Genomic DNA, 57,671 nt, shown 5'->3' on the forward strand with positions numbered 1-57,671 from the left:
ATCGAAAGCTGCCAGCCAGCCAAAAATATGAAAAAAGCAGCCTGATTTCAAAAAAATGGATGAAATCAGGCTATTTGTCATGCTTTTTTTTATTTGGAGCTATCGGCGTCCATTTTAACGGGCTTACAATTTAGACGCTCGTAAAGACAGGATTAGAACTTTTTGTCCTAATCCTGTCTTTACATTAATAGGTTCTGCTATAAAAAGTTTTTTACTGTTACAGTTGTTCTTGGCCTTTGTCCCCGTACCAATCAAAGTGGAAAGTACCTTCTTTGTCTTTACGTTCATAAGTGTGTGCACCAAAGTAATCACGTTGAGCTTGGATAATATTAGCGGGTAGATTCTCGCTACGGTAGGAATCATAATAAGCAATTGCTGAAGAGAATGTAGGGATTGGAACACCTGATTTAACAGCAATTCCGATCACATCACGAACAGCATCTTGGTAATTTTTGGTAATGTCCATGAAGTATTCATCCAGTACCAAGTTTTTCAATTCAGGTTTACGATCGTATGCATCTGTTATTTCTTGCAAGAAACGAGCACGGATGATACAACCAGCACGGAAAATTTTCGCAATTTCCCCGTATTGCAAGTTCCAATCATATTCTTCACTTGCTGTACGCATTTGTGCAAATCCTTGAGCATAGCTCATGATTTTACTAAAGTACAATGCTTGACGAATTTTTTCAACCAATTCTTTTTTATCGCCATCAAATGAATAAGCGGCTGGTTTCGGCAATACTTTGCTTGCTTCCACACGTTCACTCTTCAGTGCAGAAATGTAACGAGCGAATACAGATTCTGTAATCAATGGAAGCGGAACACCTAAGTCCAATGCACTTTGAGAAGTCCATTTACCAGTACCTTTGTTTCCAGCACGATCTAAAATAATTTCGACCATCGGCTTGCCTGTTTCAGGATCTTTTTTCGTTAACGCATCAGCAGTAATTTCGATTAAGAAACTATCCAATTCGCCTTGGTTCCATTCTCTGAAAACTTCTGCGATTTCTTCAACAGATAAACCAACGACTTCACGTAATAAGTGGTAAGATTCAGCAATTAATTGCATATCTCCGTATTCGATTCCGTTATGCACCATTTTTACATAATGTCCTGCTCCGTTTGGCCCGATGTAAGCTACACAAGGTTCGCCGTCACTTGGTGCTTTAGCAGCGATTTGTTCCAAAATTGGAGCTACTAAATCGTAAGCTTCTTTTTGACCACCTGGCATGATTGCTGGTCCTTTAAGGGCACCTTCTTCTCCACCGGATACTCCTGTTCCGATAAAGTTGATTCCAGATTCAGCTAATTCTTCGCTGCGACGGATAGTGTCTTTGAAAAAAGTATTTCCTCCATCAACCAATACGTCCCCTTTGTCCAAATGAGGTAATAATGATTGGATCACTAAATCTGTCCCTTTTCCAGCTTGTACCATTAAAACGATACGTCTTGGAGTTTCTAAAGAATCGACAAATTCTTCTATTGATTTAGTCAGTACCAATTTTTTATCTGGGTTTTCCTCGATCACTGCTTCTGATTTGGCAGTAGTACGATTGTAGATTGAAACAGAATAGCCTCTGCTTTCAATATTCAATGCTAAATTTTTTCCCATTACGGCCATTCCTACAACACCGATTTGTTGTTTACTCATGTATTACATTCTCCCTTCAAAGCAAATAAAATCCTATTTTTGAAGCCTTACGTTTCATTATCAATTTTAGCAGACAATCACAAATTATTAAAGTCACATTATTCGTTTTCATTTATTCGATTTTCTAAAAATCTTTAATAAACATGTATTAATCCCCATTTTCCTCGAATATCGGGTACAATAGAAGAAAAGAAGCAACATTATTATGTCAAATACGGCGGTGAACTCATGATTGAATATTTTAAGCAAGACGAAAATGGCAATACGGTACCAAATCCTGATCCAGATAATACTCGCTCTACGTGGATCCATGTTACCGGAGCAAATGAGGCTGAGTTAAACAATTTAGTGAATCTATATGATTTTCCTATAGATTATTTAACTGGAGCTTTTGATAACGACGAGGTTTCTCGTTACGAAAAATTAGATCCAAGTTACGACGATACACCTAGTCTGATTGTACTTTTATATCCCAAAAAAATAAAAAACCGATTAAATTTAACGGAATATATCACTCGTCCTCTGTCCATTATTTTAACAAATGATACACTTATTACTGCGACGAATGAAACTCCAGAATTTTTAACTCTTTTTATGGAACCAGATTCAGATAAGATAGGAGATTGCGATACCAATTTCGAATTTGTCTTGAAGGTTTCTATGGTGATAGCCTCGTTATTTATTACTTATTTAAAAGAAATAAACGAAGCTACGGAAGACTTGGAAGTACAACTAAAGAAATCTTCTAAATCCCAACACTTATTTGACCTGATGGAATTACAAAAAAGTCTTGTTTTCTTAGACAGTGCTTTAAACAGCAATCATCCTGTTATTTCGCGGTTGAAAGAGTTAGAAAACTTTACAAAAAAAGCAAAAGATGAAGATTTATTACGTGACGTTATGGTAGAAAACTATCAAGCCGAAGTCATGGCTGCTAAAACGGATAAATTACTAAATCAGTTAAGCAGCACCTTCTCATCAGTGATTTCCAATAACTTAAATATCATTGTAAAATTTTTAACTTCTATAACCTTTATTTTAACCATTCCAACAATCATCGGTTCGCTTTGGGGGATGAACGTACCTGTTCCTTTTGAACAGTCCCCTTTCGGCTTTTGGATCCTCCTTTTTGCAACGGTTCTTCTAGCAGCTGTGACAGCTTATTGGATGAAAAAGAATGATTATTTCTAAAGATTTTGTAAAGTAACTTGTAAAAATAGATCTGCATATTGTAAACTAGACAAAACACGTATGAAAGTGAGGGAAAATCTGCGTGAACAATCATAAGAATTCAAAAAAACAAAAAAAAGGTCTTAAATTTTTCATTGTCATCATTCTATTTGCAATGTTAGGTTCAGGTCTCTTATCCGTTCTTTACACATTAATGAATTTTGTTTAACCTAAAAAAGCGAGTTGAAACTAACTGTTTCAGCTCGTTTCTTTAGTATTTGATTTGAAAAATATTGTGAATGATAACACCGATACTTCAATTCCTTAGACGAGTTATATAACCCCCAACTGTTAGGAAAGACGCTTAACTGTTAGGTGAGTTGTTATGTTCGATGGACTAAACGCCGTACTTCTCTCTCTGCTCTTAGACGAGTTGCGTAAGGCAGCTCTCACTCCCAAAACAGCCCATACGAATGTTAGGTAAAGTGCACCTAACTTTCGTATGGGCTGTTTTGTACGGAAAGCTAAACGCCTTACTTCACTCTCTTTTCCTTGTACGCGAGTTCTTTTAGTTCTTTGGCGTGTTCCATAGTTAGCTTAGTAATTTCTGTTCCGGCTAACATACGAGCTAATTCATTAATTTGTTGAGCATCTTTTAATTTGCTGACACTTGTTTCTGTGCGATCCTCCACAACAGCTTTTGAAATGTACAAATGATTGTCTGCCATGGCTGCTACTTGTGGAAGATGCGTGATACAGAGTACTTGAGAGTTAATCGCTACTCGGTAGATTTTATTTGCTATTGCTTGAGCCACACGTCCACTTACACCCGTATCTACCTCATCAAATATAATACTCGTGATTCCTTGCGATTTCGAAAAGACTGTTTTTAACGCTAACATCACACGAGATAGTTCTCCGCCTGAAGCTACTCGAGCCAAAGGTTTTAATGGTTCACCCAAGTTAGTCGCTATATAGAATTCCACATGATCTATCCCTGTTTCATAGATCATGGTTTCTTTCGAATCCGAGTTCAGAAAATGAGCTTCAAATTGTACTTTATCCATATACAATTCTTTTAGCTGTTCTTGAATAGCCGTCTGCAATTTTGCTGCTGTTTCTTTTCTCTTTTGAGACAATTTTTTTCCTTGCTTCAGTAAAGTTTGTTTTAACGCTGCTAATTTTTCAATCAATTGCGAAATATGCGTTTCTCTATTTAAGATATTCTCTAGTTCGATCGATACGTCTTCATAATGCGCTAAGATTTCCTCTATCGACTCACCATATTTCCGCTTTAACTGGTGAATGATTTCCAGCCGTTTTTCAATATCGTTTAAGCGATTTTCATCATACGCCAAATCATCTTGTTCTTTTAAAATATCGCTAGCTGCTTCTTGCAGTTGGAAATAACTGCTTGAAATGGCTTCTGAAATACGCTTGTAAGTACTATCTATATCTTCGATCGTCTCTAAAGCTGACATCGCATTCCCAATCAAATCAACTCCACCATACTCTTCCCCTTGCAAAGCTTCATAAGCTGAACTAAGAGATGCAACGATTTTTTGGTAATTAGACAATAAATTTTTTTCTTCTTCCAGTGTAGTATCTTCACCAATAGTTAGTTCAGCCATTTCGATTTCATTTGTTTGAAAACGAAGCATATCTACACGTTGAGCCAATTCCTGCTCACTTGATTGATTGTTTAAAAAACTCTTTTCTATTTCTTTGTACTCTTTATAAGTAGCTTCATACGCGTTTTTCAGTTGAATCAATTCACTATCTCCAAGCTGATCCAACATATTTAAATGTCTTTCTGCATGCATCAATTCTTGATGTTCGCTTTGACCATGAATATCAATCAAACTTTCACCAATTTCGCGCAAAGTACTAATATTTACCAAATGTCCATTCACACGGCACACATTACGACCATTGCGATGAATGTCTCTTTGTACAACAATTGTTTCTTCTTCTATTTCGATTTGATATTTATCCAATAAGGCATGAGTTGCCGGATTCTTTTCTACTGCAAATTGTCCCTCTAAAGTACATTTTTCTGCACCATGACGGATAAATTCACTCGAACCTCTTCCACCTGCTATCAATCCGACAGCATCAATAATAATGGATTTACCAGCTCCAGTTTCCCCTGTCAGAACTGTCATGCCTTTTTCAAAACTTAACGTCAAATCGTGAATAATAGCAAAGTTTTTAATCGCTAATTCTTGTAACACATTCACTACCTCCAAAAGACCTCTCTAGTAGTCAAATTAATTGAATGATATGCTCTTTTAAATTTAAAGCGTCTGCTGAGGAGCGGCAGATCACCAGCAATGTATCATCGCCAGCAATAGTACCAAAGACCCCTTCAAAATTTGAAGCGTCTACCAGCGCACCTAAAGCAAAAGCATTTCCTGGAATAGTATGAATCATAATAAAATAATCTTGATAGTCTATTGAAATAAAAGCATCTTGCAATAAATGTTCGAGTTTTTTTGATGTATCATAATTCATATCCGGTGGAAGACTATACCGGTAACCTCCAGCTGGTGCAGGCACTTTGATCAGATGCAATTCTTTAATATCTCGAGAGATTGTAGCTTGAGTTACTTCAATATCTTTTTCATGTAATATACGCACAAAATCTTCTTGTTTTTCTATTACACGTTCTTCAATGATTTCTTTTAACAGCCGATGACGATCTTTTTTCTTCATACTTATCCACCTCATCTTATGCAAATTAAGTGCTGATTTTTAACTTCATTCTATCTTACTTATTCCAAATTAGAAAGCAAAATTTGCAGATACCGCTCATTTAACAGTAGAATCAAAATAAAATAACGCCTATTTTGAACATACACTTTTTCTTAAAAACAATTTAGTATCTCCATTTTTTAAAAAAGGATTTTGCATATAACCAAGCAAAATCCTTTATAAAGATTCAATAGATTTTAAATAGGGATCAACTTAAAAACGTTGCGTAAGCTCGTTGAATGGTTCGTTGAATATCAACGGTGGGACTCATTTCTCCTTTATCTCGAGAAACAGATTTCAGATGTGCTAAAAACTCTACGTTCCCTTCACCACCTGTAATTGGCGAAAAATCCAATCCAGCAACATCATATCCCGTTTCTGTAGCAAACATCAGAATATCTTCCAAGACCTTCTGATGAGTGACTTGGCTGCGAATGATGCCTTTTTCTCCAACTTCTTCTCGTTCTGCTTCAAATTGCGGCTTGATCAAAGCCAGCACGTCTCCATCTTCACAGATAATTTCTTTTAATACAGGTAAAATCAGCTTTAAAGAAATAAAGGAGACATCAATTGAGGCTACATTGGGTTTCCCATATGTGAAATCTTTTGCTTGGCTATACCTGAAGTTAGTCTGTTCCATAACCACTACGCGAGGATCTTGACGCAATTTCCAAGCTAATTGATTCGTTCCAACATCTAAAGCATAACTCAACTTCGCTCCGTACTGTAAGGCAGCATCCGTGAATCCGCCTGTAGATGAACCAATGTCCAACAAGATTTTATCTTTAAGGTCCACATTAAAGATATCCATCGCTTTTTCCAATTTATATCCGCCGCGGCTGACATATTTCATTTGAGCACCTTTGATTCTAAAAGTCGTATTTAAAGGGACTTTTTCTCCTGCCGTATCAATTCGTTCATTTTTATCAGTAATGACTTTACCTGTCATGATCATGCGTTGTGCTTTGTCTATTGACTCTGCAAATCCTTGTTGCACAAGCAACTTATCCGCCCGTTCTTTTTTCATTTAGTCTCCTTATTCATTCGTAATCCTCAACAAATCAACCATATCAGTCAATAAAGTCATATCAATATTTTTATCTTCTGTATGGTAACTATTCTTCACTTCTCCCAAAATGCTCACAGCAGCATTCAACTCGTTATCCAATGCTTGTTTTGCGCCAGGCAATGTCATTAAATGGGGATATGTGCTCTTACTATGCTGTTCGTCTTGTCCAGTATTTTTCCCCAGTTCTTCTACATTTCCAATAACATCTAAAATATCATCGCGTATTTGAAAAGCCAGACCGAAATGTTCTGCAAATTGAGTCAACTGTTCTTGAATTTTGACTGGAGCATCAGCTAAGATACATCCCGCAAAAACAGCAAAATGAATCAGTTCACCCGTTTTTTTGCGATGAACTGCTTTCAGATCAGCTAAAGACAAAGATTTGCCTTCACCTTCAATATCTTCTACTTGCCCGGCCACCATGCCGTTTGGTCCTGAAGTTTGAGCTAAAGCAACAGTCAAGGCTACTTTTTGTTCCATTGTAATATCGCTCTTGCCGATAATTTCAAATGACTGCGTCAACAAAGCATCTCCAGCCAAAATGGCTACGGCTTCTCCAAATACAATATGATTGGTCAGCTTTCCTCTACGCAATTCATCATTATCCATTGCGGGCAAATCATCATGGATCAATGAGTAAGTGTGAACATATTCTAAAGCAGCTGCAGTATCATAACCCTTCTCAATTTTTCCATCCAAAGATTTGATTACTGCCAATAAAAGCATGGGACGAATTCTTTTACCACCTGCTGCCAAGGAATATTTCATAGACTCATACAAAGTTCCTTTAGTTGTTTGTGTTTTGTTTAACCAGTCCAACATATGTTCTTCTACTTTAAGGGCTTCTTCTTTTTTGAATACACTAAATTCCATACGAGTTATCTTCCTTTCTTAATTGGCGTCTAACTCTTGATCGAATATCGTTTCTTCACCGTTCTCATTCACGATCTTCGTTAACGTTTTTTCTGCATTTTCTAACTTATCTTTACAATATTTACTCAAAGCAACCCCTTTTTGGAACTGATCTAAAGCTTCTTCTAAAGGAACATCTCCTTGTTCTAGTTGAGCTACGATTTGCTCCAATTGTTGCATTGCTTCTTCAAATTTTAAGTTTTCTAATTCACTTGCCGTTTCTTTTTTAGTCATTTGAATCCTCCGTTTTTTCAGTTACTGTTGCTTTTAACGTTCCTTTTGACAGGTGAATGTCCACTGTATCTCCTAACTGTACACCTTGGGCATCCTTGACGATATTGTCCTCTTTCAAGACATAGCTGTATCCACGGTGCATAATTTTTAAAGGACTTAAATAATCCAATGATTGAATTCCATAATCCAATCGTTGCTTTTGCATATCCATGTACCGTGTTATTTCTTGATGTAATTGATGATTTAATTGTTCTAGTGATTCTTCATTTTTTCGAACCAAATTTTTGGGATTAGCTGTCTGCAATTGCACGGTAAATAATTTTAAGTCTTGTTGGTACAGTGTAACTTTTTCAGTCATCACACGACCCAAGCGTTCGCTTAACATGTCTACATTCTGCGTATATCCCTCGTATAAACGTTGTGGCTGTCTAAATACATAAGAGTTCAAGCTATGTTTCAAACGCTCGTCAGCACGTTCTACTTTGCGTTGGTAGCCTTTCAATAAACGTAAGTAAACCTGTTCAATTTTCACAATTTCTTCTGTCAATTGCGGCACGGCTAATTCCGCTGCTGCTGTTGGCGTAGCTGCACGCACATCTGCCACTAAATCTGCAATAGTGGTATCCGTTTCATGTCCAACCGATGAAATGACAGGCGTTTGAGCCGCAAAAATAGCACGAGCGACTTTTTCTTCGTTAAACGGCCACAAATCTTCTATCGATCCTCCACCTCGGGCAATAATCAACGTATCAAAATCCCCTTTGGCTTCGACTTGACGGATACTTTCCACAATTGTATCAGCAGCTTGTTTTCCTTGAACTTTTGTGGGAAACAACACCAATTCTGCAATGGGAAAGCGTCTTTTGACGGTCGTCATAATGTCTCGAATAACGGCTCCACTAGGACTCGTTACAACAGCAATCCGTTTTGGGAAAGTTGGGATCAATTTTTTTGGTGCATCAAATAACCCCTCTTGTTTAAGTTTCTTTTTCATTTCTTCTAAAGCTTGGTATAAAGCCCCGACTCCATCTGGTTCCATGTGTTCAATGTAAATTTGATATCTTCCTTGCTCAGAATAAAGGGAGATCCGTCCAATAACCAACACTTTCATTCCTTCTTCAGGAGTGAATTTCAAACGTTGATAAGCTGATTTAAACATCGTAGCCGAAATAACGGCATTATTGTCTTTTAAGCTAAAATATTGGTGTCCCGGTCGATTACGGAAATTGGATATTTCTCCTGTTAAGTAGACCCGTTCCAAATAAGGATCCGAATCAAATTTGCGCTTGATGTATTTGGTTAAAGCGGAGACGGTTAAATAATCATTTGTCATGCGTTCACTGCTCCTATAATTTGCCTTGCGCGGTTAATGTAGCTTTGGCGCTTTCGATAGTCTGGTACATCAGCATCGTTATAGTCATTGGGCCTACACCTTTTGGTACAGGTGTAAGGAAACCAGCCACCTCTTGGACTTCATCACTTTTTACGTCACCGATCAATTTGCCATTCTCGTCACGGTTCATTCCTACATCAATGACTACGGCACCCGGCTTAACAAACTCTTTGGTAATCATGTGACCACGCCCAATAGCTACAACCAGTATATCAGCCGTGCTGGCTAACGCAGCTAAATCTTTCGTTTTTGAATGAGCTATCGTAACTGTTGCATTTTTCATTAACAACAACTGGGCCATAGGTTTACCGACTATATTGCTGCGACCAATAATGACCGCATTTTTACCCGCTACATCGATGCTGTAACGTTGCAATAACTTCATAATGCCGTATGGGGTACATGGAATCCGGTCTGGTTGGCCAATAAACAGTTTTCCCATATTAATGGGATGAAATCCGTCTACGTCTTTAGCTGGGTCAATCGCATCCAGTACTTTTGTTGAATCAATGTGCTTCGGTAAAGGAAGCTGAACCAATATGCCGTGAAAATGAACGTCCTTGTTCAACCGATCGATAACTCGCAATAATTCTACTTCTGAAATCGTTGCAGGATATCTTTCCACTGTAGAATGAATCCCTAGTTTTTTTGCTCGTTTCTCTTTGTTTTTGACATAAGTCTGGCTAGCCGAATCGTCTCCAATCAACACTACAGCCAAACCAGGTACCAGGCCTTTTTCTCTTAATTTGAGGACTTCTACCTGCATTTCTTCATTTAATTCATCGGATAATAATTTACCACTCATTACGGTTGCAACCATATCCTATCACCTCTTTAGTCAGTTTATCTATTTACAGTCTATCATAGTTTCTCTTTTAATTTACCCTAAAACTGCCACATCTCATAAAATAGTTAAGGATTTTTTATCTAAAAGAAAAGAAATAACAGCGTGTCGATTAGCCCTGTTATTCCTTCCTTTTTTACTAGTTTTTGATTTTCATCTGTTCCTTTGCATCGATATTGACCACCTGATAAGCCTGTTGCATCAATAAATGCGCATTGTTTCCATATTGTATCCCTTGAATAAGCTGTCCATGAATAAATAAACGTTCCAGAATGCCAAATCGTTGGCTGATCGCTTCTGCACTAGGCCAAATGACTTTCACACCGCCAAATCGTTCTGGCTCTATGATTTGTTTCTCAATTAACTGATTCATCAAGTCAGATTGATACATAGAGGATTTAACATTCATATCATGCCCGGTAGCATTTACTAAATAATCCACTTCGACTGTTTCATCGTCTGCGACCAGCACTTTGAACTTAGCTGCATCTACCTCAACCGACTGCATTCTTTCCCATACGTCGATTTCTCCAGAGTTCCACCATTGGAGCAATTCTTTCAAGGACTCTTTTGGCATCGGCGTCCTGAAGTGTTTAAACAGGGGTTCATACTCGGAGTAAAAGATTTCTTTATCTGCTTCTGTTAAAACTTGCATAAAATCTGCGAGATGAGCGTCCATTTTATGGATAATAGCTTGCAGCATTCCGATACCCTTATCATTACGCAATTGTCTTTCCAATTGTTCTTTAGTTCCTTTTGAAAAACTTGTTCGTAAGTCATCAAAATCAACCTGCTTGTCCTTACATTCTAAATAGAACCATTCTATCATCTGCTTTAATGGAACGAAGCCGTTGTGTTGAGCTTTGGCTTGTTGCACATTTTCTACTGTCAAATGGGTTAATGTTATTTCTGGCTCATAGCCCCGATACAATGAAAATTGATTGTATCGAGAAAAAATGTGCACAGAATATCCTTTATCTTGGTGTTTAAGGTAGCGCATCAAATCAATTCCTGTTAGTCCAGTACCAATTATACCAATACGAGATTCGCTTGGAATATCTGCTAATTTTTCTTTGACCGGGTACGGATTGTGAATGTATTTTTTGTTATGAAGCAGATGATATGGATCTTGATAAGGTAAATGGCCGATACATAAATGAACAGCATCATAAACTTCTGTTGTCGTACTTGTTTGTACTAAATAGGTGCCGTCTTCTTGCACATCAAAATCAGTCACCAGCTCTTGAGTGATTTTGGGGTGAACGACTTGTACAGCTGAAGCTAATTTCTCTTGCATGTAGTCTCCAAACCATGAACGCGGAAAGAATACTTTCTGCCCATTTTGAATGCCTTTTTTCTGTTCAGCCCATTTTACAAAATCTAATGGATCTTCTGAATCCAGACTCATGGTATCGGCAGTTTGATTGATCAATAACCATTCTGAGTCAGATTGATAAGGTATCCCTGTACCAAATGTTTTAGACTGGTCATACAGCATAATTTGATCTTGGTGATAAGACGTATTTCTTGCTAGGGCATTTAAAACGCTGACTCCTGCAGCACCCATTCCAATGATAGCTATTCTGTTCAAATCTGGACACTTCTCTTTCATGTGGGGATTTTAATCTTCATCTTTGATATCTGGGTCCTCAGGCAAAGGCGTGTTCAGATACTCTTCTATTTCTGCTTTCTTTTTTTCACGTGCCTTCAAAAAAAGATCGAACTGTTCCTTGTTTAGGAGTGTTTCATTGTCTATCCGAACCACTCGGACTTGTTTTTCACGTATCAATCGATGAATTTCATTGACTGGTAATTGAAGGTATTCTGCAGTTTCTAGGATGCTTAGATACATATTCCCGCTCCTTATAAATGTAAATTCGTTTTTATTATACATCACTTCGCTGGCGTTTGTCCCAGACTCTTTCTTATTTGAATAAAAATCTAATGGTTTCTTAAAAAAGAAGCAACAAACTCCTTCATGAAGAGTCTGTTGCTTCCACCGGTCTTTCATTCGTTTTTAGAGTGCTTCCTTAGTTATTCTTGGACAATATTTTGCGGCTCGCCCTTGACAAAAGCTAATGTATTTTCAAACGCAATGTAAGCTCTTGATATCATCGCCTCATCTGTTAGATAACCAACATGAGGTGCCAAAACCGTATTTTCAGCTTCTAATAAAGGGTAATCTGCCGGTAGAGGCGGTTCCATATCGAATACGTCGATTCCAGCACCTGCGATTTCCCCTGCATTGAGCAGTTCTGCTAAAGCCTTATTGTCTATAATGGGGCCTCGAGCGCAATTCACTAGGATTGCAGAAGATTTCATTTTAGACAACATCTCCTTAGAGACAATTCCTTTTGTTTCGTCATTCAGTGGCAAATGAACTGAAATAATATCACTTTGCTGCATCAGTGTTTCCAACTCTACGTATTCAAGTCCCAGTTCTTTTGCTTCTTTATGTTCTGAACGATTGTATCCAATTAACTGGGCTCCGAAAGCTTTAAACAACTTCGCCGTCATTGTCCCAATTTTACCAGTCCCGATGATTCCCACTGTTTTGCCTTTGATTTCATTACCTTGAAAAGGACCAGGAAAATCATTTTTCCGGATATCGGCATTTCCTTGAGTGATGCCTCGATAGAGATCTAATGTTAAACCGATGACCAATTCTGCTACTGCTTGGTTTGAATAACCGGCTGCGTTTGCGATCTTGATCTCTTTAGCTTTTGCAGCGTCTTTGTCTACATGATCGACCCCAGTAAATGCCACATTGATCAATTGCAACTGTTCTGCAGCTTCAATCACTTCTGCAGGATAAGGATTATTCGCGATCATTACAATATCCGCATCACGGCTTCGTTTGACCAATTCAGTCGTGTTTGTCGTTTTTTCATTGTAATATTCAAAATCATGCCCAAGGTCTTTAAGGGGGCGAGACAAATCTTCAATCATTTCATCCGGTACACGCAAGGGTTCCAATAACTTAATTTTCACATTAACCTCTCCTTTTAACTCAACTTACCTTTATTGTCTAAAAAACACGCTCTTTTTGCAAGATAAATCGGTTAACAGTTCCTTTATCCTATGAGCCTCGTTTTTTATCCAACTAGTAGAATACAAAAAAAAAGAGGACTAGTCCTCTTTTTCTTCGTTTACCATATTTGATAAAATACCATTTACAAATTTCCGTGATTTTTCATCACTATACAACTTGATAACTTCCAATGCTTCATTCAAAGCTACCTTGTTCGGTACATCGTCAACAAACAACATTTCATAAACAGCAATTCGCATGACTAATAAATCTGTTTTCGCCAAACGCTTAATCGACCAATTTGTTAAATGAGCGTCAATCTTTTCATCAATCACTTGTTGCTGTTCGATCACACCCGACACCAATTCATTTAAGTAAGTCGGAATAGAAACTTCTTCTATTTCTTCACTACCGTCATTGTTGTTGATCAGGGCTTCTCGCATAGCAATTTCTTTGGATAGATCTTTATTTGCGGAAAGTTGAAAAAGTGATTGCAACGCTTTTTCTCTTATTTCACGTCTTGTCAAACTCACTCTTCTTCACCGTCTTCATCCATTATATTTAATAAATCATTCATTGCTGATTTTTCTGGAACTATACCGACAATATGAACATTTACTTCATTCAATTCAATGTCTGTCATTTGCAGTAATTGATCCCGTACTTTGCTCTGGATTTCAAGTGCCACAGAAGGTACAGATACGCCGTATTTAAAATAGCAGTAAATATCGACTTTCAATCCTTCTTCATCTTGTGTCAAATGAACCCCTTTTTTATGGTTAACACGACCAAATAATTCTGTAACGCCTGAGGCCAATTTCCCATGCATGGCATAGACTCCATCGACTTCATTAGCGGCGATACCTGAAATCACTTCAATAACTTCTGGAGCGACTTCGATCTCACCCAATGATCCTTTAGTATCGTTTACAGCAAGTATTGATTCTTGAGCCATAAGATCCCTCCTCATTCTGTTCTTAACGGTTAAATGCATCCATTCAGCAGTTTGTTAAGCTCTGGAAACGTATGATCCGTCTTGTGTATTGACGATTAAAACATCGTCTACGTTGACAAAGAAAGGTACGTTAACTGTTGCTCCTGTTTCCAATGTTGCTGGTTTAGTCCCACCTGAAGAAGTATCTCCGCGAATCCCTGGTTCTGTTTCAACAACTTTTAATTCAACCGTATTCGGCAATTCAACACCTAGTGTTTCTGTTTCATACATGATTACTTGAACTTCCATATTTTCTTTCAAATATTTTAATTCAGCTTCAATAGATTCACCTGGCAATTCGATTTGTTCGTAATTATCCGTATCCATGAATACATGTGACCCAGAATTTTCATATAAATATTGCATACGACGGTTGTTGATTTGTGCTTTTCCTACTTTTTCACCAGCACGGAACGTTTTCTCTTGCATTGCCCCAGTACGTAAGTTTTTTAGTTTAGAACGTACAAATGCTGCACCTTTTCCTGGTTTAACATGTTGGAAATCCACGACGCGCCAAAGGCCCCCGTCTACTTCGATGGTTAAACCTGTTTTAAAGTCATTAACTGAAATCATATATTTTCCTCCTACACTCCAATGTCATTCTACTTAAGTTTACCATGTTTTGTGCGTTCTGACTATTAATAATCGGAACACTATTAAAGAATAATCAGCTCTTTAGGAGAGTGGACAATAATTTCGTTTCCTGTTTCCGTAATGACTAAGTCATCTTCGATTCTAACCCCGCCTACATTAGGAAAATAAAGACCTGGTTCATTCGTAATCACATTACCTGGTACAAAAGCTTTTTCAGCTAAACGAGACACATTTGGACCTTCATGAATCTCTAATCCAATTCCGTGCCCAGTTGAATGACCGAATGCTTCAGCGACTCCTCGTTTAGCAAAATAATCGCGTGCTACGGCGTCTAATTCAACTCCTGTCACACCTGGTTTAGCAGCTTCAGAAACCATCAATTGTGCATCAAGCACCATTTGATAAATATCTTTCATTTTTTGACCTGGATCTCCAATAGCAAATGTACGCGTCATGTCTGAAACATATCCATTGTAATAGCAACCAAAGTCCAGCGTGATCATGTCGCCCATTTCAATCAATTTATCACTAGCTACTCCATGAGGCATAGAAGAACGGACACCACTAGCTACAATAGTCTCAAAAGACACTCCCGTAGCTCCTAAACCGCGCATGTGGAAATCCAGCTTGTTGGCTACCTCAATTTCAGACATTCCTGTTTTAACTTCTCCTAAGATAAATTGGAAGGCTGAGTCAGCAATCTCACAAGCTTTTTTGATTGTAGCAATTTCATCTGCATCTTTTACTTCACGCAACTCTTCTACTAATCCTGTTACCGGCACTAGTTCACTGGTCACGATAGTGGTTAATAATTGATGTAAACTAAAAGTTACAAAATTTTCTTCAAATCCCACTTTTTTCAATTGGTCTTTTGAGACAATTCGAGCTACTTCATCATAAATCGAACCATAATTTTGTACGATCTCAAAACCAACCGCTTGATGAGCTGCTTGTTGAGTGTATCTAAAGTCCGTTACGAAATAAGCTTTGTCTAATGTAACCAAGCTCAATCCTGTTGTTCCTGTAAAGTTAGAAATGTAACGCAAGTTAAATGGACTGGTGATCAATAAGGCATCCAACCCCTTTACTCTCATAGCATTACGTAAATTATCCAATCGTGTCACTGAGCATCACTCCTTAAATTTTGCATCTACGTATAGTATACACCACTTTTGCCAGCTAAAAAACCAATAGCTTAGTCAAATAATGAAAACAAAAAAGAGCAATCGCATCTCAATCTGATTTGTGATTGCTCAAAGAACTGTTTATGGAATAAGTTGATTTTTCTGCATTTCATCTATTTGATTTATCAGATTGACTGGTCTCTCTATTTCTATGCTTTCACTTTCAACTGATTTTGCTTCTTCTTTTTGCTCCAGTTGTTTTTTAGGAACAACATATTTCATTTGTTTAGTCATAGAAAACTGTTTATTGGTAACAGCTGTTAATTGATACAAATTAGTCGACATTTTTTTAACTGTCACTTCTCCGTTTTTAAAGGTTGCCTTTCCTGTTTCAATCCATTCTGAATTATTCAGCTTCATTCTCAATTCCTCTTCTGTTAACAGTAACATCCCTTTTGCATTATAAGATTCTTTGGTAGCAAACAATTGATGCATTTGATCGTGGTAAATACTTACGCTTCCCAATAAAATCACAACTAATAAAAAAACAAATACGATAATGGATGGCAGAATTGCACCTTTTTCATTCATTTTTAGGCTCCTCGATATGGTCTTTGAGATTGATTTGGGATTGATAGGTTTCGCCATTCATAAATTCCACTTGGATGACTAAAAATTTCCCATTTAGCTTAAAGTTTAGAGTATGCAATTTCATCAACATAGGCTGATACCCTTGAGAGTCCACTTGACGAATCATTTTTTGTCCTTTTCGTTTGTAAGAAACCTTCTCCGTTACACCTGTTTTTTCACTATATTGGTTGAACACTACTTGTTCTTTAGTCACTTCCTTGAGTTGATTTTCTTTCAAATCAAACTCAAATTGGTTCAGAAACAAATGCCATTCCAATTGACGATCAGATTGTTGCACGTTGTGAATAGATTGTACTTGTTTGACGGCTAAAGAAAACAAAGAAAAACAAAGAGCAAAAACAAGCAGCGCTATGATCGATTCAAGAAGAGTAAAACCTTTATTATTGAGCCGTTGTATTGGTAAAAGAAAGCATTTGAAGGGTCCATTCTTGTTCCTTTTCATAGACGCGAATTCCTTTCCATCGCCCCGCTTCTTGTTCTGAAATGTAATATGTTTTTCCTGCGGTTATCCATGTTGTTTCTATAGGTTCAGCTAAGAGGCTTTTTTGGATTTGCTCGTATCCAATTCTGGTGAGTTCTACTTCATTTCTACTGTTTTTGATGGACAATGTCATATTCATTAAAAAAGGAATGTAAATCATTAGGCATGTCACCAATACCAGCCAAGAAATAACAGCCTCCAACAGCATAAATCCTTTTTGGTCGAGTTGTTTATTCCCAATCATACCTTCCGCTCCCTAATTGAAATTTTAATTTGGTATTTTCTCCATTTATGTTGAATGTAATGGAATCTAAGTTTTTGATGTTTCCACTTCCGCCAAGAAAATAAATTTCAATCGCATTGGTTAGGGAAGATACAGATTCAGGAAAAAAAAGGGTATGATTGAATGGATGATTTTTATCTTCTAATACAGTAAAGGTAATCTTTCGATTTTGCCGAAAAAGTTCCACCTTTGTCATTTTTCCGGACAATACTGCATAGTTTTGGGTCGCCGTCACACTGCTTTCTAAATTCCGCTTAAATAGATCACCTTCTATAGCAGCAGTGGCACTTCTAGACATCAGTTGAGGAATCAGCACTAAGCTGGCAGCGATAGACAATACGAGTAAACTTTCCAGCAGTAAAAAACCTTTTTGATTTTTTAACATATCCTCTTATCTCCTTTACTCTTTTTTTAATGTCACCACTCCATTGGTTACTTTCAACGTTTGAGTTGCTTGTTCTACCTGGTTATCATTCAAGTATTTTTTAGTCCCTAGTACATTAAACGTATTTGCGTCTGTCAATCCTGCCGAGTCTTCCGTCATAAGATACAGATCCAATTGCGTTTGGACGACAGTCGCAAATGCGGCGTTTCCTGTTGAATCAATAGAATCTTTGCTTTTGGATAAATTAGGAATGACTAACAACATGATCACGGATATGACAAAAAGAACAATCACCATTTCAATTAATGTAAACCCTTTATTAGATAGTACTTTCGTGTTTTTCAAAATATCCCCTCCTCAAATAAACTATACATAGGTAACAACAAAGCTAAATAAACACACAAAATAATTAACGCAATAAGGATAAAAATAAGCGGTTGGATGTACGAAAAACTTTTCTCAATAGCTCCAGTAAAACGCTGCTTACAGTCTTCTGAATATACTGCCAATTCACTCCCTAACTGACTAGTAGCTTCTCCATGCATGACGATCAATCCTAGTTCTTCATTAAAAAAAGGCAAATCATTCATGGATTCCTTAAAGTTCTTCCCTTCCATCAACGATTGTTCTATTTTCACAGCGACTTCCTGCATTAATTTAGTCGTTGAGCGTGTCTGCATTAAGCTGATCATTTCATTTAATTGCAGACCACTTTTAAATAATTGACTCCATTCATAGCTGAAATAATGCGTGTAGTACAATCGGATCAACTTGCCAAAGTATGGGATCGACGTTAAAATCTTTGCTCTTTTGACAGCCGATTGTTGCGCTAAATGACCATAAAACAGGAGGACTACAACTAACCCTGCTATAAGAACGGCTGCAACCAAGTATGGAAAATATTGCACAAATGCAATTGAAAGCAATGCTGCTATTGACTGTTCTTTGCTTTGTCCTATACCCAGCTGCATTAAATTAGGCAACAATATGGTGCGGATAACCAGTACTACTCCTGTCATAAATCCAAGTAGCAAAATGGGGTATTGCAACAGTTTTAACAGCTGCTTCTCTTGATGGCTCTTTTCTTCCAGGTATTTTCCGCTCGTCCGCAACGCTTCAGCAAAACGGCCATGAACCAAAGATAAATAAATCTGAGCAGTTATTCGTTCTGAAAAATCCAATTGTTTCAGCATTTCATCAAATCGTTTTCCTTTTTCCAAGCCTACGAGAATAATGGTTATCCATTCGGCTTCTTTAGGCATGATGGTGGCCAAAAATTGCAAAGCTTCTTTTAGCGCAAATCCTTCGGAAATCAGCGTAGACAATTTAATTAAAAAAGAGGCTTGTATAGCTGTTTCCTTTGATTTAAGGAATCTGGTATTTTTGGCAGTTTTCTTCACTGACGTATCCATATGCAGTCGCCTTTCGCAATAAATGATTAAACGTTCGATTGGCCGTTGTTGTCTTTTGTGGTTGATCCAGTTGATGTTTAGACATCACTTCATACAATACAGCACGTTTATTTTCCGTTTTATAGTGCCCGCACGCTAATTGGCAATCTCCTTGACACAACGGACAATAACGCGGGATTAACTTTTGATATACGATTCCTAATAGGGATTGCCGAAGCTGCTCTTTAGAAACGCCCAGCTCTTCCAAACGAGAAAGTACCCCCAAGGCATTTTTCGCGTGGATGCTGGCAAGAATTAGGTGTCCTGTTAAAGCCCCTCTGATAGCCATTTTAGCCGTTTCTTCATCGCGTATTTCGCCAATGATCAAAACATCGGGATGATGACGCAAGCTGGAACGTAGTAAAGTCGAATAGGAGATTCCAGCTTTTTCATTGACCTGACACTGCAAAAAGCTTGGCTCTTCTATCTCTACAGGATCTTCGACGGTTATAACCTGCTGTTTATGCTTCTGTGAACTTTCTCGAATCAATTGATACATCGTAGTGGTTTTGCCTGAACCAACCGGACCTGAAAAAAGCAGCAAACCGCTTTTGAATTTAGCTAGTCGTTCAATTTCTTGTACTTCTTGCTGGAAAAAAGCAGTCGTTCGCAGCAATCGCTGCTTCACTTGGTTCAATAACCGGATAACCATCGTTTCTTGGGCACGGTAGTTGGTGATTGTTGAAAAGCGCAACGCACATACCCCATACTCATTTTCTAAATTAGCTGACCCACTCTGCGGTCTCCTTCTTTCTCCTACATCCATATTGGCAATGTATTTAAAATAGGAAATTAATCGCTCTCCTTCGATGGCTTCGACTGTTTTATGAAGCACCATATTTCCTCCAATCCTAAAATAAATCAAGAATACAGCCTCTCCTTCCGGTAAAATATGAATGTCGCTTACGCCTGTAAAATGGGCTTTCGCGATCATTCCGGAAGCCATTTCTTCCAATTCCATAAAAAACCTCCTTTCTATTGACCCTCTAAACGAGTTTACATGTTGTCATTTTGCTTTTTATTGTAGGGCTTCTACTCCCATACGGTGTATTACCTTAATATAGGTCAATTGCTGGATTTTTCATTTTTAGCGTAAAAAAAAATCGCAACTCGAATTTTTTCGAGTTGCGAATCTTTTTTTTATTCCATTTCAGCGTTGTGATAAACTTCAGAAACGTCATCATCATCTTCAAGTTTAGAGATCAATTGTTCAAATGTTTCTTTTTTATCTTCCGGCAATTCAATATAGATTTGTGGGACCATTGTTACTTCAGCTTGAGCTAAAGTGTAGCCTTCTGCTTCTAGAGCATCACGCACATCTGCCACATCAGACGGATCTGTGTAAACTTCAAAAACCGGTTCTGAAGTTTGCAGTTCTTCACCGCCAGCTTCTAACACACTCATCATCATCGTGTCTTCATCCACATCAAGACCTTCACGTTCGATAGCAATGTATCCTTTACGGTCAAACATGTAACTAACAGAACCTTTTTCCCCTAATGATCCGCCATTTTTATTAAATGCCGTTCTCACATTGGTGGCAGTACGGTTTAAATTGTCTGTTAAAGTGTGAACCAAAATGGCAATTCCATTTGGCCCATATCCTTCATAAGATACTTCATCGTAGTTTTCACCTTCACCCGCTGAGGAAGCTTTTTTAATCGCCCGTTCAACATTGTCATTCGGCATATTGTTAGATTTGGCTTTATCTAATACCAAACGTAATTGAGGGTTATCGTTGGGGTCAGGTCCACCACTCTTTGCAGCCATATAGATTTCTCTCGATAACTTTTGAAAAACTTTAGCACGTTTAGAATCTTGTGCATTTTTGCGTCCTTGGATATTGTTCCATTTCGAATGTCCTGACATCCACAATTCCTCATTTCGTTATAATATTGTTGTTTCATTCAAGCCTTACTATTTTACCAAAAATGACAACTAGTCGCAACACCGCCATATCACGGTTTTACAATTCTTTAGGCTCGTTTAAATTTTCTTTTTGATTTATAAGATTTTTTCCACACTAAAAAATAGATTAAAGCGAAAATGATTGCCGTAAGCGCCCCAATGCTGTCTAAAAATATATCTTCTAACAAAGGTGTCCTATCAGGTGTCAACCCTTGATGGAACTCATCAAAAGAAGCATATCCAACTGCCAGCATCCATGAAAGAAGTGCCGTCAAGTAAATGCCGCTTACTCGATCCTTTAATCCTAAAAACCAAAAAAGGGCCAATAAAAAATACGAACCAAAATGAGCTGCTTTTCGGATAAAGAATTCAATAAAATCATTGTAGCCGCTAGCACCTATACTCACTTCGCTGCCTGCATACGTAAAACGAACATGACTCAATAAACCTTTTAAGGGTTCATTTGCCAATAATTGGTCCAATAGGCCAGTGACTGATTGATCGCCGTAAGGTTGGGAAGAACTGTAAAAAAGTACCCCCATCATTAAAAAGGCCATGCCCAAGTAGATAGTACTTTTGATAGTTGTATTCATAATTCTCTCCTCATTTTCGTGTTAAAATAAACTTCAATTATATATTTTACCGTAAATACATAGATTTTTGTATAAATTAATTCTACAATAAGAGAGGAAGATTAAAATTTAGAAAGGAAGTTATGGATGAAATATAATATTAACTGGGACATGGACTCTGTTTTTTCCGGTGGAAGTTCATCCGCCGATTTGCAAGAGAAAGTCCAGCTCATGAAACAGCAGTTAACAGATTTTTCTCAGAAAATAACCGATTGGGAATGGAAGAATGATCAACCATTATACACGGAGCTAAAAGATATTTTAACCTTACAGGAAGCACTCTCTTTTGGTTTGAGCGAGTCCAGTACCTTTATTCGCGGTCTAATGTCTGCTGATGTTACCGATAAACAAGCCGGTGCTGTTTACGGAAAGATTACTGAGATACGCAGCTCTTTTTCTACTGTACTAACTGTTTTAACGAAAAAGACAGTGGCTATCCCAGATAGTGAATGGGAAAAACTGATTTCACAACCTCCGTTTAATGAAGTTGCTTTCGTCTTAAACGAAGATCGGACTCAAGGGAAAGAATTATTAAGTGAAGAGGAAGAAGCTTTGATCAATAGTTTATCCTTGGATGGATTTAATGGCTGGGGTGATCATTATAACTCTATCGTTGCCACTATCTCCATTCCTTTTACGGAAAAAGACGGTAGTATCACGCAGCTTTCCGCTGGGCAAGCTCAGAATAAAATGGAGTCTGACCCAGATACAGCCGTTCGTCAGCAACTATTTACGGAGTGGGAAAAAGTCTGGAGCAAAAAAGCTCCTTTGTTTTCTGATTCTCTAAATCATTTAGCCGGTTTTCGTTTAGCAAATTATAAAGCGCATGGCGTAACAGACTTTATGAAACGGCCATTGGAATACAACCGTATGAGCAAAGCTACTTTAGATACTATGTGGGAGACGATCAATACCAATAAATCCATTGTCGTAGACTACTTAAATCGCAAAGCTGCTTTGCTCGGCAAAAATCAGCTTTCATGGGCAGATGTAGAAGCGCCCGTTTTATTAGGTGATTATGCACCTCAACGGTATCCTTTCGATAAAGGGGCAGACTTTATCGTAGAAAATTTCCGGAAATTCAGTGGAAAAATGGCTGATTTTGCTCAATACGCTTTTGATCACAGTTGGATAGAAGCAGAAAACCGAGGTGGAAAACGTCCTGGCGGGTATTGCGCCAATTTACCTGAGTCGGGTGAATCAAGGATATTTATGACTTATGCTGAGTCTCCAAACGAAGTATCCACTTTAGCTCATGAACTAGGACATGCTTTCCACAGCAGTGTGATGCGTGAATTACCAGCTTTGAATCGCGGTTATGCTATGAACGTTGCAGAAACGGCTTCTACTTTCGCAGAACTCATCGTTGCAGATGCGACCGTTCAAGAAGCTCAAAGCGAAGAAGAAAAAATCAATTTATTAGACAGCAAGATTCAACGTGCGGCTACGATGTTTATGAATATTCAAGCACGTTACCTTTTTGAAACTCATTTCTATAAAGAACGCCAAGAAGGCATTGTTACTGAAAATCGCTTAAATGAGTTGATGGAAGCTGCTCAAAAAGAAGCTTTTGAAAATAGTTTAAGTGACTACCACCCTGCTTTTTGGGCAAGCAAGCTGCATTTTTACAATACTGGAGTACCTTTCTACAATTTCCCTTATACATTTGGCTACTTGTTCAGTATGGGAATCTACGCCAAATCCTTAAATGAAGGAACAGAGTTTGAAGAACAATACATTTCCTTATTGCAAGACACGGGTTCTATGACTACTGAGGATCTGGCTCAAAAACATTTAAGTGTTGATTTGACTCAGCCTGACTTTTGGCAGCATGGAATCAATTTGATTGCAAATGATATTCATACATTTATGGCAATGACAGAAAAATATACTCATTAACTTATCGAAAGGACTGTTCACTATGAAATACAGTTTAACTTGGGACTTAGAATCTATTTTCCCTGGAGGAAGCGAATCTGCTGCATTACAAGACAAATTAGCTTTATTAGACAAACAAGCAACTGAACTAACCAACTCTGCTAAAGAATGGAATCCAGAGGCAGACAGCCCTAACTACACGGCCTTAGAAAAATTATTGAAGGTACAGAATGCTTTAATGGATGGAATCTCACAAACTTATACCTTTATTGAAGCTCTTCGTTCAGAAGACGTCAACAATAAACAAGCGGGAGCTTTATTTGGAAAGATTTTCGCTGTTACAAGTCGCTATCAAACAGCTCAAACTATCTTGACGAAAAAATTTGTACAAATTTCTGATACGGATTGGGCGCAATTGATTCAATTACCTGCTTTTAAGCCTGTTGAATTCGTTTTGAGTGAAACACGGTCGGAGGGAAAAGACCTCTTAAGTGAACAAGAAGAAAAGTTGATCAATGATTTATCCATCGATGGTTTTCAAGGTTGGAGCAATCACTATGATTCTCTAGTAGCTCAAATAGAAATCCCTTTTAAGGAAAAAGATGGAACAATTATTTACTTGTCAGCTGGACAAGCACAGAATAAAATGTACGGCGATCCAGATCCAGCCGTTCGTGAACAGCTCTTTGAAAATTGGGAAAAAGCATGGAGTTCACAATCTGCTCTGTTTTCTGACACGTTGAATCACTTGTCTGGGTTCCGTTTAGCGAATTATAAAGCACACGGTATTACAGATTTTTTAAAGAAACCGTTGGAATACAACCGTATGAAACGTGAGACGTTGGACGCTATGTGGAAAGCTATTAGCGATAACAAACAACCTTTTGTCGACTACTTAAATCGGAAAGCTCAATTATTAGGAAAAAATCAGTTAGCTTGGCAAGATATCGAAGCTCCTGTTATTGTCGGAGATGCTAAACCGAAAAAATATCCTTATGATGAAGGTGCTGATTTCGTAGTAGAAAACTTCCGTAAATTTAGTCCTAAAATGGCTGATTTTGCTCAACAAGCCTTCGATAATCAATGGATTGAGGTGGAAGATCGTCCTGGAAAAGCTCCCGGCGGTTATTGTTCAAGTCTTCCAGAAAGCAAAGAATCACGTATTTTTATGACGTATTCTGAATCTGCTAATGAAGTAGCTACCCTTGCTCATGAATTAGGCCATGCTTTCCATAGCGATGTGATGAAAGATCTGCCGGCAATGAACCAACAATATGCCATGAATGTTGCTGAAACAGCTTCTACATTTGCAGAACTCGTCGTTTCAGATGCTACGGTCAAAGATGCTAAAACAAAAGAAGATAAAATAACATTATTAGACAGCAAAATGCAAAACGCTTTAGCCATGTTCTTGAACATCCATGCTCGTTTCTTGTTTGAATCTCATTTTTATGAAGAAAGACAACAAGGTATCGTAACTGATGAACGCATTTCAGAATTAATGAAAGAAGCTCAAAAAGAAGCTTATCAAGGTGCTCTAAGCAATTATCACCCTACTTTCTGGGCCAGTAAATTGCACTTTTATATCTCAGATGTTTCTTTCTACAACTTCCCATACACTTTTGGATACCTGTTCAGCTTAGGTATTTACAACAGCTCTGTAGAAGATGGAGCAGGTTTTGAAGATAAATACATCGGCTTACTGAGAGATACTGGCCGTATGACCACTGAAGAATTAGCTCAAAAACACCTGAATGTCGATTTAACAAAACCAGACTTTTGGCAAGCAGGTATTTCTTTAGTGAAACAAGATGTGGAAACTTTCTTGGAATTGACCGAACGTTATCTAAAATAATGTTTTAAATAAAAACTAAGACCACCTATCAAGCTATTTCTTGATAGGTGGTCTTAGTTTTATTTTTTTTCAGTAGCCTTATTTGAAGATTTAGGTACCAATACCGTTAAATGCTGCGGCAATACTTGCAATGTCAGAGGTAAAGAATCACCTTCGTCACCATCGACATTTGCTACTAATTCTTTCGTTTCCTTTATTTGGATCGTTCCTGTTTTAAATTTTCGGTAAATAACTTTTTCATCCTCAATTGCTTTACCAGTAAATATTTTTGGAATCACTTTCAGCTTATCGATAACTGTTTTTCCTTTTAATGCCAACAAATGCAAATACCCATCATCTGTACTTGCATTAGGCAATAATGACTCAAATCCTCCTACTGAATTGGTTAGAGCTACTAAGACCAGAATAGATTCTTGCAAAATTTTTTCTTCATCCAAATCCAATTCAAAAGTGTAAGCTTCATTAGTACTAAGAGCTTTTGTTCCTTCTAAAAAATAAGCTAAAGGCCCTAGTTTAGTCTTTTGTTCTACATCGACCCCTTGTACTGCTTTTGGAATAGACCCAATAGCCACAACATTCGCAAAATAATGGTCATTGATTTTACCAATATCCAACTGTTTTCTCTCTAAAGTATCCAACCGAGCGATTGCTTCTTCAGGATCTAGAGGAATCCCTAATGCTCTGGCTAAATCATTTACTGTTCCTAAAGGAATAAAACTAAAGTCGGGCCTATATTCTTGTTCTGCTAATCCATTTATGCCTTCATTTACTGTCCCATCTCCCCCCATTACAAAAACAGCTGCTATCCCTTCCTCAGCTGCTGTTCTGGCAAAGTAAGCAGCATCTCCGCCTTTTTCCGTAAACTTAACGGTTACTTTATCATAGATCCCTGATAATTTTTTTTCAACTGCACCTGCTAAATTTTCAGCTTGTTCATTACCCGATGAAGGATTTACGATCAATACTGCTTCACCCATTCACATCACCTCATTTATCATTTCAAAACTTGTATAATTCTATTTTACGCATTTTAGATTTGTATAGCTACTTTAATGCTAGAAAAGACGCATAAAAAGAAGTTTTAAACTCTTCTTTTTATACGTCTCTTTTTTACATATTATTTAGCTCTATTTTAATATCTACCATAGAATACTGTGAAATTACCCCAATATACATTAGATTTGAAGTTGCTTACATAAGCTGGACCAGTGCTTGATTGAGATCCAACCATACTTCCATTACCTGTATAAATAGTTACATGGAAGATTCCACTTGGACTGCCATTGTTACTAAAGAATACTAAGTCTCCTGGTTGAGGGCTTGTTACTTTAGTTGATGAAGTATATTGAGCTCTTGAGTTACTTGGAATAGATTTTCCGGCTTTTGCAAAAACATATTGCGTAAATCCAGAACAATCGAATCCACTAGTTGACTTTCCACCCCAGCGATAAGGTATTCCTTGACCAGTTAGGCTGCCAGCAACTTGTAATACACTTCCGCTGGATACCACTGGTGCTTTTTCTTGTTCTTTTTCCTTCTCAGCTTCTTCTTTTGCTTTTTGAGCTGCTTGTTGTGCTTTTTCGCGCTCTCTTTGTTCTTTAGCTTGCTGTTCTCTTTCAGCTTGTGCCTTTTCTTGAGCTTCAGCTTTTTGAGCTGCTGCTTGGCTTGCTTGATTGTTATTTTGAGAAGATGGAGATGCAGTTTCTGTAGTTGAACTTGCATTTGATTCTGTATTCACGGCTTCAGTTGTTTCTGATACAGTCGCTGCAACAGACTCTTCTTGAACAGTCTCTTCAGAACTAGCTGTACTTTCTTCTTGCTCAGCGGCTGCAATTTGCGCTGCTTCTTCAGCTTCAGCAGCAAGACGCTCTTCTTCTTCTTTTTGTAATTGAGCTTCTGCTTCTGCTTGAATGCTCGTAAATTGAGCGACTTCTTGTTCAGCAGCTTCTTTTTGAGCAAGGAATGCAGAAATATCTTCTTCAGTAGTGGCCTTTTCCATAGCTAATTGAGCAACCAACACTTCTTTTTCTAGTAATTGTTGATCCATTTCTGAACGAGTTTGCTCTAATTCCATAGCAATTGCATTTTGTTGGTTGATCTTTTGTTCTGTTTGTTCAGTTTTCTTTACTACAGCTTCTTGATCGGCAATTTGTTCTTGAACTAAACTTTTATTTGCATCTACTAAGTCTGTTACTACATCAATTCTTCCGATGATATCGGCTAAAGATTCTGATTCAAGGATAAAATCTATGTAATTTTGACTGTATCCACTAGTTTGAACTGTTCGTGCTTGTTCTTTTAACTTTTCATTTCGTTCAGCTATTTTTGCTTCCAGCACTTCGATTTCATCTTTTAATGTTTGCATTTCTTTTTGAGCTGCTTCAATATCTTTGGCTAGTGCAGCAGTTTTTTCTTCATTATTGGTGATATTATTTGTAATAGTTTTTAATTCACTTTCAGTTGTAGAAACTTGAGATTGAATTTGGTTTAATTGAGTATTTTTTTCATTGATCAATAATTGAGTATTTTCAGCTTCTTTTTGAGCTTCTTCAATCTTATCAGTGTATTGTTCAGCTGCGACTTGAGTTGGTAAAATAAGGGAGCTAAATGTCATCGTTCCTAATAATGCGATAGTTACAAATTTCTTTTTCACAGAATCTTCTCCTCCAACGGTTGTTTTACTTCTTTCAAAGTCAAGGTATCCTTCTGGAATCCTTTTTACGATAAACGAAGTATAGCATACCTTATATATCAGCAATGTAACGTCAATATTACAGAATGATTAACAGCTCATTTGTCGAAATTCAGTCACAACTCCATCAAAAAAAAACTTTTATTTTCCTTTTTTATTGCTTTTCTCCCAAACTACTTAAACGCACACTCTATATGATGATCATTCATCAAGCCAGCAGCTTGCATATACGCATAACAAACGGTTGGACCCACAAAGGAAAATCCTTTTTTCTTTAAATCTTTCGATAATTTTTGTGACAATTCGTTTTGTGTCGGCACTTCTGACTCATCCCTAATTTGATGATCAATTGGTTGTCCATCTACATAGCTCCATAAATAGTGATTAAATGAGCCCCATTCTTTTTGAACTTCAATAAGAGCTTTTGCATTTGTCACAATAGATTTCACTTTTAACCGATTGCGAATAATATCAGGACTTTCTAAAAGTTGGGCTTGTTTTTCTATAGTATAGTCTTTGATAATATCTGGATTGAAATCATCAATAGCTTGACGATAGTTCTCTCTCTTTTTAAGGACGGTTTCCCAACTTAATCCTGCTTGCATGGTTTCAAGGATCAGCAGTTCAAATAATTTTGCATCATCATGCAATGGTTTTCCCCATTCTTTATCGTGGTACGCTTTCAGCAAATCTGTTTTTGCCCAAGAACATCGTTTCATCTTCATTCCTTCTTCCTCTACTTTTAAGAATTTCTGCTTATATGTCTTTTTTTCATCACTTTTTCCAAGTCCTTGATTTTATTTCTTTATATGGTGTATAATGTGTTGCTAGAATAGCAGACTTATATAGGTAAACCGTTTTTGCCTATTGTTTAGTGAATATTTTGGAGGTTATAACATTGACTATGGATTATCGAGTACTACTTTATTATAAATACACTACTATCGAAGAGCCAGAAGAATTTAGACGTCAACACCTTGCTTTTTGTAAAGATAACGAATTAAAAGGAAGAATTCTAGTGTCTGAAGAAGGTATCAACGGTACTGTTTCCGGTACTATTGAGGCTACTCAACGCTATATGGATACTATGCGTGCTGATGACCGTTTTTCAGATATGGTCTTCAAAATAGATCCCTCTGAAGGTCACGCATTTAAAAAAATGCATGTTCGTTACCGTCCAGAGATTGTCTCATTAAATTTGGAAGATGATGTGGATCCTAATGAAACTACAGGGAAATACTTAGAGCCAAAAGAATTCCGTGAAGCCTTGTTGGACGAAAATACAGTTGTCATCGATGCTCGGAATGACTATGAATTTGACTTAGGTCATTTTAGAGGCGCTGTACGTCCAGACATTAAAAATTTCCGTGATTTACCAGAATGGATTCGTGAAAACAAAGAACAATTTATGGATAAAAAAGTAGTTACTTACTGTACAGGTGGAATTCGATGTGAAAAATTCTCCGGCTGGTTATTAAAAGAGGGCTTCGAAGATGTTGCCCAATTGCATGGCGGAATTCACACTTACGGCACCGACCCAGAAGTTCAAGGAGACTTATGGGATGGAAAAATGTACGTATTTGACGAACGCATCAGTGTCCCAATCAACCGTAAAGAACACGTGGTTATAGGAAAAGACTGGTTTGACGGAACTCCTTGCGAACGTTATGTGAACTGTGGCGATCCAAAATGCAACCGCCAAATTATTACCTCTGAAGAAAATGAACACAAACATTTACGCGGTTGTTCTCATGAATGTCGTATTTCTCCAGAAAACCGCTATGTCAAAGAACACCATTTAAGTCGTGAAGAAGTTGCCGAACGTTTAGCAGCTATCAGCGAAAAATTGCCTGAAACAGTTTAAAAAGGAAAGAACATTTGACCAATCAAAAAAAGCCGTCTGACGCAAAGCTCATTTGCACCAGACGGCTTTTTTCATAGTATCGACTCTTTAGTGAATCTAGCCAAATCTTTACTATCCTTTATAAGCTTTTTCCAATTCAGCAATATCCATTTTTTTCATTTGCAAAAAGGCATCTGTGACGCGTTGCTTTTGTTCCTCATCTTTAGTGTCCATCAAGTCCTCTAAAATACTTGGAGAAATTTGCCAAGATACACCAAAGCGGTCTGTCAGCCACCCGCATTGTTCTGCTTCAGGAACTACAGAAAGTTTGTTCCACAAGAAGTCGATTTCCTCTTGCGTATCACAATTCACTAATATCGAAAAAGCTTCATTGAATTTAAACGCATGTGCTTCCACACTATCCATCGCTGAAAATTCCTTTCCTGCCAAAGTAAATGATGCATACTGCAGCATACCGTCTTGTTCAGGATTCTCTTTAGGATCATAGTAAGAAACGTTTTCTACTTTACTGTTTTCAAATAGAGACGTGTAAAAATCAATAGCTTCTTTTGCTCTTCCAGCTTGTTCACCAGCATACATCAAATTAGGAACGATTTTTTGCTCAAACGGCTGATTTGCATAAAATAGCTGCCATGAAACACCATAGCGGTCATTTATCCAGCCATACCACTCATTAAAAGGATAGTTGCCTAAATCCATTAAGACTGTCCCTTTTATTGATAAAGCTTTCCATAGATGATTGATTTCTTCTTTCGTAGTACAATTCACCATGAGGGAAATAGACGGATTTAATTGGAAAATGGGCCCTGCTGAGATAAACATGAAATCTTGTCCCTGTAATGTTAACGATACGGTGTCCGAATCGCCAGCAGGGGTCCCATGAAGTTGAACAACAGAATCTATTGTTGAATCTTCAAACAAAGAGGTGTAAAATTCGGCTGCTTCTACAGCTTCTTTATCAAACCAAAGATGTGGCACTATCTTTTGCATGTTAAACTCTCCTTTTTTATAGCCATCTTTTTTCATTTATCCATCTATATGCAATGACTGGTGAACGATTTGTGAATAAGGAACAACGTATAATCCATTTTCTTGAGACCATTCAGCATAGATAATTTTTTCAGGATCTGGATATCCAGCATTCGACAGTTCTTCCAACAACCAGTTTTTTTCTTTTCCAATGCTTTTGAGCGTCTTTTCCTCCATCTGGCCTTCATCAATCAGTAAGACGGTCAAAATAGACTCTACGTCAGATTTTTTCATCACGCTCACTTCTCCACCCGTCTCTAGGATAACGTAACGGGCTTCTTCCAAAGAAAAACAATTTTGACTTCTCAGCAATGCACGTAACTGTTCCATCTCCATGTGATTTTTCCCTAGTTCCTCTTCATTCAATTGGCCATTTTGAATAAGAACGCTGGGTTTCCCTTTAACGATATGATTGATTTCATCATTTTTCTGGACAAATACTTCTATCCCATAAATCAACATTCCCCAAACAGCTAAAGCAAATAAAATATGTCCAGCATGGACAGCATCATCATAAATGGACTCTTCAAGTATCCCTCCTAAAACGAGTGTATAAATCAAATCAAAGGGGGTGATTTCAGACATGGCTTTTTTCCCTAACGTCCGCATAACAATCAACAAACCAACTAATCCAACTAATAATTTGATCCCTATAGTGACAAACATTTTTCGACCTCCTACTATTCTACTGAATAAAAAAGGGGATTGAATTCCTTTTTTGTTTCTCCTTTAATTGTAAACCGTCACAACAAAAAATCCATCAAAGAGACTTAAAAAAAAACAAAAAAGAGGTATTCGTATAAGAGAACAATTCTTACACAAATACCTTTTTTAGTGGTTTCTTCTAACTGAGTATTAAGGCATCTTCATTCAACACACTACCGCTGTTTTTATGGAATAATTCCAGTAGACCTGGAATGGTTAACTGTTGTTTTTCTTCTCCCGTAATGTCCACCACAATATGTCCTTCATTCAACATGATCAATCGATTTCCATATTGAATAGCTTGTTCCATATTATGTGTGATCATTAAAGCCGTCAAGTTTTCTTCCTGAATAATTTTATTGGTCAAGTTCAATACCATTTGACTGGTTTTTGGATCTAAAGCAGCAGTGTGTTCATCCAATAATAATAATTTAGGGGTTACCAAACTAGCCATCAACAGCGTAACGGCTTGACGCTGTCCGCCTGATAACAATCCAATTTCCATTTTCATTCGTTTTTCCAGTCCTAACCCCAATCGTTTCAAGGCTTCTTGAAACAGTTCACGTTGCTCTTCTTTTACTCCTACTCCAAACCCGCGTTTTTTTCCTCTCTTCCAAGCAACTGCCATGTTTTCTTCTATAGTTAAACGAGAAGCTGTTCCCATACGAGGATCTTGAAATACGCGGCCAATATATTTAGCTCTCTTCATTGTCGGCTCTTTGGTGATGTCTTTTTCATCTAACAGAATCGTGCCTTCATCTACCATAAAACTTCCTGCAATACTGTTCATTAAGGTAGATTTTCCGGCTCCATTTCCTCCAATAATCGTGATAAAATCTCCTTCGTTTATCGTCAAATCGATCCCTTTTAACACGTGGTTCTCATTCACTGTACCCATTTCAAAACTTTTATGGATATTTTTCATTTCTAAAACAGGTCTCATAAAACTTCGGCTCCCTTCTTATTCTGTGGACGAATATTTTTTCTCGATTTTCCTGGCAGTTTAACTAGGGGAGAGGCTAAAGCTGCAATCAGCAGTAATGCAGAGAATAATTTCAGGTCTTGCGGATCAACGTTCATTTCTAGTACTAACGACAGCATCAAACGATACAGAATAGAACCTATAACGATAGTCATCAATCGTTTAGCAAATGTCATATTTCGGAAAATGACTTCCCCAATAATAATAGAAGCTAATGCGATAACAATCGTCCCGATACCGCTACTGATATCTGCAAATCCATTGTCTTGAGCAATCAATCCACCTGACATGGCAATCAATCCATTACATAACATATAAGAGATGATTTCCATTTTATCGGTATTGATCCCGTTTGCTTCACTCATCTCTGGATTGTCCCCTGTTGAACGAATTGCCAATCCTGTTTCTGTACTGTAAAAGACTTTTAAACATAGAATGACAAGAATTACTACGATTCCACCTACTACAAAAGTAGACAGCTTTGTCCCTACGCCCCACGATTCTACTGTTCTCATCAAAGTCGGTTCACCTAACAAATTGACATTGGCTTTTCCCATAACCCTTAAATTAATCGAATAAAGCCCTGTCATCGTAATGATTCCAGAAATCAAAGAAGGGATTTTCAATTTGGTGTGCAGCAATGCTGATATGACTCCAGCCAACATACCACTAACCAAGGCACACAATACGGCTATCCATGGTGGAACCCTGTTGACAATTAAAGTCGCTGTAATAGCTGCTCCTAATGGGAAACTACCTTCCGCTGTCAAATCAGTAATATTCAAGATTCGAACATTTAAATAAACTCCTATCGCCATCACTGACCACAATAAGCCTTGGGACGCACTTGATAATAAAATATCCATTAATTTTTACCGCTCCTTCATTTACAACCGCAAATTGTTTTATTCTGGCAATACAATACTATCCGGATCGATACCTAATGCTTCTGCCATTTCTTTATTGACAACTAATTCCAAACTATCAGAAGTTTCAACAGCGATATCTGCTGGATCAGCATCTTCTTCAATAATTTTCAGGGCCATTTTTGCTGTTTGCCGTCCTAAATCTTCATAATTGATCCCATATGTTGCCAACCCTCCAGCTTCTACTTGTTCAGCTGATCCAGCAACAACCGGCAATTGATATTCGATGGCAATATTTCCTACAGTTGCTGCTGTACTGGCCAGTGTGTTGTCTGTTGGAATATATAATCCGTCTACATCTTGTGCTAAAGTTGTCAATACTTGCTGTACATCATTTGTTGAGGCCACCGTTAACACTTCAACAGTAACTCCTTCAGCTTCTAAAGCTTCTATAGCTAAGTTTGCTTGAATCTCTGAATTGGGTTCTCCAGCGTTATAAATAATTCCGATCGATTCTGCTTCAGGTGTAAGTGAAAGCAGAAGTGCTATTTGTTCTTCAATGGGAACCATATCGCTTGTTCCCGTAATGTTGCGTCCTGGAGCTTCATTACTGTCGACTAATCCTGCATCAACAGCATCCGTAACAGCTGTGAAAAGGATCGGGTCTCCACTTGTTTCATTAGCTAATGACTGAGCTGCTGGAGTCGCAATAGACAAAATAACATCGTTTTCTCCTACCAATTGCTGACTCATACTTTGAAGGTTCGCTTGATCTCCTTGAGCATTTTGGTAGTCGACTGTTAAGTTTTCTCCTTCTTTGTAGCCTGCATCCTCTAATTCAGCTAAAAAACCTTTACGAGCTGAACTTAATGATTCGTGTTCCATAAACTGCAGGACTCCTATATCGATTGAGCCATCATCTGCCGAACTACCTGAACCACAAGCTGCTAATACCAATCCAGCTAGTAAAGTGATTCCTCCTGCTACTACTTTTTTCATTTGTGTTGTTTTTTTCATTTTCATTTCCCCCTAGTTTTTTTTATTTATTTGATGCAACATTTTTCTTTCCTCACCTCTCTTTAAATAAAATAAAAGCACCTATTTAGATGATAAAAATCTAAATAGGTGCAAATCGTATACATTATTGATTGATTTTTTTAGCAGCCACTTAGATTTTTTCATCTATGCGGCTGGTTTTTAAACATTCTAAAATGCTTTAGCCACTATAGACACAAACTTGGTTCTGTTTGCATCCATAATGTTTATGTCTACAAACAGCGTCTAAAATAGCTAAAGTAAAAATTATTCAGATTTATGTGTTCTTTTATTATCAGTGTTTTCATTAAGAATCACTCGCAATCTAAATTTGATATTATTAGTATAATGGAATGATAATGAGAATGTCAACCGCTAAATTAAAACAAACTCATTTTAGTACCGCCTTATTTTAATTCTTATTGAATAGTTCTTTTAATTTTGAACGTTTAGTTGACAAAATAACACTTTTTAGCAACTATATTTTTTGTCATTAAGATAAAAATTTTCTTTTTTTTTTATATTTGGTATAATGAGCGGAGCAATATGGAAGATACAAGAACCTGATTTAGATAGGGAAATACTGTACTTCCTTTTTTTATATTCTAATTTGCAACGATACTTTATAGATTATGAGGTGATTTACATTTGAACGATTCTGGAAATAATAATGGTCCTTCTCTATGGGATAAGATTTCACAAACCGGAAAGTCTGTTTATCAAGAAAGTGCCCGTTTTATACGTAAGAGCTGGGAAACTTTTAGTGATGAAATTTATCCCAAAGTAAGATCATCTGTAAAAAGGACTTATCTTTCGTGTAAAAAAGGGTTAAAAAAAGGCTGGCTTTCATTTAAAACATTTAGTCTGGCTCTTTTAGCGAGAATAGGAGCTTTCTTTTCTTCTACTAAGGAAAGTTTGCAAAATAAGTGGACTGCCTTCCAGGAAGAAAGAAAAAAGAATAACGAACAGACTGTCGAAAATGAAGCTTCTTATGCTGATGAAGAGAATATGGATTCTACAGAGGTATCTTCTGAAGACAATGAGAAATCCTCTACCTTCTTAGGAAAAGCTGTTTTTGGTTTCAATGTAGCTTACAACGTGACTAGAAATCTTGTTATTATTCTTACGATTCTTTTGCTTATTGGTGGAGCTTTTGCAGGCGGAGCTGGAATGGGGTTGTTCGCTTCATTGGTATCCGGACAAGAGCCGCCTGATTATGAAGAAATGCAATTAGCCATTGGCAATGTAGAACAAACCTCTACTATGTATTATGCTGGCGGAGAAACAATCAGTGATTTTAGGTCTGATTTAAAAAGGACTAATATTCCATTAAGCGAAATTTCTGAGGACGTCCTTAACGGTATCGTTGCTACAGAAGATGAATACTTCTGGGAACATCCTGGAGTTGTTCCAAAAGCGGTATTGCGTGCGCTGGTACAGCAATTACTGGGATCTAGCGTATCCTCAGGCGGATCCACTTTGACGCAACAATTAGTCAAACAACAAATTTTATCTCCTGAAGTTACCTTTGAAAGAAAAGTAAATGAAATCTTGATTGCCTTTCGGGTAGAAAATTATTTTTCCAAGGAAGAAATATTGCAGGCTTACCTGAATGTCTCCCCATTCGGCAGAAATAGTTTGGGGCAAAATATCGCTGGTGTACAGGAAGCTGCAACAGGTATCTTCGGTGTAACTGCCAAAGACCTCACACTTCCGCAAGCGGCTTTCATCGCAGGACTTCCACAAAACCCAATCACTTATAGCCCTTATACAAATGCAGGTGAAGTGAAAGAAGATCAGTCAAACGGATTTAATCGAAAAAATGAAGTATTGTTCCGTATGTTCCGCGAGGGGTATATTACTGAAGAGGAATACAGCAGTGCACGTGAATACGACTTGACACAAGATTTCATTCTTCGTCAAGACAGCGAGCAAGAAACAAATTCTTTCGCGTACGATGCTGTGGAAACAGAAGCTCGTACAATCGTGATGGAAATGCTCTATACGACTGACGGATATACAAAAGAGGAAATTGATGCTGACTCTGATTTGTACCAACAGTACTATGAACGAGCTGACGATGATTTACGTCTAAATGGATATAAAGTGTATTCCACTATTGATAAATCCATTCATGATGCATTAGAAAAAGTGGCTTCTGAATATGGCCCTACTTTAGGACAAACGAAACAAGCTCCTGCCGTTTATGATCAAGACAGCGGTTCTTATATCCAACCAATGGAAGAAGATCCGAAAACCGGTGAATCTGTTCCTAAAATGGTGGATATCCAAGTTGGTTCTTCTCTGGTAGACAATGCAACTGGTCGAATCATTGCTTTTGTCGGTGGGACAAATTACATGGACAATATGCTGAATCATGGATTATACGTAGAAAGACAACCCGGATCGACCATAAAACCGATACTAGTCTATGCTCCTGCTTTAGAAAATGGTTTGATCACACCTGCAAGTATGGTGTCGGATTCACGTTTATTCGTGCCAAACTGGTCTAATGGACGGATTGAAGGGAAAGAAGTAACAAACGTCGGAAACGTCTATTCAGGTAAAAATGTTTCTGTCAGAGAATCTTTAGTGAATTCCATGAACATCCCTACATCTCGTATTTATTTAAAAATGTTAGAAGACAACTCTGCTCCTGGTGAATATCTGCCATTAATGGGAATTGGTGCAGATGCTGTTCATCCGAATGAATACAAAAATGCTGCATTAGCTCTTGGCGGTACAGGTAATACAGAGGTTAATGATGAAGGTGTGATTGTCAGCAGAACTTATGGTCCAACTATAGTAGAAATGGCCAGTGCTTATACTACATTAGCCAATAAAGGGACCCATGTTGATGCATTCCTTATTGAACGAATTGAAAACAAAAATGGTGAAGTGATCTACCAACATGAATCTGAAGCGACAAAAGTGTTCACTCCTGAAACTGCTTATATGACAGTTGATATTCTTAGAGGAGTTATGGAGAACAGTACTGTGAAAGGTACTGAAGATTTATTGAATTTCTCTGCAGATATTGCCGGAAAAACCGGAACATCTAATGATCGAGAAGATATTTGGTTTATTGGTATGACCCCTACAGTAACATTAAGTACTTGGATGGGTTATGACGTAGACAATATCTCCATCGAAACTGAAAACGGCGTTCACCCAAGTAAAAGAAATCTCAACTTTTGGGCTAGGTTAATGAATGCTGTGTATGAAAATAATTCTACTTTGATAGGTACGGATAAAACCTTTGTTCAACCAGAAGGCATCGTGACAGATACCATATTGGCTGAAACTGGTATGAAGTCTGGGGAGATTACAGTCCCAGCTGGTTCAGTTGCAGCAGCCCAACAGTCAGAATTGCAATATGCAAAATTTGAAGAAAGAGATTCAAACACAACTCCTTCCAGTTGGTTGCAAGATGGATCTAAAGTATCTATTTCTGGGCAAACGAAACAAGAGATTTTTGCAAGTGATAAAGTTCCAGGTACGACCACTTATGATTTCTTAATTGGTAGCCCAGCTCATATCCAAAATGCTTTTTGGAAATCAAAAGCTGGATCTGGTGCTCAGCCACCATCTAGTGAAGAGAACGAAACGGAATCTGAAGAAACATCTCCTGATGATGAAAACAGCGAAGAGTAGATTAAACTGAAAAAGCCGACCTTGGAATTTACCAAGGTCGGCTTTTTTGGATGATTAATTCTCTGAACGAGTCGTTCCTCTATTAGCTACATGATAAGGCAAGACAATTGTTTTTTCATCTGTTTCTTCCTTATTCATCAATTTAGTCAACAGTCTCATTGCTACCGCACCAATATCATATAGAGGTTGAGTAATAGTACTTAATTTTGGACGTGTCATTTCAGTCAATTTAGAATTATTTGCTGTTACAATTTCAAAATCTTCTGGTACTTTAACGCCTCTGTCCAGTGCACCATTCAAGATACCTACAGCTAATTCGTCATCTCCAACAAATGCAGCTGTAGCACCAGATTCAGCTAACTTAGTAAAGACTTCTTCTCCAGTAGTAAATGTATATTCTGATTCAAATACTAAACTTTCATCGTATTCCATATTAGCTTTTTCTAATGCTTCTTTGTATCCAGCTAAACGATATACACCATTGATCGGTTCAGTTTGCAACCCAGAAACAAAAGCAATTCTTTCATTACCGGATTTAATCAATTCTGTGACTACTTCTTCTGTCGCATTTTTGTAATCAATGTTTACACTGCCCATTTGATCATCAGGATCTACAGTTCCAGCTAAAACAACTGGGGTTTTAGAACGGGAAAATTCAGCTCTCATTTCATCTGTGATTTTGTGACCCATGTAGATGATTCCATCTACTTGTTTTGCAAGTAAGGTGTTTAACACTTGAACTTCTTTTACATCGTTTTGGTCTGAGTTAGCTAAAATAATATTGTATTTGTACATAGTTGCAATATCATCGATCCCTCTTGCTAAAGAAGAAAAATACAGATTCGTAACGTCTGGTATAATAACTCCTACAGTCGTTGTTTTCTTGCTTGCTAAACCTCGTGCTACGGCATTTGGACGATAATCCAAGCGATCAATAACATCCAAAACTTTTTTTCGTGTAGTAGGTTTTACATTCGGGTTGCCGTTAACAACACGAGAAACAGTTGCCATTGAAACATTTGCTTCACGAGCAACATCATAGATTGTAATTGTTTGTTTTTCCATTATAAGTATCTCCTTTAAATTCAGTTCTGTTCACTTTTTTATCTCACTTTTCAATATGTATAATCTACCAAATCTATCATAAGATTGCAAGCGGTTTATATTTATTTTCATGAAAATTTCACAATTGTTTTCAGACAGCGGTTTCAATTGTTCTTTTAAAGTAGTTATCTGGCCTATTTTAATGCTACAATAAGATAGAAAAACAAGTTCTCTAGAAAGTAGGTCATTAAAATGTTAAAACAATTAGAACTATTGCAAGAATGGTTGGAAGAAGAAAATAAAGAAGCAGTTTTTATCAATGATCCAGGAAACGTAGCTTACTTTAGTGGTTACGAAAGTGAACCGCATGAAAGAATTTTAGCTCTGATGGTTTTAAAAAACGCTTCTCCTTTTCTTTTTGTACCAGCTTTAGAAAAAGAAGATGCTTTGAATAGTGCATGGGAGTATGATGTATTTGACTACTTAGACCATGAAAACCCGTGGGAATTGATTCGCCAAGCGGTTGAACAGCGGGCAGGATCTTTAACAACCTTAGCTATTGAAAAGGAGTTTTTGACTGTTGCTCGTCTAGAACAATTGCAAATGGTATTCCCTAAAGTAAATTTTTCAGATGCTACTCCTAAAATCCAAGGGATGAAATTAATCAAAACAAAAGATGAAATACAAAAAATGAGTGAAGCTGGAAAATGGGCTGATAAAGCTTTAGAAATTGGGTTTAAAGCGATTAAAGAAGGTATTCAAGAACAAGAAATCGTAGCTGAAATTGAATACGAATTAAAAAAAATGGGTATCAAAAATATGAGTTTTGAAACAATGGTATTAACCGGAGACAATGCTGCTAGTCCACATGGTGTTCCTGGAAATCGACGTATTCAAAAAAATGATCTTGTTTTATTCGATTTAGGGGTTGTGCACGATGGGTATACCAGTGACGTGACACGTACTGTTGCCTTCGGAGAACCTAGTGAAAAAGCTCGAGAAATCTATGAGATTGTTTTAAAAGCGAATGAAGCGGCAATAGCAGCGGTCAAACCAGGGGTAACCGCTGGAGAACTCGATAAAATCGCCAGAGACATTATCACTGATGCCGGTTACGGTAAATATTTTAATCATCGATTAGGACACGGTTTAGGAAGCAGCGTACATGAATTTCCTTCCATTATGGAAGGAAACGATTTAGTGATTCGGGAAGGTATGTGTTTTTCTATTGAGCCAGGTATTTATGTTCCCGGTGTTGCCGGTGTTAGAATTGAAGATTGTGTATATGTAACTGCCGATAGTTGTGAAGTATTTACACATACTCCTAAAACATATACTAGTATTTCATAAAATACTGACTTTAAGAACATCAAAAAAGAGAAGCGGATTTTTAGTCCCGCTTCTCTCTTTTGATGTTCTAAATGAATCGTTAAATCCCTACATTTGTATTAGTAGTTTTTTCCCCATCACTATTTTCTTTTGTCTGTTCGGTACTAGTGTTGGTTGTACGATAATCAGGGTCTTCTTTTGCTTTTTCTTGATCATAATCGAAATCCATTGTAGCTCTTTCGACTTCTTTTTTCATATTATCAGAAGTAAATTGAGGCATTTCTTTTGCTTTTTCCATGTCAGAAATGACTTTTTCATTTTCTGTTTGGAAGTCTTCTTTTGCTTCTGAGCCTTTTTCTTTCATTTCATCCGTAGCATCTTTCACTTCAGACTGGATATCTTTTAAATCTTCTTTCGCTTCTTGTGTACTTGAAGACATTTGACTCTTCATTTTATTAGCTGTATCTTTCAAACTGATTTTAATGTCATCTGTTGCATTTACTGCAACATCTTTCATTTCAGTTCCTTTTTCTTTTGCAATTTGTGAATATTCTTTAGCTGTTCCTTTAGCCTTATCAGCTTGGTCAGAAAGATCTGATCTCAATTCTTTCCCTGATTTAGGTGCAAATAACAGTGTAGTCGTTGCAGCAGCTGCTGCTCCTAAAATTGCTCCTAATAAAAATCCGCCTTTTTTACTCATACATTATCCATCCTTCCCAGTTTTGATCTCAGTATTGATTAGTTTGATTCTTTTTTATTTTTTCTTTTGCGATTCATGTTCATCGCTGTCTTACCTACTTTTGTTGCCACTCCTGTTTGTGCAGTACGTTTCGTCACTCCTGTAACACGATCCGTTAAGTTACGTGTTGAAGAGTTTAAACTTGAAACAGAAACCCCCAAATCTCCAATAGCTTGGAATAAAGGATCTGTTTTGCCCAGCTTGCCATTTACGTCATCTAATGTAGTGTTGGATTTATTCAATAACCCCTCTACTTCGATTAATAAATTATCCGCATCTTTAGTAATGACACGAAGACTGGAATTCGCTTCCTTAACTGTGCTGGAAACTTCTCCCATAATTTTTGATACTTTAAGCAAGACAATCACTAAAAAGACCACTAATACTGCAAATGCAACTGCAGCAATTAATGCAGCAATTTCTCCACCTGTCATATGAATCCCTCACTTCCTATAAATTTTATCGTGTTATTTTTTAATAGAAGCTTGTGTGACTTATACAATTGAGCCAGCTATTAAAAAACGTTTTCCTATTCGAATATAGAATACCATTTAAAAAAAAGGACTTCAAACAATACGAAATGGAATACACAAAAAAATTTATTATTTTTTTCTTACTTAATCAGATACTCATTTTTCCCCTTTATAAAATGCGGTTTTTAGAAGTTAAAACTCGGTTGGTTTTATTTATCGCCTTTTTTTGTTAAGATATAAATCAATGTGAGTTAATTTTTAACGAGGTGAAGAAAATTGGATGAAAGTAACGTTACAGATAATGTAGTAAATGAGGTAGTAGAAAAAACAAGTCTCTTTAATCAATATTGGAATTCCATTGATTGGAATGAAGTAATCAGTAATGTTTTGACTACTGCAATTCAAATTATTTTTTTCCTAATATTATTTTACATTGTGAAAAGAATTGGAGATTTTTTAATCAGCCAAGCTTTCACTAGATATAGGAAAAAAGAGAGCATTACTATCAATCGACTGAATACATTAAATAGTCTATCAAAAAATCTTTTTCATGCATTACTAGGATTTCTAGTAGCTTATTCTGTTTTAACTGTCTTAGGTGTACCTGTCGGATCCTTATTGGCTGGAGCTGGAGTGATCGGGTTAGCCTTATCTTTAGGTGCTCAAGGTTTTGTTAGTGATATCGTAAACGGATTTTTCTTGTTGCTTGAAAAACAATTGGATGTCGGAGATGTGGTCGAATTGGATACCGTTTCAGGTACCGTTGTCGACGTAAATTTAAAAACTACTCAAGTCAAAAGTTTCGATGGAACGCTGAATTACGTACCCAACCGTTACATTACTATTGTCAGCAATAAATCACGCGAGGACATGCAAGTAATGATCAATATCCGTTTATACCCTGATGCAGATGTCCAAAGAGTTTCTAGTGTCATTCAAGAGGTTAATGAACGTTTAGTACCTCAATACCCTGAAATTACTGAAGAACCATCTTACACAGGTCTCATTGATATCGGAGATGGACAAACAGGGATTCGAATTACCATGTATACCTTGAATGGTCAGCAATATAGTGTTCAACATAGCTTTTTCCAAGAGTATGTTACCAGCTTATCGGAAGCCGGTATAGAAATACCTATAACGACTTTTAATATGAAAGCTTAAAAAAAATACTCAAACCGTCAGCAATAGACAGTTTGGGTATTTTTTTGATCTCTTTTACAATACATGATTTCCTTTTTGCTCTAAAAAGTCGCTAACCGTTTGGATTGCAAAGGGAATAGCTGATTCGTCAGGCGACATTTGAGGGTGATGCAATCCAAAAGGAGTGTCTACCCCCAACCAGAACATCGTTCCAGGAACCTTGTCTAATAAGTAACCGAAATCTTCTCCTGTCATGGCTGTTTCTGCTTCTTGAAAATGAACGCCTTCTTTGTTTTCCATAAATTCAATAAACTCAGCCGTTTCTTTGGGGGAATTGATGACCGGCAAGTAACCATACATATTTAAGTCCACATCTACTTTACACTGATAAGTCATTTCGATTCCTTTAGCAATTTCTCTGAACCTTTTTTGAACCATATAGCTCATATCTTTGGTCAAAGCTCGGATCGTTCCTTCAATGTTGGCATGGTCACTTATCACATTGCCGGCGGTTCCGCCATGAAATGATCCTAATGTCACTACTGCTCCTTCTATCGGATTGACATTGCGACTCACGATTGTTTGCACTTGATTGACAAACTGACTCGCGGCTACGATCATATCGTTTGTTGTTTGAGGATACGCTGCATGTCCTCCTACACCTTTAAAAGATACTTTTACATCACACGTAGAAGCAAAAAGAGTCCCCACTTTAGTAGAGATGGATCCTACAGGTTGATTAGGATCTACATGCAATGCATAAAATTCATCTGGCATCCAGTCGTTTAAAAAGCCTTTGTCATAATAAATTTTGGCTCCGCTAACTGTTTCTTCTGCTGGCTGAAAGAAGAACACTAAATGATCTTTAGTTGGGTGATCACTAAAATAAGACAATAACCCTAACGCAATAGACATATGTACGTCATGTCCACAGGCGTGCATTCTTCCTGCATGCGCTGATTCAAAAGCTAAATCTGTTTGTTCTACCACCGGCAGCCCATCGATATCCGTTCTCCAGCCAATGGTTCTTTTTCCTTCTGTTCCTCTGACACGCACCAAAATAGCTGTTTCATCTGTTTGTATTTCTAAATGCTCACTTGACAGCTGGTGGATAACGTTCAGTAAATATTCATATGTTTTGTACTCTTGCAGTCCTATTTCAGGAATCAAGTGCAAATCTCTTCTTATCTTAATAAATGGATCTAAGTTATTCATTAATGGCAATTCTCCTTGTTAAATCTTTTATATAAACGATAGGATCCTACTTTTTAAATAGACAGGCAAAACTTAAAAAAGCCCGCCTCTAATGAGGCGGTTATTTCGAAGTTTGGTTACATCTAAGGAATTAGTTCAGTATCGTCTCTTCTTTTTCGTGAACATCATAATGGTGTTCGAATTCATGCATCAAATGATTCACCGATTTCAATATTTCTCTTCTGGTAATAATACCTGAGAACTTATTCTCATTGTCTACCATACAAATAAAAGGATTATCTACAAGCAAGTGCAGCATATCTTCCAATTCATAATCCTCATCTAAAAGAGCGAAATCCGTTCTCATGACTTCCCCTACTTTCAGCACATCCAGCTGATCGTAGTGCATTTGACGAACCCCAGTGATAGCTTCCATAATAAGAGGGATTGAAATCAATCCTCTCACATGCGATTGTTTATCTAACACTACAATTACATTAAAACCGATTTTTGTTAACACGAGTAAAGCATGACTTAGATTATTTTCCATTTGTACATGAGCCACTTCACTAGCGGGGACTAAGAAATGGTCCTGATTTTCTAAAAACATCGCTTGGATTTTACTTCCAATCATTGATTGTTTCCTCCTATAAAGCACATTCTGCCCTTCATATTTTATAACAAAATGACACAAAATCCTATTTTTTCGAGTTAACTTTAGAAAATTTTAGAAAATTAGTTGTATTTACATTTAAAGACCATTTTCAGCTTCGCGTAAAATGCACCACTAAATCATCCAGTAGCTTATGTTCACGATCGTAGTAAGTAACAGTTACCTCTTTTTCTGCTATATCCATTATCGCATAAGTCTTAATATTGTATCTCCCCCTTGGTTGTAAAATACTTCCTGGATTCAACAAGATGATATTTCCTCTTTTTTCGACTCCTAGTTCATGAGAGTGTCCAAAAAAAGCAAAATTCGCATGGACTTCTTTGGCAGCCTTTAAAAGAGGGTTCATGGTAGATTTTACATCAAGAAAATGTCCGTGAGCCATAAAAAAACGTTCATTCTCAACATCTATCACTTGCTCCAATTTTAATTCCGTATCAAAATCCATATTTCCTTTCACCGTTACAAAAGAGTCCCAAATTTCATCTGTTGCTTCTAACTCAGAATCTCCACAATGAAACATCCGATCCATTTTATCCTGATACAATTCTTTTAATTCTACCAGCACATCTCTATCTCCATGGCTATCACTAACAACGAGTATTTTCATTACCTGATTCTCCTCATCTGTCGATATTCGAAACCCACTCATCCCATACTTTTTCCAATTCTTGTAAAGCTTTCGCACGATGACTGATCGCATTTTTCTCATCTTCTGTCATTTCTGCCATTGTTTTATCCTTATCGGCTACATAAAATAACGAATCGTAGCCAAATCCATTATCACCTCTAGGAATAGACAGTATTTGTCCTTCTACTTCCCCCTCGACCACTAAGCTTTCTTTTCCTGGAGCTGCTAATGCAAGTGTACAATGAAATTGAGCCGTTCGTTCTGCTGGCGGTATATGAGTCAATTCATGCAGCAACTTAGCATTGTTTGCAGCATCACTCTTCATTTCTCCAGCAAATCGTGCAGAATAAACACCCGGATTGCCATTAAGAAAATCTACTTTCAATCCAGAATCATCTGCCAGTACCATTATATTGAATTTTTCAGCAATCGTTTCAGCTTTTAACAACGCGTTCTCAGCAAATGTAACTCCTGTTTCTTCCACATCTGGAATTTCTGGATAATCCAACAATGTTTTAATCGTAAAACCTTTTGCAGCAAACAGACTCTCAAATTCAGAAGCTTTGCCTTTATTTCTAGTAGCAATAAGGATTTCTTTACTTGCTGTAGTTAACGGATAGTCTGTCAATTTATGATTCATTCGTTTGCCCTCTCTGATCGCTTTGTTTTGCAGCTTGATCAATTCTTTAATCCCTTTTTTTCCTAATTCCATCATTTCAAACATCTCATCTTGAGAAAAAGCTGTTTTTTCTCCGGTACCTTGAATTTCAGAGAATTTACCACTTGAGGTCATCACAAAATTCATATCTACCGCAGCAGCACTATCTTCAAGATAGTCTACGTCTAACACTATTTGATCATTTGTCAGCATACCAACACTTATGGCTGCAATATTCTCTGTAATTGGATTTTCTTTTAGTACTCCTTGATCCAACAATTGTTGGATGGCTAAATTCAAAGCCACAAAACCACCTGTGATACTAGCTGTTCTCGTTCCGCCGTCTGCTTGAATCACATCGCAATCGACCACGATCGAGCGTTCTCCTAATTTTTCTAAGTCTACCACTGAGCGTAAAGAACGGGCTATCAATCGTTGGATTTCCATCGTTCTCCCATTTATTTTACCTCTTGCGGCATCTCGTTGTTTTCTTTCTTGCGTAGCTCTGGGAAGCATACTATATTCTGCATGGACCCATCCACTATGCTGACCTCGTACAAAGCGAGGAACCTTATTTTCTACTGTTGCAGTACAGATAACTTTTGTTTTTCCAACTGAAATCAATACAGATCCTTCTGGATGGATCAAATAGTTGGGTTCAATAATGACTTCTCTCATATCATGTAGTTTTCTTCCATCTTTACGCATAAACAGACCCCTTTATTAACCTTCAAATGCTATTTTTTTATTAGTCCGCTGTACCTAATCGGATTTTTTCGACTTCTAAGTGGACTGCTCCCAGCCACTGAGAAGCGATGTCATGAAACATCTGCTTGGATCCTGTAGTATAAAATTTACGCTCACTTACGCTGTTTTTTTTGCTTTCTTCTGCTAAATTAAAGTAATCTAATATCGTACTCACTTCACTGATCGTCTCAGCACCAGAATCAATCAGCGTAACTTTTTCTCCCATCACATTTTGAATGATTGGACGCAATAAAGGATAATGTGTACATCCTAAGATCAAGGTATCTAATTGCTTATTTTTTAATGTTTTCAGCGTTTCAGCAACTACTTTTTTAGCAATCGCGCTTCTAAATTCATTACTTTCTACTAATGGCACAAATTTTGGACAAGCTAAACTAGTCACATTGACTTCTTTATCTTTAGAGCGGATCAAATTTTCGTACATTTTGCTTTTTACAGTTCCTTCTGTACCGATAATTCCTACCCGGTCATTTGCCGTAGCTTTAATAGCAGCTCGACTTCCTGGCAAAATCACGCCGATTACTGGAATAGCCAGTTTCTTTTTAATGTCTTCTAATGCAACCGCTGTAGCTGTGTTGCAAGCTATTACCAGCATCTTAATATCTTTGCTCAGCAAAAACTGAGTCATTTCCCAAGTAAACTGTAGGATTTGTTCTTGCGGCCTAGGACCATAAGGACAGCGAGCTGTATCTCCAACGTAATAAATAGATTCATTCGGCAATTGACGCATAGCTTCTTTTACAACCGTTAAACCGCCCACACCTGAATCTATAAAACCTATTGCTTGTTTTGTCATATTTTAACAACCTTTATATAAATTATACTGCTCTAGTGTTTATTGTCCCTTTTTTAACATAAAAATTCAAGTCTATATCGATTTCTTTAGGCAGTTATTTTTATTTTTTAGCTCTTTTCAATTGTTGAATTACTTTTGTCAATCTCTTCTTTTTTCCTTTCACCTGTATAAAAAAAAGTAGGCTTCTTATATCAATCCATGTATAATAATGAATGAAACTATTGAGGTGAAGACATTGGGAAAGAAATTAAATCGCGAAGAACTTAATCTTGATTCAGCAAATGTACCCGTTAATTTATTTGGTCATGAATTAATTCGATCTGAATTACTGACCAATCTATTAGGCAAAGATGCAGAATCGATTTTATATTGGGCTGGTAAAGAATTGGCTAGAAATCACCCTTTAACCAGTTATGAAGAGATCGTTCATTTTTTTGAACAAGCTTCTTTTGGTTCTCTTACTTGCACTAAAGAAAAACGGAGTTCTCATACATATATATTATCAGGCGAAATCATTGATTTGCGTTTAGCAAGCAAAGACTCTGTTTTCTCATTAGAAGCCGGCTTTTTAGCTGAACAGATGCAGCAGATAACTGAAATGTATACAGAAGCTTTTGCTGAAGTCATCAAAAATAAAGAAGTTGTCATCACCCTAAAATGGGATAAATCAGATTCAGTTGACAGCAACGAATAACCAAAAAATACCAGCAAAAGGCTTAACCTTCTGCTGGTATTTTTTCATCTCTTCCGTATACTATACTTTTTGTTGAGCTCTCATAGATTTAATAGATGTTTTCATCGTTTTAAACATACCTGCATCAGAATAAATCAAGACACTTGAGCGGTAAAGCAGCAGTGACAACCAAGTAGTCAACAGTACAAATACTATCAACACTACAATGGATATGATAACCCCTGTACTTGTGACCGTATCACTCGCAACTCTAAATGGCATAATAAATGATGTAAACAAAGGAATATACGAACCTATTTTTACAATTATATGGGTAGGATTATAAAAGGCAAACATTCCTGCGTAAAACCCTGCAAGTGATAAGAAGACGATTGGAGTAACAGCTTTTGAAACATCTTCTACTTTTGACACAAGAGAGCCTAGGAAAGCTGCGAGAATAGCGTAGAGAACGATTCCTAGGATAAAATAAGCTAACGACGTTCCCACTAATCCTTGGAAAATAGCAGAGATATCGATTCCTTGAAGCAAATCTTGGACAAAATTCAGTTGTAAAGCGATCAATCCCAGTACAACGTATATCGCGATTTGTGTAAAACAAATGAGTACAATCGCCACTAATTTCCCAAAGAAATGAACGGTTGAAGAAACACTGGACAGAATAACTTCCATGATTCGCGTTCCTTTTTCAGAAGCAATTTCTTCTCCAATAATGCTGGAATAGGTCATGATAAACATGAATACTGCAATCCCCACAGCATAAGCGCTCCCCATACGTAAAGCGTCTTCAGCACTCTCTGTTGTGGTGATTCCTCCACCTTCAAATTCAATCCGCGTTTGTTCAAGTGTTGCCGGTGTTAAAATACTGGCAATATCTTCTTGCGTCAACCCTAGATTTTCGGCTTGCTGAATCTGTTGAATCGAAGACAAAACCCCAGTTAGATAGTAAGTATCCACATCTTGGCTGTTTGGTGAGTAGACATAATTTCCTTGATACAATCCATTTTCTTCTTCTACGATTAGATAACCGTCTAGTTCTTCAGCTTCCATAGCGGTTTCCGCATCTTCAACCGTGGCAATAGCAGTGTTGACCTCAAATTGTTCTTCCTCAGCTTGAAAAATAGCTTGTACTTGTTGGTCATCTGATAGTACAGCAATCTCAGGTATTCCGCCATTTTCTGACTCAGAAACAAAATAAATGATAGCTGCAATGACTAACAAAATAATAATAGGTGCAAAAACCATTGATATAAAACCTAACGACTTGACATTTTTTCGATAAACTTCACCGACTATAACCCAAAATTTATTCACCCGGTTCACCAGCTTTCAATTTAAAAATTTCTTCTAATGTGGGAGGTTGTTGGCTAAAAGTTGGAATAAAGCCATCTTTCGTTACAACATCAAAAATCTGTTTCCCATACGAAGCATCTTCTAAATCCAATAAATAAACGCCCTCATTAGTGGTTTTGACACTTTTCACTCCGGGAAGTTCACTTAACTCTTGTTGACTCATAGGCGTTTCCAAGAATAGTTTTGTACGGCCAAATTGTTCTCGTATTTCTTTTACCGTGCCTTTCAAGACCACTGATCCATCACGCAGCATCAATAAATGATCGCAGATTTCCTCTACATTATTCATGTTGTGACTTGAAAAAATAACACAGGCCCCTTGTTGACGCAATTCTTTGATCCCTTCTTCTAAAATACCTGCATTCACCGGGTCTAATCCACTGAATGGTTCATCTAGAATAACTAATTTGGGTTCATGAAGTAACGTCGCGATCAATTGAACTTTTTGTTGATTCCCTTTAGACAACGATTTTACTTTATCCGTTTTTTTCCCTTTTACCTGAAATTTTTCCATCCACATATCGATCAGTGATTTTACTTCTTTTTTGCTTTTCCCGCGTAAACGACCAAAATAAATCAGCTGATCTTCAATCGTTACTTTAGGATACAATCCTCTTTCTTCCGGTAAATAACCAATAATATCATAATCAGCTTTTGTCAGCGGCTTTCCGTTCCATAAAATTTCTCCAGAATCTGACGTTAAAAAATCGAGAATCAAACGGAATGTAGTTGTTTTCCCAGCTCCATTCTGGCCGATCATTCCTAAAATCTCGCCTTCTTTAATTGTAAAGCTAACATCGTCAACGGCCGTCAATGGGCCAAATGTCTTTTTTAAATGTTTGGCTTCTAACATATTTTATTCCTCCATTCACTAAATTAAATCTTACCTATGTACATTTTCAATAGTAGCATACCTATTTAAGTTTCAAAAATATTTCCTATATTTTTTCATGATATCTGTCAAATATTTTGACCTTCATCATGAAGTTGGTTAGAATAAGATGAACTTAACTTATTTATCACAAGATTATTATTTAGAGGAGAATGCACATGGACAATCAACAGAAAGTTATGGATTCAAAAAGTGGCTTTCCACAATTTATGGCAAGTATCTATGCTTGGATGGCTGGAGGAATTTTGCTTAGTGCTTTAATGGTTTACTTATTACTTTATACTTATACGCCGATTGCTAACGCGTTTTGGAATTTGATGACCGCCACAAATGGAATGGCTTTTTATGGTTTCATTATTTTAGAATTAGTTTTGGTATTCAGTTTTCGCTTTAATCCCGAAAAAGTGAAAAGCCCAGCAAATTATGCTGTGAAATTTATTTTATATTCTATTGTGAACGGTATGACATTAACGCTCGTCTTATTAGCTTATACAACAGCTAGTATTCTAAATGCTTTCGTTTCTACATTTGCATTATTCGCTGTTATGAGTTTAATTGGTTTTGTAACTAAGAAGGATCTATCTTCATTAGGTGGAATCTTGATGAGCATGTTGCTTGGATTAATCATTGCTTCACTAGTAAATCTATTTTTCTTACAAAGTACTGCCGCTGATTTCATTCTTTCCATTATCACAGTTCTCATTTTTGTGGGTCTAACAGCCTATGATACGCAAAAATGTAAAAAAGTTTACAGTTACTATGGAGGAACAGCCCTTGCCAGCAGCGTGGCCATTGGATGCTCTCTAGAATTATACTTAGATTTCATTAATATTTTCTTAGCTATTTTGCGTATTTTTGGAAAACGCAGATAAATAAGAGCTAAAATCACTCATTAAAGCAAAAAAATAAAGGAAAGGGAAAAATCCCTTCCTTTATTTTTTTGCATATTAGCGCCATGCTCTGCTCTCTGGTTTCAAACGAGCTGCGCAAAGCAGACCATACGCCTATAAATTCATCCCCAACTGTCAGGAAAGTACCTCTGGCTGTTAGGGATGAGTTTATATTCGATGGTCTAAACGCTTTGCTCCGCTCTCTGCTTTTAAACGAGCTGCGCATGGCAGCTCTCTCTACCAAAACACTCAAGGCGACTGTTAGGAAAAACCACCTAACTGTCGTCGCCTTGGGTGGTTTGTCCGGTGAGCTGAACGCCATGCTCCGCTCTCTATAAATAATATAAATTTTCTGATGGGTAAGCTGGGTCGCTAGTGACGTCAATGCCTAATTTCCGCAAAACTTGTTCGTCGTCGCTGTTCAGCATCACTGTAGAATGAGCTTGCACTCCATTTAATTGAGCTAATTTGCTGTAAGCCAATTGAGCCATTGGGTTGGTCACGGCACTGATGGCTAATGCGATCAGTATTTCACTGGCTTTCAAAGTCGGCAGTTTACTGTGCAGATCATTTTTTTTCATATTTTGAATGGTCTCTAAAATCATTGGCGATAATAAATGGATGTCGTCTGAAATATTCGCCAATTCTTTGATCGAATTTAGAATGGCTGCTGAACTAGAATCCATCAAAGGCGTAGTTCTTCCTGTAATTACTCTGCCATCTTGCAACTCAAAAGCAATGACAGCTTGTATATCATTGGTATCTGAATGTTTTTTAACTTTTTCTGCATATCTGCGAGCTGGTCCCACAGGAACACGATCTAATTGTTTTAATTCTACTTCTTCCATAATCAGCTTCATCCGATTCAAGACTTCTTCATCCGCCAGACCTTTTTTAAAATCGGCTTCCGTCGCAAAGCTTCTGCGGATAATTTCTTGTTTAGAGGCTTCTTTTACTACCTCATCATCAATGATCCCAAATCCAACTCGGTTGACACCCATATCGGTTGGAGATTGAAAAACAGATTCTTTTCCAGTAATTTTTTCAATGATTCGTTTGATAACAGGGAACGTTTCTAGATCCCGATTGTAATTTACCGCAATTTCATTATATTTTTCATAGTGAAAGTTATCAATCATATTGACATCTTTTAAATCTACCGTAGCTGCTTCATAAGCAATATTTAAAGGGTGTTTCAAAGGGACATTCCACACTGGAAAAGTCTCAAATTTAGAATAGCCGGCTATTTTCCCGTGACGACGTTCATGATACAACTGATTCAAGCTGGTTGCTAATTTCCCACTTCCTGGGCCTGGTGCCGTAACTACCACGATCGGTTTAGTTGTGGGGATATAAGTATTTTTCCCAAATCCTTCTTCGCTGACGATCACATCTAAATTGGATGGATACCCTTCAATGGATTCATGAGTATAGACTTTGATGTCTCTTCGCTCCAATTTGTTGATGAACATCTTTGTAGACGGCTGACCATGGTATCGTGTAATAACCACACTATTTACTTCCAATTCATATTCTCTCAATTCATCGATCAAACGGAAGACATCCATATCATACGTAATACCGTAATCGCCCCGAATTTTATTGCGTTCAATATCTCCAGCATAAACACAAATAATAATTTCAGATTTATCTTTCAACTTTTGCAGCAACTTGATTTTTGCATCTTCATCAAATCCAGGCAAGACACGCTTAGCATGCTTATCCCCAATCAATTTACCACCAAACTCTAAGTATAACTTATCGTAATTATTCACTCGTTCTAAGATATATTTTGTTTGCTCCTCGATATATTTTTGCGGATCAAATCCTAATTTTTCCATATAAACCCTCCATATATTATCCACTCAATCCTCTTTATATTGTGAAGACTGGATTACTTGTGTACTATCGCTATTTTCTCCAAAAATAAAAAATAGAGCTTTTTTATCAGCTCTAATTTATACGCATCTCGAAAACTCGGTTTTCTATACGTTTTAACCTTACCTTATTTTCAACTATTCATAAAAACCGATTTTATCGCCCTTATCTATTATAGTATCTTTAGCTGAAGATTCAATGATTTTTTAAAAAAGATATAGCGAACAAATTAAATAATCCAGCACGATTTATAGATCATGAGCAAACTGTTGAAAAGACAACTTGCCCTCTCCATGTTCAGATTCTCCGTGGCCTCGAGTATCTAATGCAATCACAGTATAAAAATGACTAAAAAAAAGTTATTTGGTGTTGAAAAACAGAAGAACTTTCTCCATTTCCATGCAGCAACAACAAAGGCAGTCCTTTTCCCGACACGCAACAGTATAATTCCCATTATCTGTTGGAATATAAAGTGATTTCATGACTCTTCTCCTTTTTCACACAGTATAAAGTATCTCTTGTCACGTTCCAAACAAAAAAATCCCGTTATGAACAAGTACATTTGTTCATAACAGGATTCTTCTCCTTTAGAAAATCAAAAGTTCACGTTTAAAACGATCTCGTTTAAGATAGTCGATTTCTCTCCCTTTTTATGCACGAAAATAGCCCGTTCTGGAGATAATGCATTTAAATCACTAATAGACAATTGATTTCTACGCAACACATACTCCAATGGACAATCCAATTGACCGTCTGCATTTTCAATCAAATCTTCCGCGCATACAGTTAATGTCCGCGTCACTTTATTTCCTTCAAAAATCATCTCATATTTATCTACAGCTTCATCTAATACTTGTTCATTCATAGCTTGACGCCTCCCATAATACTAAAAAAATGAGAAATTTGAATTTTGACTGTTTTACCATTCTTCTCTGCATGCTTATAACCTTTAATTACCTGTTTCCTATGTACCGAAACAGAAAAAACGTCCTTTTTTGACGGTGTCTTTTCAACAAACGAACAGTACGAAAGATGGTGTTTCTATGGATTTATCATTTTTATGAACCAATTATAGCAAATTAGTATAGAAAGTATACTTTTTTTTAGAGACGTATTAATTTTGTCACAAATATATGGACAATTCTTTTCGAAATTTATATTCAAGGTCAATTTTAATAAATACTGATTAATAGTACTATGCTATAGAATTCCTTACAGTCCAATATATCTAAATTCTTCATCATCTAAGGTTGGTAGAAAATCTAAGTTGCTTAAATACTAACTTCTCGAAATTTATGGAGGGATCAAGATTACTGGTAGCCATGTAAAGGCTGCAAGCAAGGAGGCGCTAGTGGCATGTACCTATCCTTGTCTGTTCTCCGCTTCGATGCACATACCGTATCCGTACGTAGCTAAAGATCTAATGCTTCGGCACCCTCCAAGCAGCCCTATGGCTCTCACCCAATAACCTCGTTTCCTTCAGTGCTTTCCTCACCAACGCCATAAAATAGGTAGCCTTTATTATATCATCGACTAAACAAAAAAACGCTCTCGACTAATGAATGAACGGCTCATTAGTAAGAGCGGATTTGCTTTATAGATATTTGATCCTAATGGGATAAGACAATTTTATAAAATTGTCATTGGAAATGATTCTATTTTTATTTTTTTGCAGTTTTTCAATTATTATTCTATTCCTTTTTGATAGTAAATAGGCTCTGTTATTTGAAAGTCAGTGGCTTTAATCCAAGCAAGTATTTGTTCTCCAAGAATACCTGCCATACTGGAAGAAGCAAGTATTTGTTCTTTTGTGATGTGATTGACATGAACCCCAGAAGTGATAACGCAATGCCCTGGAATTTCTTCTTTGATCAGTAAAGCAATTTTTTTGCTAAGACATCATCTTTATGAAAACGCCCTGAATGGCTGGGAAATCGGATAGTTTCTAATTCCGATTCTTGGGTAAAGGTAGTAATGGTACCAATATGAGGGGTCTCCCCTCCAGTAATCGAAATAATCAGATCTTTTCCAATTACTTTTACACTAGCTTGCATAGAATAATTTTCCATAGTAGTATGAAAGTATTTCTCTTCCACTGCCATGCTTATTCTCCTTTCCAACGCCCTCCAGTAGTATTCTCAATTCCTAATGAATCTAAAATTTTCATAGAATGATGATCAACTAAATCTTGGATCGTTTTGGGTTGATTATAAAAAGCAGGAATAGGTGGAATAATTTGAACACCCAATTTTGCTAATCTAGTTAAATTTTCTAGATGAATTGCACTCAATGGCGTTTCTCTAGGTACCAATATTAATTTGCGTTGCTCTTTCAAAGTTACATCCGCTGCACGAGTAATTAAGTTATCACCCAATCCAAGGGAAATAGCGGCTACTGTCCTCATACTAGCAGGTATAATGACCATGCCATCAGTTAAGAAAGATCCGCTCGCAATTGCAGCACCCAAATCATTCACAGAGTAATGATAATCAAATAAATCTCTCATTTCACGTAAAGTCATATCTGATTCCTGTCTTAAATTTTCACCAGCCCAAGTACTGATCACTCCATGAGTCTCCACATCAGGAATCTCTTTTAGTTTTTTAATTAAGTCAACTGCATAAATCATTGCAGAAGCTCCACTTACACCAATCACTATTCTTTTTTTACGATTCACTATAAAAAGTCACTTCTTTCATTGATTTAAAAACAGTCTACATATCGTTAATTTATTACATTTTATTTTTGTGATAATTCTACAAATTTAAAATTATTCTCTTACTTAAGGTATTTTTCCCAATCTTCAACTTCTTTGAATTGAGCTCGTACAAATATTTCTTTCATATCAAATGGTACAGTACCATCAAGAATAGTCTTAGAACTCATACCACGGAACCGAATCGTTGACGGATTGTATTGAGGTAACTCGGATGGATCTAATGGATGATTACGCATGCCTGAAAGGACCATAATATCTTTATCTCCTTGGAAACGCGTATTTAATGTCCACATAACATCATTCATGTCGAAAATGTCTACATCATCATCAACTAAAATAACGGTTTTTAATTCTTTAAAAGCAGAAAAAGCTAAGATAGCCGCTTGACGTTGAATTCCTTCATCTGCCTCAGTTTCTTTATGAATTTGTATAATTGACATGAATTTACCGCCTCCAGCAGGAGGATTGTATACGTTCGTTACTTTTCCAGGAATAGCTTTATCGACTAATCCAAGAATACTTGCTTCAGTAGGGATTCCAGCCATTGAAACGTGTTCTTCACTGGGTCCGATCGTTGTTTGCATGATTGGGTTATCTTTTCTATGTGTAACAGCTTTAACTTTAACGACGTTCACTGCTGGATTTGCATCCCCGTTATAACCAGGAAATTCAGGCATAGCATGACCTGTTTGAGTGTTAATATCTTCTTGCATTCTTACATTCGGCATAATCTCAGCTTCAATAACAAATTCAGAGCGAGCAATGCTCACTTCGTCAACAACCACACCATCCACAATCTGAACCGGTTCGTTGCGCAAAGCTCCTGCTACCCATAATTCATTGTATCCAAGCGGTGTTGTGGGTGGTTCAAAAGTCGTTCCAATGCTGATGGCCGGATCTAAACCAATATTAATCGTAATAGGCATAGGTTTGTTCAATTTTTCAAATTGCTCTTGGAAATGTCCAATATGACGACCTCCTGGCATAACATACATACCGATTGTGTCTTCATCTTCTAATACCATACGGTGAATCGTTACATCACTCATTGTTTTTTCTGGGTCTGAGCCTAAGACAACCCCCATAGTGATATAAGGACCAGCATCATATTCTGTATTTGTTGGCGCTGGAATAATTTTACGTATATCAAATCCTGGATCAGTTGCTAAGTGTACAACCTCTTGAGCAGGGGCTTCTTCTTTAGAAATTTTTACTGGTTTAACAGGATTTTCAACAGATTTTTGCAATAGTTTACCTAATGTTTTGTAATCATGGTGGAAAATTTCTCCAACACGTTTCCTACTAGCCATGATACCAATAGTTACTCGTTTACCAGGAAAGTTTTTGATATTATTGAACATCATAGTGGGTCCTTCTTGTGTAGGTCGTTGTACTGTCCCGCCAGCACCGATGTAACGATACACTCCAGACAGCTCTGCTTCTGGATCAATTTCAATATCTGTTTCATGGTATTGTTCATCTATATTTTTTAATTCTTCGAGAACTTTACGTAAATCATATGGTTGATTTGATAACATTAAAAATTCCTCCTTGTTTTGACTACAGGTTAATTCTAGAGTCCAAGGAGGATAAATACAATTCTACTTCGTAAGTCAATTATTCCATAATGGAATATAGTTTAAACAACTATTCATTCTGCATCATTTTGCAAATAATAC

Annotated in this window: 56 protein-coding genes and 1 pseudogene (1 of these 57 running past the window's edge); 9 read left to right on the forward strand and 48 right to left on the reverse strand. The window is 37.2% G+C overall.

The features are described 5' to 3' along the window. Positions 1–217 precede the first annotated feature (217 nt). Entirely contained in the window at positions 218–1,654 is a 1,437-nt protein-coding gene (gene gndA, locus ACEN36_RS04950; protein WP_407095681.1) for an NADP-dependent phosphogluconate dehydrogenase, read from the reverse strand. A 228-nt stretch (positions 1,655–1,882) separates the two neighbouring features. On the opposite strand from gndA, the gene ACEN36_RS04955 reads away from it, so the two are divergent. Further along, positions 1,883–2,845 (forward strand): magnesium transporter CorA family protein, encoded by a 963-nt coding sequence (locus ACEN36_RS04955; protein ID WP_407095680.1) that lies wholly within the window; start codon positions 1,883–1,885, stop codon positions 2,843–2,845. 512 nt (positions 2,846–3,357) lie between these two features. Here the strand turns inward: ACEN36_RS04955 and recN are convergent. The 23 genes from recN to ACEN36_RS05070 all read right to left on the reverse strand — a co-directional run bounded on the left by recN (position 3,358) and on the right by ACEN36_RS05070 (position 21,525). Then, positions 3,358–5,058, reverse strand: a complete 1,701-nt coding sequence (recN, locus tag ACEN36_RS04960; RefSeq protein ID WP_407126103.1) for a DNA repair protein RecN — start codon at positions 5,056–5,058, stop codon at positions 3,358–3,360. Positions 5,059–5,089: 31 nt separating this feature from the next. After that, complete coding sequence (argR, locus tag ACEN36_RS04965) at positions 5,090–5,539, reverse strand: arginine repressor (protein ID WP_407095678.1); 450 nt, start codon at positions 5,537–5,539, stop codon at positions 5,090–5,092. Between the two features lie 247 nt (positions 5,540–5,786). Then, on the reverse strand, positions 5,787–6,605 hold the full coding sequence (locus ACEN36_RS04970) for a TlyA family RNA methyltransferase (RefSeq protein ID WP_407095677.1): 819 nt from the start codon (positions 6,603–6,605) through the stop codon (positions 5,787–5,789). Positions 6,606–6,614: 9 nt separating this feature from the next. After that, a complete protein-coding gene (locus ACEN36_RS04975) occupies positions 6,615–7,520 on the reverse strand; it encodes a polyprenyl synthetase family protein (RefSeq protein ID WP_407126104.1) in 906 nt (301 codons plus the stop codon). An 18-nt stretch (positions 7,521–7,538) separates the two neighbouring features. Further along, on the reverse strand, positions 7,539–7,793 hold the full coding sequence (locus ACEN36_RS04980) for an exodeoxyribonuclease VII small subunit (RefSeq protein ID WP_407102216.1): 255 nt from the start codon (positions 7,791–7,793) through the stop codon (positions 7,539–7,541). After that, positions 7,786–9,126 carry an exodeoxyribonuclease VII large subunit gene (gene xseA, locus ACEN36_RS04985; RefSeq protein WP_407095674.1) on the reverse strand — a complete coding sequence of 447 codons (1,341 nt, stop codon included), beginning with the start codon at positions 9,124–9,126 and terminating at the stop codon, positions 7,786–7,788. Before xseA ends, ACEN36_RS04980 begins: the two co-directional genes overlap by 8 nt. 13 nt (positions 9,127–9,139) lie before the next feature. Further along, the gene (folD, locus tag ACEN36_RS04990; protein ID WP_407095673.1) at positions 9,140–10,006 is read right to left on the reverse strand and encodes a bifunctional methylenetetrahydrofolate dehydrogenase/methenyltetrahydrofolate cyclohydrolase FolD; all 867 of its coding nucleotides are present in this window, start codon (positions 10,004–10,006) and stop codon (positions 9,140–9,142) included. Positions 10,007–10,169: 163 nt separating this feature from the next. Further along, positions 10,170–11,621: an FAD/NAD(P)-binding protein gene (locus ACEN36_RS04995; RefSeq protein WP_407126105.1), complete on the reverse strand. Its 1,452-nt coding sequence runs from the start codon at positions 11,619–11,621 to the stop codon at positions 10,170–10,172. A 30-nt stretch (positions 11,622–11,651) separates the two neighbouring features. Beyond that, positions 11,652–11,882 carry a helix-turn-helix domain-containing protein gene (locus ACEN36_RS05000; RefSeq protein ID WP_407095671.1) on the reverse strand — a complete coding sequence of 77 codons (231 nt, stop codon included), beginning with the start codon at positions 11,880–11,882 and terminating at the stop codon, positions 11,652–11,654. Between the two features lie 182 nt (positions 11,883–12,064). After that, positions 12,065–13,021, reverse strand: a complete 957-nt coding sequence (locus ACEN36_RS05005) for a 2-hydroxyacid dehydrogenase (protein ID WP_407126106.1) — start codon at positions 13,019–13,021, stop codon at positions 12,065–12,067. A 138-nt stretch (positions 13,022–13,159) separates the two neighbouring features. Beyond that, complete coding sequence (nusB, locus tag ACEN36_RS05010; protein ID WP_407095669.1) at positions 13,160–13,594, reverse strand: transcription antitermination factor NusB; 435 nt, start codon at positions 13,592–13,594, stop codon at positions 13,160–13,162. Beyond that, the gene (locus tag ACEN36_RS05015; protein WP_407095668.1) at positions 13,591–14,016 is read right to left on the reverse strand and encodes an Asp23/Gls24 family envelope stress response protein; all 426 of its coding nucleotides are present in this window, start codon (positions 14,014–14,016) and stop codon (positions 13,591–13,593) included. The genes nusB and ACEN36_RS05015 overlap by 4 nt, the downstream gene beginning before the upstream one ends. Positions 14,017–14,070: 54 nt before the next feature. Then, complete coding sequence (gene efp / locus ACEN36_RS05020) at positions 14,071–14,628, reverse strand: elongation factor P (protein WP_407095667.1); 558 nt, start codon at positions 14,626–14,628, stop codon at positions 14,071–14,073. An 83-nt stretch (positions 14,629–14,711) separates the two neighbouring features. Further along, positions 14,712–15,773 (reverse strand): M24 family metallopeptidase, encoded by a 1,062-nt coding sequence (locus tag ACEN36_RS05025; RefSeq protein WP_407102213.1) that lies wholly within the window; start codon positions 15,771–15,773, stop codon positions 14,712–14,714. 141 nt (positions 15,774–15,914) lie between these two features. Beyond that, positions 15,915–16,364 (reverse strand): hypothetical protein, encoded by a 450-nt coding sequence (locus ACEN36_RS05030; RefSeq protein ID WP_407102212.1) that lies wholly within the window; start codon positions 16,362–16,364, stop codon positions 15,915–15,917. Further along, positions 16,357–16,866: a competence type IV pilus minor pilin ComGF gene (gene comGF, locus ACEN36_RS05035; RefSeq protein ID WP_407095664.1), complete on the reverse strand. Its 510-nt coding sequence runs from the start codon at positions 16,864–16,866 to the stop codon at positions 16,357–16,359. The genes ACEN36_RS05030 and comGF overlap by 8 nt, the downstream gene beginning before the upstream one ends. After that, positions 16,805–17,149 (reverse strand): hypothetical protein, encoded by a 345-nt coding sequence (locus tag ACEN36_RS05040; protein WP_407095663.1) that lies wholly within the window; start codon positions 17,147–17,149, stop codon positions 16,805–16,807. Before ACEN36_RS05040 ends, comGF begins: the two co-directional genes overlap by 62 nt. Next, complete coding sequence (comGD, locus tag ACEN36_RS05045) at positions 17,136–17,573, reverse strand: competence type IV pilus minor pilin ComGD (RefSeq protein ID WP_407095662.1); 438 nt, start codon at positions 17,571–17,573, stop codon at positions 17,136–17,138. Before comGD ends, ACEN36_RS05040 begins: the two co-directional genes overlap by 14 nt. Positions 17,574–17,588: 15 nt before the next feature. Beyond that, positions 17,589–17,918, reverse strand: coding sequence for a competence type IV pilus major pilin ComGC (comGC, locus tag ACEN36_RS05050; RefSeq protein WP_407095661.1), 330 nt, complete (start codon positions 17,916–17,918; stop codon positions 17,589–17,591). Next, on the reverse strand, positions 17,915–18,985 hold the full coding sequence (gene comGB, locus ACEN36_RS05055; RefSeq protein WP_407126107.1) for a competence type IV pilus assembly protein ComGB: 1,071 nt from the start codon (positions 18,983–18,985) through the stop codon (positions 17,915–17,917). Before comGB ends, comGC begins: the two co-directional genes overlap by 4 nt. Next, complete coding sequence (gene comGA / locus ACEN36_RS05060; RefSeq protein WP_407126108.1) at positions 18,939–19,985, reverse strand: competence type IV pilus ATPase ComGA; 1,047 nt, start codon at positions 19,983–19,985, stop codon at positions 18,939–18,941. Before comGA ends, comGB begins: the two co-directional genes overlap by 47 nt. A 179-nt stretch (positions 19,986–20,164) precedes the next feature. Continuing rightward, complete coding sequence (locus ACEN36_RS05065; RefSeq protein WP_407095658.1) at positions 20,165–20,893, reverse strand: YebC/PmpR family DNA-binding transcriptional regulator; 729 nt, start codon at positions 20,891–20,893, stop codon at positions 20,165–20,167. 107 nt (positions 20,894–21,000) lie between these two features. After that, entirely contained in the window at positions 21,001–21,525 is a 525-nt protein-coding gene (locus ACEN36_RS05070) for a VanZ family protein (RefSeq protein WP_407095657.1), read from the reverse strand. 126 nt (positions 21,526–21,651) lie between these two features. On the opposite strand from ACEN36_RS05070, the gene ACEN36_RS05075 reads away from it, so the two are divergent. Continuing rightward, complete coding sequence (locus ACEN36_RS05075; RefSeq protein ID WP_407126109.1) at positions 21,652–23,463, forward strand: M3 family oligoendopeptidase; 1,812 nt, start codon at positions 21,652–21,654, stop codon at positions 23,461–23,463. Positions 23,464–23,485: 22 nt separating this feature from the next. Beyond that, positions 23,486–25,297 carry a M3 family oligoendopeptidase gene (locus ACEN36_RS05080; RefSeq protein ID WP_407095655.1) on the forward strand — a complete coding sequence of 604 codons (1,812 nt, stop codon included), beginning with the start codon at positions 23,486–23,488 and terminating at the stop codon, positions 25,295–25,297. 59 nt (positions 25,298–25,356) lie between these two features. On the opposite strand, the gene ACEN36_RS05085 is transcribed toward ACEN36_RS05080, so the two are convergent. The 3 genes from ACEN36_RS05085 to ACEN36_RS05095 form a co-directional block, all read right to left on the reverse strand. Next, complete coding sequence (locus tag ACEN36_RS05085) at positions 25,357–26,274, reverse strand: diacylglycerol/lipid kinase family protein (protein WP_407095654.1); 918 nt, start codon at positions 26,272–26,274, stop codon at positions 25,357–25,359. 155 nt (positions 26,275–26,429) lie between these two features. Next, positions 26,430–27,950: an NlpC/P60 family protein gene (locus ACEN36_RS05090; protein ID WP_407095653.1), complete on the reverse strand. Its 1,521-nt coding sequence runs from the start codon at positions 27,948–27,950 to the stop codon at positions 26,430–26,432. Positions 27,951–28,162: 212 nt separating this feature from the next. Next, the gene (locus ACEN36_RS05095; protein ID WP_407102791.1) at positions 28,163–28,708 is read right to left on the reverse strand and encodes a DNA-3-methyladenine glycosylase I; all 546 of its coding nucleotides are present in this window, start codon (positions 28,706–28,708) and stop codon (positions 28,163–28,165) included. 185 nt (positions 28,709–28,893) lie between these two features. On the opposite strand from ACEN36_RS05095, the gene ACEN36_RS05100 reads away from it, so the two are divergent. Continuing rightward, positions 28,894–29,853 carry a rhodanese-related sulfurtransferase gene (locus tag ACEN36_RS05100; protein ID WP_407095781.1) on the forward strand — a complete coding sequence of 320 codons (960 nt, stop codon included), beginning with the start codon at positions 28,894–28,896 and terminating at the stop codon, positions 29,851–29,853. Positions 29,854–29,964: 111 nt separating this feature from the next. On the opposite strand, the gene ACEN36_RS05105 is transcribed toward ACEN36_RS05100, so the two are convergent. From ACEN36_RS05105 to ACEN36_RS05125, 5 genes are all read right to left on the reverse strand, one after another. Next, complete coding sequence (locus tag ACEN36_RS05105) at positions 29,965–30,843, reverse strand: VOC family protein (protein ID WP_407102787.1); 879 nt, start codon at positions 30,841–30,843, stop codon at positions 29,965–29,967. A 36-nt stretch (positions 30,844–30,879) separates the two neighbouring features. Beyond that, positions 30,880–31,548 (reverse strand): DUF421 domain-containing protein, encoded by a 669-nt coding sequence (locus ACEN36_RS05110; RefSeq protein WP_407095651.1) that lies wholly within the window; start codon positions 31,546–31,548, stop codon positions 30,880–30,882. A gap of 178 nt (positions 31,549–31,726) precedes the next feature. Next, positions 31,727–32,530, reverse strand: coding sequence for an ABC transporter ATP-binding protein (locus ACEN36_RS05115; protein ID WP_407095650.1), 804 nt, complete (start codon positions 32,528–32,530; stop codon positions 31,727–31,729). After that, positions 32,527–33,435, reverse strand: coding sequence for an ABC transporter permease (locus ACEN36_RS05120; RefSeq protein WP_407102786.1), 909 nt, complete (start codon positions 33,433–33,435; stop codon positions 32,527–32,529). The genes ACEN36_RS05115 and ACEN36_RS05120 overlap by 4 nt, the downstream gene beginning before the upstream one ends. Before the next feature lie 39 nt (positions 33,436–33,474). Further along, positions 33,475–34,452 (reverse strand): ABC transporter substrate binding protein, encoded by a 978-nt coding sequence (locus tag ACEN36_RS05125; protein ID WP_407102785.1) that lies wholly within the window; start codon positions 34,450–34,452, stop codon positions 33,475–33,477. Positions 34,453–35,118: 666 nt separating this feature from the next. Between ACEN36_RS05125 and ACEN36_RS05130 the strand changes: the two genes are divergently transcribed. Then, positions 35,119–38,124 (forward strand): transglycosylase domain-containing protein, encoded by a 3,006-nt coding sequence (locus ACEN36_RS05130; RefSeq protein WP_407102784.1) that lies wholly within the window; start codon positions 35,119–35,121, stop codon positions 38,122–38,124. Positions 38,125–38,178: 54 nt separating this feature from the next. On the opposite strand, the gene ccpA is transcribed toward ACEN36_RS05130, so the two are convergent. Next, on the reverse strand, positions 38,179–39,189 hold the full coding sequence (gene ccpA / locus ACEN36_RS05135; RefSeq protein WP_407102783.1) for a catabolite control protein A: 1,011 nt from the start codon (positions 39,187–39,189) through the stop codon (positions 38,179–38,181). Between the two features lie 231 nt (positions 39,190–39,420). Here ccpA and ACEN36_RS05140 point away from each other — a divergent pair, with 231 nt between their 5' ends. Further along, positions 39,421–40,518, forward strand: a complete 1,098-nt coding sequence (locus tag ACEN36_RS05140; protein ID WP_407095645.1) for an aminopeptidase P family protein — start codon at positions 39,421–39,423, stop codon at positions 40,516–40,518. Between the two features lie 79 nt (positions 40,519–40,597). Here the strand turns inward: ACEN36_RS05140 and ACEN36_RS05145 are convergent, their stop codons facing one another. Next, on the reverse strand, positions 40,598–41,197 hold the full coding sequence (locus ACEN36_RS05145) for a YtxH domain-containing protein (RefSeq protein ID WP_407095644.1): 600 nt from the start codon (positions 41,195–41,197) through the stop codon (positions 40,598–40,600). A gap of 38 nt (positions 41,198–41,235) precedes the next feature. Then, the gene (locus ACEN36_RS05150) at positions 41,236–41,670 is read right to left on the reverse strand and encodes a DUF948 domain-containing protein (RefSeq protein ID WP_407095643.1); all 435 of its coding nucleotides are present in this window, start codon (positions 41,668–41,670) and stop codon (positions 41,236–41,238) included. A 315-nt stretch (positions 41,671–41,985) separates the two neighbouring features. Between ACEN36_RS05150 and ACEN36_RS05155 the strand changes: the two genes are divergently transcribed. Next, positions 41,986–42,873, forward strand: a complete 888-nt coding sequence (locus ACEN36_RS05155; protein WP_407102782.1) for a mechanosensitive ion channel family protein — start codon at positions 41,986–41,988, stop codon at positions 42,871–42,873. Positions 42,874–42,927: 54 nt separating this feature from the next. Here ACEN36_RS05155 and ACEN36_RS05160 read toward each other — a convergent pair whose 3' ends face one another. The 5 genes from ACEN36_RS05160 to racE form a co-directional block, all read right to left on the reverse strand. Next, the gene (locus ACEN36_RS05160) at positions 42,928–44,067 is read right to left on the reverse strand and encodes an N-acetyldiaminopimelate deacetylase (RefSeq protein WP_407095641.1); all 1,140 of its coding nucleotides are present in this window, start codon (positions 44,065–44,067) and stop codon (positions 42,928–42,930) included. Between the two features lie 130 nt (positions 44,068–44,197). Beyond that, entirely contained in the window at positions 44,198–44,680 is a 483-nt protein-coding gene (cbpB, locus tag ACEN36_RS05165) for a cyclic-di-AMP-binding protein CbpB (RefSeq protein WP_407095640.1), read from the reverse strand. Between the two features lie 130 nt (positions 44,681–44,810). Continuing rightward, a complete protein-coding gene (locus tag ACEN36_RS05170; protein ID WP_407095639.1) occupies positions 44,811–45,326 on the reverse strand; it encodes a metallophosphoesterase in 516 nt (171 codons plus the stop codon). A gap of 13 nt (positions 45,327–45,339) precedes the next feature. Beyond that, positions 45,340–46,713 carry a ribonuclease PH gene (gene rph, locus ACEN36_RS05175; RefSeq protein ID WP_407095638.1) on the reverse strand — a complete coding sequence of 458 codons (1,374 nt, stop codon included), beginning with the start codon at positions 46,711–46,713 and terminating at the stop codon, positions 45,340–45,342. A gap of 40 nt (positions 46,714–46,753) precedes the next feature. Then, positions 46,754–47,569, reverse strand: coding sequence for a glutamate racemase (gene racE, locus ACEN36_RS05180; RefSeq protein WP_407095637.1), 816 nt, complete (start codon positions 47,567–47,569; stop codon positions 46,754–46,756). Positions 47,570–47,804: 235 nt separating this feature from the next. Between racE and ACEN36_RS05185 the strand changes: the two genes are divergently transcribed. Further along, positions 47,805–48,263: a YslB family protein gene (locus ACEN36_RS05185; RefSeq protein WP_407126110.1), complete on the forward strand. Its 459-nt coding sequence runs from the start codon at positions 47,805–47,807 to the stop codon at positions 48,261–48,263. A 60-nt stretch (positions 48,264–48,323) separates the two neighbouring features. Here ACEN36_RS05185 and ACEN36_RS05190 read toward each other — a convergent pair whose 3' ends face one another. Then, entirely contained in the window at positions 48,324–49,574 is a 1,251-nt protein-coding gene (locus ACEN36_RS05190) for an ABC transporter permease (protein ID WP_407102780.1), read from the reverse strand. Further along, on the reverse strand, positions 49,567–50,466 hold the full coding sequence (locus ACEN36_RS05195) for an ABC transporter ATP-binding protein (RefSeq protein WP_407102779.1): 900 nt from the start codon (positions 50,464–50,466) through the stop codon (positions 49,567–49,569). Before ACEN36_RS05195 ends, ACEN36_RS05190 begins: the two co-directional genes overlap by 8 nt. Positions 50,467–50,663: 197 nt before the next feature. On the opposite strand from ACEN36_RS05195, the gene ACEN36_RS05200 reads away from it, so the two are divergent. Continuing rightward, complete coding sequence (locus ACEN36_RS05200) at positions 50,664–51,377, forward strand: Bax inhibitor-1/YccA family protein (protein ID WP_407095633.1); 714 nt, start codon at positions 50,664–50,666, stop codon at positions 51,375–51,377. 350 nt (positions 51,378–51,727) lie between these two features. Here ACEN36_RS05200 and ACEN36_RS05205 read toward each other — a convergent pair whose 3' ends face one another. The 6 genes and pseudogenes from ACEN36_RS05205 to ACEN36_RS05230 form a co-directional block, all read right to left on the reverse strand. After that, entirely contained in the window at positions 51,728–53,236 is a 1,509-nt protein-coding gene (locus ACEN36_RS05205; RefSeq protein ID WP_407102778.1) for a DUF1846 domain-containing protein, read from the reverse strand. Positions 53,237–53,868: 632 nt separating this feature from the next. Beyond that, a complete protein-coding gene (locus ACEN36_RS05210) occupies positions 53,869–54,138 on the reverse strand; it encodes a hypothetical protein (RefSeq protein ID WP_407095631.1) in 270 nt (89 codons plus the stop codon). An 821-nt stretch (positions 54,139–54,959) separates the two neighbouring features. Further along, a pseudogene (locus ACEN36_RS05215) lies at positions 54,960–55,375 on the reverse strand (amino acid decarboxylase). Between the two features lie 2 nt (positions 55,376–55,377). Beyond that, positions 55,378–55,953, reverse strand: coding sequence for a UbiX family flavin prenyltransferase (locus ACEN36_RS05220; RefSeq protein ID WP_407095780.1), 576 nt, complete (start codon positions 55,951–55,953; stop codon positions 55,378–55,380). Between the two features lie 98 nt (positions 55,954–56,051). After that, positions 56,052–57,530 carry a UbiD family decarboxylase gene (locus ACEN36_RS05225; protein WP_407102777.1) on the reverse strand — a complete coding sequence of 493 codons (1,479 nt, stop codon included), beginning with the start codon at positions 57,528–57,530 and terminating at the stop codon, positions 56,052–56,054. 113 nt (positions 57,531–57,643) lie between these two features. Next, positions 57,644–57,671: the final stretch of a LysR family transcriptional regulator gene (locus ACEN36_RS05230; protein ID WP_407095779.1), read on the reverse strand. Its footprint extends 884 nt past the window's final position; the window shows 28 of its 912 coding nt (coding positions 885–912); its start codon lies off the right edge, out of view; its stop codon occupies positions 57,644–57,646.

This window comes from Desemzia sp. FAM 23989 (assembly GCF_045528345.1).
GTDB lineage: Bacteria > Bacillota > Bacilli > Lactobacillales > Carnobacteriaceae > Desemzia.

Coding starts and splice junctions, on each gene's coding strand:
- ACEN36_RS05030 (WP_407102212.1), bottom strand. CDS start 16,364: ATGAATGAAAAAGGTGCAATTCTGCCATCCATTATCGTATTTGTTTTT.
- ACEN36_RS05170 (WP_407095639.1), bottom strand. CDS start 45,326: ATGAAAATACTCGTTGTTAGTGATAGCCATGGAGATAGAGATGTGCTG.
- ACEN36_RS05065 (WP_407095658.1), bottom strand. CDS start 20,893: ATGTCAGGACATTCGAAATGGAACAATATCCAAGGACGCAAAAATGCA.
- ACEN36_RS05160 (WP_407095641.1), bottom strand. CDS start 44,067: ATGAATAACTTAGATCCATTTATTAAGATAAGAAGAGATTTGCACTTG.
- ACEN36_RS05110 (WP_407095651.1), bottom strand. CDS start 31,548: ATGTTTGTCACTATAGGGATCAAATTATTAGTTGGATTAGTTGGTTTG.
- ACEN36_RS05075 (WP_407126109.1), top strand. CDS start 21,652: ATGAAATATAATATTAACTGGGACATGGACTCTGTTTTTTCCGGTGGA.
- ACEN36_RS05115 (WP_407095650.1), bottom strand. CDS start 32,530: ATGAGACCTGTTTTAGAAATGAAAAATATCCATAAAAGTTTTGAAATG.
- ACEN36_RS05070 (WP_407095657.1), bottom strand. CDS start 21,525: ATGAATACAACTATCAAAAGTACTATCTACTTGGGCATGGCCTTTTTA.
- ccpA (WP_407102783.1), bottom strand. CDS start 39,189: ATGGAAAAACAAACAATTACAATCTATGATGTTGCTCGTGAAGCAAAT.
- cbpB (WP_407095640.1), bottom strand. CDS start 44,680: ATGATTGGAAGTAAAATCCAAGCGATGTTTTTAGAAAATCAGGACCAT.
- ACEN36_RS05105 (WP_407102787.1), bottom strand. CDS start 30,843: ATGCAAAAGATAGTGCCACATCTTTGGTTTGATAAAGAAGCTGTAGAA.
- comGD (WP_407095662.1), bottom strand. CDS start 17,573: ATGTTAAAAAATCAAAAAGGTTTTTTACTGCTGGAAAGTTTACTCGTA.
- comGF (WP_407095664.1), bottom strand. CDS start 16,866: ATGAAAAGGAACAAGAATGGACCCTTCAAATGCTTTCTTTTACCAATA.
- rph (WP_407095638.1), bottom strand. CDS start 46,713: ATGCGTAAAGATGGAAGAAAACTACATGATATGAGAGAAGTCATTATT.
- ACEN36_RS05140 (WP_407095645.1), top strand. CDS start 39,421: ATGTTAAAACAATTAGAACTATTGCAAGAATGGTTGGAAGAAGAAAAT.
- efp (WP_407095667.1), bottom strand. CDS start 14,628: ATGATTTCAGTTAATGACTTTAAAACAGGTTTAACCATCGAAGTAGAC.
- ACEN36_RS05150 (WP_407095643.1), bottom strand. CDS start 41,670: ATGACAGGTGGAGAAATTGCTGCATTAATTGCTGCAGTTGCATTTGCA.
- folD (WP_407095673.1), bottom strand. CDS start 10,006: ATGGTTGCAACCGTAATGAGTGGTAAATTATTATCCGATGAATTAAAT.
- ACEN36_RS05000 (WP_407095671.1), bottom strand. CDS start 11,882: ATGTATCTAAGCATCCTAGAAACTGCAGAATACCTTCAATTACCAGTC.
- ACEN36_RS04955 (WP_407095680.1), top strand. CDS start 1,883: ATGATTGAATATTTTAAGCAAGACGAAAATGGCAATACGGTACCAAAT.
- ACEN36_RS05125 (WP_407102785.1), bottom strand. CDS start 34,452: ATGAAAAAAACAACACAAATGAAAAAAGTAGTAGCAGGAGGAATCACT.
- xseA (WP_407095674.1), bottom strand. CDS start 9,126: ATGACAAATGATTATTTAACCGTCTCCGCTTTAACCAAATACATCAAG.
- ACEN36_RS05015 (WP_407095668.1), bottom strand. CDS start 14,016: ATGGCTCAAGAATCAATACTTGCTGTAAACGATACTAAAGGATCATTG.
- ACEN36_RS05205 (WP_407102778.1), bottom strand. CDS start 53,236: ATGGAAAAATTAGGATTTGATCCGCAAAAATATATCGAGGAGCAAACA.
- argR (WP_407095678.1), bottom strand. CDS start 5,539: ATGAAGAAAAAAGATCGTCATCGGCTGTTAAAAGAAATCATTGAAGAA.
- ACEN36_RS04975 (WP_407126104.1), bottom strand. CDS start 7,520: ATGGAATTTAGTGTATTCAAAAAAGAAGAAGCCCTTAAAGTAGAAGAA.
- ACEN36_RS05100 (WP_407095781.1), top strand. CDS start 28,894: ATGGATTATCGAGTACTACTTTATTATAAATACACTACTATCGAAGAG.
- gndA (WP_407095681.1), bottom strand. CDS start 1,654: ATGAGTAAACAACAAATCGGTGTTGTAGGAATGGCCGTAATGGGAAAA.
- ACEN36_RS05200 (WP_407095633.1), top strand. CDS start 50,664: ATGGACAATCAACAGAAAGTTATGGATTCAAAAAGTGGCTTTCCACAA.
- ACEN36_RS05120 (WP_407102786.1), bottom strand. CDS start 33,435: ATGGATATTTTATTATCAAGTGCGTCCCAAGGCTTATTGTGGTCAGTG.
- ACEN36_RS05095 (WP_407102791.1), bottom strand. CDS start 28,708: ATGAAACGATGTTCTTGGGCAAAAACAGATTTGCTGAAAGCGTACCAC.
- ACEN36_RS05225 (WP_407102777.1), bottom strand. CDS start 57,530: ATGTTATCAAATCAACCATATGATTTACGTAAAGTTCTCGAAGAATTA.
- ACEN36_RS04970 (WP_407095677.1), bottom strand. CDS start 6,605: ATGAAAAAAGAACGGGCGGATAAGTTGCTTGTGCAACAAGGATTTGCA.
- ACEN36_RS05210 (WP_407095631.1), bottom strand. CDS start 54,138: ATGAATGAACAAGTATTAGATGAAGCTGTAGATAAATATGAGATGATT.
- ACEN36_RS05145 (WP_407095644.1), bottom strand. CDS start 41,197: ATGAGTAAAAAAGGCGGATTTTTATTAGGAGCAATTTTAGGAGCAGCA.
- ACEN36_RS05195 (WP_407102779.1), bottom strand. CDS start 50,466: ATGTTAGAAGCCAAACATTTAAAAAAGACATTTGGCCCATTGACGGCC.
- ACEN36_RS05040 (WP_407095663.1), bottom strand. CDS start 17,149: ATGATTGGGAATAAACAACTCGACCAAAAAGGATTTATGCTGTTGGAG.
- ACEN36_RS05080 (WP_407095655.1), top strand. CDS start 23,486: ATGAAATACAGTTTAACTTGGGACTTAGAATCTATTTTCCCTGGAGGA.
- comGB (WP_407126107.1), bottom strand. CDS start 18,985: ATGGATACGTCAGTGAAGAAAACTGCCAAAAATACCAGATTCCTTAAA.
- ACEN36_RS05085 (WP_407095654.1), bottom strand. CDS start 26,274: ATGGGTGAAGCAGTATTGATCGTAAATCCTTCATCGGGTAATGAACAA.
- racE (WP_407095637.1), bottom strand. CDS start 47,569: ATGACAAAACAAGCAATAGGTTTTATAGATTCAGGTGTGGGCGGTTTA.
- comGA (WP_407126108.1), bottom strand. CDS start 19,985: ATGGAATTGGAAGAAATGGCTTCCGGAATGATCGCGAAAGCCCATTTT.
- ACEN36_RS04980 (WP_407102216.1), bottom strand. CDS start 7,793: ATGACTAAAAAAGAAACGGCAAGTGAATTAGAAAACTTAAAATTTGAA.